General features: G+C 68.6%; 60 protein-coding genes and 1 tRNA gene. 27 read left to right on the forward strand and 34 right to left on the reverse strand.

Annotated elements, in window-relative coordinates; translation table 11 throughout:
• Positions 1 to 107: 107 nt before the first annotated feature.
• Positions 108 to 548: an Lrp/AsnC family transcriptional regulator gene (locus ABZX92_RS17380; protein ID WP_355559845.1), complete on the reverse strand. Its 441-nt coding sequence runs from the start codon at positions 546 to 548 to the stop codon at positions 108 to 110.
• Between the two features lie 106 nt (positions 549 to 654).
• On the opposite strand from ABZX92_RS17380, the gene ABZX92_RS17385 reads away from it, so the two are divergent.
• Together ABZX92_RS17385 and kynU are read left to right on the forward strand one after the other, a co-directional pair.
• Positions 655 to 1,470 (forward strand): tryptophan 2,3-dioxygenase family protein, encoded by an 816-nt coding sequence (locus tag ABZX92_RS17385; protein ID WP_355559848.1) that lies wholly within the window; start codon positions 655 to 657, stop codon positions 1,468 to 1,470.
• Positions 1,467 to 2,567, forward strand: a complete 1,101-nt coding sequence (gene kynU / locus ABZX92_RS17390; protein WP_355559851.1) for a kynureninase — start codon at positions 1,467 to 1,469, stop codon at positions 2,565 to 2,567. The genes ABZX92_RS17385 and kynU overlap by 4 nt, the downstream gene beginning before the upstream one ends.
• Here kynU and ABZX92_RS17395 read toward each other — a convergent pair.
• Positions 2,557 to 3,285: an oxidoreductase gene (locus tag ABZX92_RS17395; RefSeq protein ID WP_355559854.1), complete on the reverse strand. Its 729-nt coding sequence runs from the start codon at positions 3,283 to 3,285 to the stop codon at positions 2,557 to 2,559. The genes kynU and ABZX92_RS17395 overlap by 11 nt on opposite strands.
• Before the next feature lie 259 nt (positions 3,286 to 3,544).
• On the opposite strand from ABZX92_RS17395, the gene acs reads away from it, so the two are divergent.
• From acs to ABZX92_RS17415, 4 genes are all read left to right on the forward strand, one after another.
• On the forward strand, positions 3,545 to 5,527 hold the full coding sequence (gene acs / locus ABZX92_RS17400; RefSeq protein ID WP_355559857.1) for an acetate--CoA ligase: 1,983 nt from the start codon (positions 3,545 to 3,547) through the stop codon (positions 5,525 to 5,527).
• 127 nt (positions 5,528 to 5,654) lie between these two features.
• Entirely contained in the window at positions 5,655 to 6,821 is a 1,167-nt protein-coding gene (gene nhaA / locus ABZX92_RS17405) for a Na+/H+ antiporter NhaA (protein ID WP_355559860.1), read from the forward strand.
• Positions 6,818 to 7,258, forward strand: a complete 441-nt coding sequence (locus ABZX92_RS17410; RefSeq protein WP_355559861.1) for a phage holin family protein — start codon at positions 6,818 to 6,820, stop codon at positions 7,256 to 7,258. The genes nhaA and ABZX92_RS17410 overlap by 4 nt, the downstream gene beginning before the upstream one ends.
• Complete coding sequence (locus ABZX92_RS17415) at positions 7,255 to 8,172, forward strand: alpha/beta hydrolase (RefSeq protein WP_355560009.1); 918 nt, start codon at positions 7,255 to 7,257, stop codon at positions 8,170 to 8,172. Before ABZX92_RS17410 ends, ABZX92_RS17415 begins: the two co-directional genes overlap by 4 nt.
• Here ABZX92_RS17415 and ABZX92_RS17420 read toward each other — a convergent pair.
• Positions 8,144 to 9,634, reverse strand: coding sequence for an FAD-dependent oxidoreductase (locus ABZX92_RS17420; RefSeq protein WP_355559864.1), 1,491 nt, complete (start codon positions 9,632 to 9,634; stop codon positions 8,144 to 8,146). The two genes, ABZX92_RS17415 and ABZX92_RS17420, sit on opposite strands and share 29 nt — an antisense overlap.
• Before the next feature lie 67 nt (positions 9,635 to 9,701).
• Here ABZX92_RS17420 and ABZX92_RS17425 point away from each other — a divergent pair, with 67 nt between their 5' ends.
• Positions 9,702 to 10,412, forward strand: coding sequence for a TetR/AcrR family transcriptional regulator (locus ABZX92_RS17425; RefSeq protein ID WP_355559867.1), 711 nt, complete (start codon positions 9,702 to 9,704; stop codon positions 10,410 to 10,412).
• Here ABZX92_RS17425 and ABZX92_RS17430 read toward each other — a convergent pair.
• Genes ABZX92_RS17430 through nth form a run of 4 tightly spaced genes read right to left on the reverse strand, consistent with a single transcriptional unit; the run spans position 10,390 to position 13,516 of the window.
• Entirely contained in the window at positions 10,390 to 11,577 is a 1,188-nt protein-coding gene (locus tag ABZX92_RS17430) for a MarP family serine protease (RefSeq protein ID WP_355559870.1), read from the reverse strand. The genes ABZX92_RS17425 and ABZX92_RS17430 overlap by 23 nt on opposite strands.
• 15 nt (positions 11,578 to 11,592) lie before the next feature.
• Positions 11,593 to 12,252 (reverse strand): CoA pyrophosphatase, encoded by a 660-nt coding sequence (locus ABZX92_RS17435; protein ID WP_355559873.1) that lies wholly within the window; start codon positions 12,250 to 12,252, stop codon positions 11,593 to 11,595.
• Positions 12,249 to 12,812 (reverse strand): TlpA disulfide reductase family protein, encoded by a 564-nt coding sequence (locus ABZX92_RS17440; protein WP_355559876.1) that lies wholly within the window; start codon positions 12,810 to 12,812, stop codon positions 12,249 to 12,251. Before ABZX92_RS17440 ends, ABZX92_RS17435 begins: the two co-directional genes overlap by 4 nt.
• Positions 12,809 to 13,516: an endonuclease III gene (nth, locus tag ABZX92_RS17445; RefSeq protein ID WP_355560011.1), complete on the reverse strand. Its 708-nt coding sequence runs from the start codon at positions 13,514 to 13,516 to the stop codon at positions 12,809 to 12,811. The genes ABZX92_RS17440 and nth overlap by 4 nt, the downstream gene beginning before the upstream one ends.
• Before the next feature lie 136 nt (positions 13,517 to 13,652).
• On the opposite strand from nth, the gene ABZX92_RS17450 reads away from it, so the two are divergent.
• The 3 genes from ABZX92_RS17450 (at position 13,653) to ABZX92_RS17460 (ending at position 16,357) form a co-directional block, all read left to right on the forward strand.
• Positions 13,653 to 13,892: a hypothetical protein gene (locus ABZX92_RS17450; protein ID WP_355559879.1), complete on the forward strand. Its 240-nt coding sequence runs from the start codon at positions 13,653 to 13,655 to the stop codon at positions 13,890 to 13,892.
• 207 nt (positions 13,893 to 14,099) lie between these two features.
• On the forward strand, positions 14,100 to 14,774 hold the full coding sequence (locus ABZX92_RS17455; protein ID WP_030469453.1) for a Crp/Fnr family transcriptional regulator: 675 nt from the start codon (positions 14,100 to 14,102) through the stop codon (positions 14,772 to 14,774).
• A gap of 329 nt (positions 14,775 to 15,103) precedes the next feature.
• Positions 15,104 to 16,357, forward strand: a complete 1,254-nt coding sequence (locus tag ABZX92_RS17460; RefSeq protein WP_355559882.1) for an MFS transporter — start codon at positions 15,104 to 15,106, stop codon at positions 16,355 to 16,357.
• 95 nt (positions 16,358 to 16,452) lie between these two features.
• Here the strand turns inward: ABZX92_RS17460 and dnaN are convergent, their stop codons facing one another.
• Positions 16,453 to 17,544, reverse strand: a complete 1,092-nt coding sequence (dnaN, locus tag ABZX92_RS17465) for a DNA polymerase III subunit beta (protein ID WP_355559884.1) — start codon at positions 17,542 to 17,544, stop codon at positions 16,453 to 16,455.
• Positions 17,545 to 17,601: 57 nt separating this feature from the next.
• Between dnaN and ABZX92_RS17470 the strand changes: the two genes are divergently transcribed.
• A complete protein-coding gene (locus tag ABZX92_RS17470; RefSeq protein WP_355559886.1) occupies positions 17,602 to 18,024 on the forward strand; it encodes an HIT domain-containing protein in 423 nt (140 codons plus the stop codon).
• Here ABZX92_RS17470 and ABZX92_RS17475 read toward each other — a convergent pair.
• Both ABZX92_RS17475 and ABZX92_RS17480 read right to left on the reverse strand, forming a co-directional pair.
• Positions 18,021 to 18,911 (reverse strand): Gfo/Idh/MocA family oxidoreductase, encoded by an 891-nt coding sequence (locus ABZX92_RS17475; RefSeq protein WP_355559889.1) that lies wholly within the window; start codon positions 18,909 to 18,911, stop codon positions 18,021 to 18,023. The two genes, ABZX92_RS17470 and ABZX92_RS17475, sit on opposite strands and share 4 nt — an antisense overlap.
• Before the next feature lie 14 nt (positions 18,912 to 18,925).
• Positions 18,926 to 19,282 (reverse strand): hypothetical protein, encoded by a 357-nt coding sequence (locus ABZX92_RS17480; RefSeq protein WP_355559892.1) that lies wholly within the window; start codon positions 19,280 to 19,282, stop codon positions 18,926 to 18,928.
• Positions 19,283 to 19,321: 39 nt separating this feature from the next.
• On the opposite strand from ABZX92_RS17480, the gene ABZX92_RS17485 reads away from it, so the two are divergent.
• Positions 19,322 to 20,116, forward strand: a complete 795-nt coding sequence (locus ABZX92_RS17485; protein WP_355559894.1) for an NUDIX hydrolase — start codon at positions 19,322 to 19,324, stop codon at positions 20,114 to 20,116.
• Complete coding sequence (locus ABZX92_RS17490) at positions 20,113 to 20,919, forward strand: MBL fold metallo-hydrolase (protein WP_355559897.1); 807 nt, start codon at positions 20,113 to 20,115, stop codon at positions 20,917 to 20,919. Before ABZX92_RS17485 ends, ABZX92_RS17490 begins: the two co-directional genes overlap by 4 nt.
• Here the strand turns inward: ABZX92_RS17490 and ABZX92_RS17495 are convergent.
• Genes ABZX92_RS17495 through ABZX92_RS17510 form a run of 4 tightly spaced genes read right to left on the reverse strand, consistent with a single transcriptional unit; the run spans position 20,913 to position 23,290 of the window.
• Positions 20,913 to 22,067: a hypothetical protein gene (locus ABZX92_RS17495; RefSeq protein WP_355559900.1), complete on the reverse strand. Its 1,155-nt coding sequence runs from the start codon at positions 22,065 to 22,067 to the stop codon at positions 20,913 to 20,915. The two genes, ABZX92_RS17490 and ABZX92_RS17495, sit on opposite strands and share 7 nt — an antisense overlap.
• 11 nt (positions 22,068 to 22,078) lie before the next feature.
• A complete protein-coding gene (locus ABZX92_RS17500) occupies positions 22,079 to 22,681 on the reverse strand; it encodes a hypothetical protein (protein ID WP_045311610.1) in 603 nt (200 codons plus the stop codon).
• Position 22,682: 1 nt separating this feature from the next.
• Entirely contained in the window at positions 22,683 to 23,138 is a 456-nt protein-coding gene (locus ABZX92_RS17505; protein ID WP_355559903.1) for a RidA family protein, read from the reverse strand.
• Positions 23,135 to 23,290 carry a DUF4177 domain-containing protein gene (locus tag ABZX92_RS17510; RefSeq protein WP_355559906.1) on the reverse strand — a complete coding sequence of 52 codons (156 nt, stop codon included), beginning with the start codon at positions 23,288 to 23,290 and terminating at the stop codon, positions 23,135 to 23,137. Before ABZX92_RS17510 ends, ABZX92_RS17505 begins: the two co-directional genes overlap by 4 nt.
• Before the next feature lie 68 nt (positions 23,291 to 23,358).
• On the opposite strand from ABZX92_RS17510, the gene ABZX92_RS17515 reads away from it, so the two are divergent.
• Genes ABZX92_RS17515 through ABZX92_RS17525 form a run of 3 tightly spaced genes read left to right on the forward strand, consistent with a single transcriptional unit; the run spans position 23,359 to position 25,771 of the window.
• Positions 23,359 to 23,610 carry a hypothetical protein gene (locus tag ABZX92_RS17515; protein WP_355559909.1) on the forward strand — a complete coding sequence of 84 codons (252 nt, stop codon included), beginning with the start codon at positions 23,359 to 23,361 and terminating at the stop codon, positions 23,608 to 23,610.
• 44 nt (positions 23,611 to 23,654) lie between these two features.
• Complete coding sequence (locus tag ABZX92_RS17520; protein ID WP_355559911.1) at positions 23,655 to 24,647, forward strand: ArsA-related P-loop ATPase; 993 nt, start codon at positions 23,655 to 23,657, stop codon at positions 24,645 to 24,647.
• On the forward strand, positions 24,644 to 25,771 hold the full coding sequence (locus ABZX92_RS17525) for an ArsA-related P-loop ATPase (RefSeq protein WP_355559914.1): 1,128 nt from the start codon (positions 24,644 to 24,646) through the stop codon (positions 25,769 to 25,771). The genes ABZX92_RS17520 and ABZX92_RS17525 overlap by 4 nt, the downstream gene beginning before the upstream one ends.
• Before the next feature lie 3 nt (positions 25,772 to 25,774).
• Here the strand turns inward: ABZX92_RS17525 and ABZX92_RS17530 are convergent, their stop codons facing one another.
• The gene (locus tag ABZX92_RS17530; protein ID WP_109630938.1) at positions 25,775 to 26,065 is read right to left on the reverse strand and encodes a WhiB family transcriptional regulator; all 291 of its coding nucleotides are present in this window, start codon (positions 26,063 to 26,065) and stop codon (positions 25,775 to 25,777) included.
• Positions 26,066 to 26,302: 237 nt separating this feature from the next.
• Here ABZX92_RS17530 and ABZX92_RS17535 point away from each other — a divergent pair, with 237 nt between their 5' ends.
• Positions 26,303 to 28,756: a penicillin-binding protein gene (locus ABZX92_RS17535; RefSeq protein WP_355559917.1), complete on the forward strand. Its 2,454-nt coding sequence runs from the start codon at positions 26,303 to 26,305 to the stop codon at positions 28,754 to 28,756.
• On the opposite strand, the gene ABZX92_RS17540 is transcribed toward ABZX92_RS17535, so the two are convergent.
• The gene (locus ABZX92_RS17540; protein ID WP_355559920.1) at positions 28,753 to 29,400 is read right to left on the reverse strand and encodes a GntR family transcriptional regulator; all 648 of its coding nucleotides are present in this window, start codon (positions 29,398 to 29,400) and stop codon (positions 28,753 to 28,755) included. The genes ABZX92_RS17535 and ABZX92_RS17540 overlap by 4 nt on opposite strands.
• Positions 29,401 to 29,453: 53 nt before the next feature.
• Here ABZX92_RS17540 and ABZX92_RS17545 point away from each other — a divergent pair, with 53 nt between their 5' ends.
• Positions 29,454 to 30,158, forward strand: coding sequence for an HAD-IA family hydrolase (locus ABZX92_RS17545; protein ID WP_355559923.1), 705 nt, complete (start codon positions 29,454 to 29,456; stop codon positions 30,156 to 30,158).
• Positions 30,159 to 30,199: 41 nt separating this feature from the next.
• Here ABZX92_RS17545 and ABZX92_RS17550 read toward each other — a convergent pair whose 3' ends face one another.
• Positions 30,200 to 30,670 carry a GatB/YqeY domain-containing protein gene (locus ABZX92_RS17550; RefSeq protein WP_355559926.1) on the reverse strand — a complete coding sequence of 157 codons (471 nt, stop codon included), beginning with the start codon at positions 30,668 to 30,670 and terminating at the stop codon, positions 30,200 to 30,202.
• A gap of 68 nt (positions 30,671 to 30,738) precedes the next feature.
• Between ABZX92_RS17550 and ABZX92_RS17555 the strand changes: the two genes are divergently transcribed.
• Both ABZX92_RS17555 and ABZX92_RS17560 read left to right on the forward strand, forming a co-directional pair.
• Positions 30,739 to 31,692, forward strand: a complete 954-nt coding sequence (locus ABZX92_RS17555) for a metallophosphoesterase (RefSeq protein WP_355559928.1) — start codon at positions 30,739 to 30,741, stop codon at positions 31,690 to 31,692.
• Positions 31,693 to 31,711: 19 nt separating this feature from the next.
• Positions 31,712 to 31,785 (forward strand) — tRNA-Pro (locus ABZX92_RS17560).
• A gap of 111 nt (positions 31,786 to 31,896) precedes the next feature.
• Here the strand turns inward: ABZX92_RS17560 and ABZX92_RS17565 are convergent.
• The gene (locus tag ABZX92_RS17565) at positions 31,897 to 32,841 is read right to left on the reverse strand and encodes a DMT family transporter (RefSeq protein ID WP_355559930.1); all 945 of its coding nucleotides are present in this window, start codon (positions 32,839 to 32,841) and stop codon (positions 31,897 to 31,899) included.
• Positions 32,842 to 33,201: 360 nt separating this feature from the next.
• Between ABZX92_RS17565 and ABZX92_RS17570 the strand changes: the two genes are divergently transcribed.
• Positions 33,202 to 33,426, forward strand: coding sequence for a hypothetical protein (locus ABZX92_RS17570; RefSeq protein ID WP_355559932.1), 225 nt, complete (start codon positions 33,202 to 33,204; stop codon positions 33,424 to 33,426).
• Positions 33,427 to 33,467: 41 nt separating this feature from the next.
• Here the strand turns inward: ABZX92_RS17570 and ABZX92_RS17575 are convergent, their stop codons facing one another.
• Positions 33,468 to 33,947 (reverse strand): GAF domain-containing protein, encoded by a 480-nt coding sequence (locus ABZX92_RS17575; protein ID WP_355559934.1) that lies wholly within the window; start codon positions 33,945 to 33,947, stop codon positions 33,468 to 33,470.
• Between the two features lie 152 nt (positions 33,948 to 34,099).
• Here ABZX92_RS17575 and ABZX92_RS17580 point away from each other — a divergent pair, with 152 nt between their 5' ends.
• Positions 34,100 to 34,852: a heparin lyase I family protein gene (locus ABZX92_RS17580; protein ID WP_355559936.1), complete on the forward strand. Its 753-nt coding sequence runs from the start codon at positions 34,100 to 34,102 to the stop codon at positions 34,850 to 34,852.
• On the opposite strand, the gene ABZX92_RS17585 is transcribed toward ABZX92_RS17580, so the two are convergent.
• Complete coding sequence (locus ABZX92_RS17585; protein ID WP_355559939.1) at positions 34,831 to 35,298, reverse strand: DUF3291 domain-containing protein; 468 nt, start codon at positions 35,296 to 35,298, stop codon at positions 34,831 to 34,833. The genes ABZX92_RS17580 and ABZX92_RS17585 overlap by 22 nt on opposite strands.
• A gap of 42 nt (positions 35,299 to 35,340) precedes the next feature.
• Here ABZX92_RS17585 and ABZX92_RS17590 point away from each other — a divergent pair, with 42 nt between their 5' ends.
• Together ABZX92_RS17590 and ABZX92_RS17595 are read left to right on the forward strand one after the other, a co-directional pair.
• Positions 35,341 to 37,152, forward strand: a complete 1,812-nt coding sequence (locus ABZX92_RS17590) for a prolyl oligopeptidase family serine peptidase (RefSeq protein WP_355559942.1) — start codon at positions 35,341 to 35,343, stop codon at positions 37,150 to 37,152.
• Positions 37,153 to 37,191: 39 nt separating this feature from the next.
• Positions 37,192 to 38,697: a trypsin-like peptidase domain-containing protein gene (locus ABZX92_RS17595; RefSeq protein ID WP_355559944.1), complete on the forward strand. Its 1,506-nt coding sequence runs from the start codon at positions 37,192 to 37,194 to the stop codon at positions 38,695 to 38,697.
• A 111-nt stretch (positions 38,698 to 38,808) separates the two neighbouring features.
• Here ABZX92_RS17595 and ABZX92_RS17600 read toward each other — a convergent pair whose 3' ends face one another.
• The 3 genes from ABZX92_RS17600 to ABZX92_RS17610 form a co-directional block, all read right to left on the reverse strand.
• Entirely contained in the window at positions 38,809 to 39,285 is a 477-nt protein-coding gene (locus ABZX92_RS17600; protein ID WP_355559947.1) for a DNA starvation/stationary phase protection protein, read from the reverse strand.
• A 16-nt stretch (positions 39,286 to 39,301) separates the two neighbouring features.
• Entirely contained in the window at positions 39,302 to 39,724 is a 423-nt protein-coding gene (locus ABZX92_RS17605) for an organic hydroperoxide resistance protein (protein ID WP_355559949.1), read from the reverse strand.
• Positions 39,725 to 39,806: 82 nt separating this feature from the next.
• On the reverse strand, positions 39,807 to 40,382 hold the full coding sequence (locus tag ABZX92_RS17610; RefSeq protein ID WP_355559952.1) for an NAD(P)H-dependent oxidoreductase: 576 nt from the start codon (positions 40,380 to 40,382) through the stop codon (positions 39,807 to 39,809).
• Between the two features lie 65 nt (positions 40,383 to 40,447).
• Between ABZX92_RS17610 and ABZX92_RS17615 the strand changes: the two genes are divergently transcribed.
• Positions 40,448 to 41,500 (forward strand): alpha/beta hydrolase, encoded by a 1,053-nt coding sequence (locus ABZX92_RS17615; protein WP_355559954.1) that lies wholly within the window; start codon positions 40,448 to 40,450, stop codon positions 41,498 to 41,500.
• Here the strand turns inward: ABZX92_RS17615 and ABZX92_RS17620 are convergent.
• The 8 genes from ABZX92_RS17620 to ABZX92_RS17655 form a co-directional block, all read right to left on the reverse strand.
• Positions 41,476 to 42,651, reverse strand: coding sequence for an MFS transporter (locus ABZX92_RS17620; RefSeq protein ID WP_355559957.1), 1,176 nt, complete (start codon positions 42,649 to 42,651; stop codon positions 41,476 to 41,478). The genes ABZX92_RS17615 and ABZX92_RS17620 overlap by 25 nt on opposite strands.
• Positions 42,652 to 42,661: 10 nt before the next feature.
• On the reverse strand, positions 42,662 to 43,846 hold the full coding sequence (locus tag ABZX92_RS17625) for an MFS transporter (RefSeq protein ID WP_355559960.1): 1,185 nt from the start codon (positions 43,844 to 43,846) through the stop codon (positions 42,662 to 42,664).
• A 195-nt stretch (positions 43,847 to 44,041) separates the two neighbouring features.
• Positions 44,042 to 45,457 (reverse strand): gluconokinase, encoded by a 1,416-nt coding sequence (locus ABZX92_RS17630; protein ID WP_355559963.1) that lies wholly within the window; start codon positions 45,455 to 45,457, stop codon positions 44,042 to 44,044.
• Entirely contained in the window at positions 45,454 to 46,185 is a 732-nt protein-coding gene (locus ABZX92_RS17635; protein WP_355559965.1) for a class I SAM-dependent methyltransferase, read from the reverse strand. Before ABZX92_RS17635 ends, ABZX92_RS17630 begins: the two co-directional genes overlap by 4 nt.
• A gap of 10 nt (positions 46,186 to 46,195) precedes the next feature.
• Positions 46,196 to 48,196: an ADP-ribosylglycohydrolase family protein gene (locus ABZX92_RS17640; RefSeq protein WP_355559968.1), complete on the reverse strand. Its 2,001-nt coding sequence runs from the start codon at positions 48,194 to 48,196 to the stop codon at positions 46,196 to 46,198.
• A complete protein-coding gene (locus tag ABZX92_RS17645) occupies positions 48,193 to 48,738 on the reverse strand; it encodes a hypothetical protein (protein WP_355559971.1) in 546 nt (181 codons plus the stop codon). The genes ABZX92_RS17640 and ABZX92_RS17645 overlap by 4 nt, the downstream gene beginning before the upstream one ends.
• Positions 48,739 to 48,782: 44 nt before the next feature.
• Positions 48,783 to 49,847 (reverse strand): aspartate-semialdehyde dehydrogenase, encoded by a 1,065-nt coding sequence (locus ABZX92_RS17650; protein ID WP_355559973.1) that lies wholly within the window; start codon positions 49,845 to 49,847, stop codon positions 48,783 to 48,785.
• A complete protein-coding gene (locus ABZX92_RS17655; RefSeq protein ID WP_355560014.1) occupies positions 49,844 to 51,109 on the reverse strand; it encodes an aspartate kinase in 1,266 nt (421 codons plus the stop codon). Before ABZX92_RS17655 ends, ABZX92_RS17650 begins: the two co-directional genes overlap by 4 nt.
• A gap of 197 nt (positions 51,110 to 51,306) precedes the next feature.
• Between ABZX92_RS17655 and ABZX92_RS17660 the strand changes: the two genes are divergently transcribed.
• Entirely contained in the window at positions 51,307 to 52,437 is a 1,131-nt protein-coding gene (locus ABZX92_RS17660) for a hypothetical protein (RefSeq protein WP_355559976.1), read from the forward strand.
• Positions 52,437 to 52,997, forward strand: coding sequence for a nitroreductase family protein (locus tag ABZX92_RS17665; protein WP_355559979.1), 561 nt, complete (start codon positions 52,437 to 52,439; stop codon positions 52,995 to 52,997). Before ABZX92_RS17660 ends, ABZX92_RS17665 begins: the two co-directional genes overlap by 1 nt.
• On the opposite strand, the gene ABZX92_RS17670 is transcribed toward ABZX92_RS17665, so the two are convergent.
• Genes ABZX92_RS17670 through ABZX92_RS17680 form a run of 3 tightly spaced genes read right to left on the reverse strand, consistent with a single transcriptional unit; the run spans position 52,983 to position 54,096 of the window.
• Positions 52,983 to 53,483 (reverse strand): NUDIX domain-containing protein, encoded by a 501-nt coding sequence (locus ABZX92_RS17670; protein WP_355559982.1) that lies wholly within the window; start codon positions 53,481 to 53,483, stop codon positions 52,983 to 52,985. The two genes, ABZX92_RS17665 and ABZX92_RS17670, sit on opposite strands and share 15 nt — an antisense overlap.
• A gap of 10 nt (positions 53,484 to 53,493) precedes the next feature.
• Positions 53,494 to 53,781: a hypothetical protein gene (locus tag ABZX92_RS17675; RefSeq protein WP_355559984.1), complete on the reverse strand. Its 288-nt coding sequence runs from the start codon at positions 53,779 to 53,781 to the stop codon at positions 53,494 to 53,496.
• A gap of 18 nt (positions 53,782 to 53,799) precedes the next feature.
• Positions 53,800 to 54,096, reverse strand: coding sequence for a hypothetical protein (locus tag ABZX92_RS17680; protein ID WP_355559987.1), 297 nt, complete (start codon positions 54,094 to 54,096; stop codon positions 53,800 to 53,802).
• Between the last annotated feature and the right edge of the window lie 98 nt (positions 54,097 to 54,194).

The raw sequence follows: 54,194 nt of genomic DNA on the forward strand, positions 1-54,194 counted from the left end.
CGGGGTAACCCTTTCGTGTTTGTGAGGTTCACGCGGGGGCCCCGCGTCCTCCAGAAGGGAACGCGGGGCCCCCGCGTGACTTTCAACGTTGGGCCGAACGGGTGGGGCTAGCCCGGGAGGACTGGGCGCCAGGGGATGGGGGTGGAGAGCACCATCGCGCTCGACGTCTCCCCGTGGCTGGCGAGCCGGACGAGCAGCCGTTCCAGCTCCAGGATCGACGTGGTGACGACCTTCACCACCGAGCAGATGTCCCCGGTCAGCCGCACCACCTCGACGACCTCGGGAAGATCGTCGAGCAGTTCGGGGTGGACCGTGATGCACCGCGGGCCGTAGCACTTCATGCGCACCAACGCGACGACCGGACGTCCGACGACGGTGGGGTCGACCACGGCGCGATAACCAGTGATCGCACCCATGTTCTCCAGCCTGCGGACCCGTTGGGCGACCGTCGGCGGTGAGACGTGCACTCGGCGGGCGAGCTCGTTGTACGACAGGCGCGCGTCCTCTTGGAGCGCCTCCAACAGGGCCTTGTCGACGTCGTCCAGCATGAACGCAAAGCTACTCCGCGTTCTGATTTGCGTTTGAAAGAAGTTCGAGCCGAACGCCTTTCATCGTCCATTCAGGCGACGAGGCCCAGGCAGGACGATTGAAGGCATGAGCTGCCCCGTGTCCCCCAAGCTGGATTTCGGCGGCACCACGCCGTACGAGGACTACGTGCACGCGTCGGTGTTGCACACCCTTCAACAGCAGTGGTCCAAAGATCCCCGCGAGATGTCGTTCCTGGTCATCACGCAGGTCATGGAGCTGTACTTCGGCCTGCTCTGCTTCGAGTGGCGGCAGGCCCAGACCGAGCTCCGCGCCGACGACCTGAAAGCCGCCGTGCGAACACTGCGCAGGTCCGATCTGCACCTGCAGGCCTTGTCGGCGGCGTGGCGGCCGATCGCGCGCATGACGCCCACCGAGTTCAACTCGTTCCGCGACGCGCTGGGCGAGGGTTCCGGCTTCCAGTCGGGCATGTACCGCGAGATGGAGTTCCTGCTCGGAGAGAAGTCCGCGTCGATGCTCGTGCCGCACCGGGCTGTGCCGGCGATGCACGCACAGCTGGAGGAGTCGCTGGGCAAGCCCTCGCTGTACGACGACGTGCTCGCGGCGTTGAAGCGCCACGGATTCGACATTCCGGCCGAGGTGCTCGACCGCGACCTGACCAAGGCCTACGAACCGTCGGCCGAGGTCGAGCAGGTGTGGGCGGAGATCTACCGCGGCGACGACCGCGACCTGCTCGAACTGGGTGAGGCGCTGACCGACATCGCCGAGGAGTTCGCGCGCTGGCGCTACGACCACCTGCTCGCGACCCGCCGTTCGATGGGCGCGAAGGTCGGCACAGGCGGCTCGGCTGGTGTTGCCTGGTTGGAGAAGCGCACCCAACGAGCGGTGTTCCCGGAGCTGTGGACCGCGAGGAGCTACGTGTGAAGCGGGAGCTGTTCGATCTTCCGGAAGGTGTCATCTACCTCGACGGCAACTCGCTCGGCGCACCGCCGAAGCACGTGGCCGAACGCATGCAGGAAGTCGTCAGGCACCAGTGGGGCACCCGGCTGATCAGGTCGTGGTCCGAGGGCTGGTGGGAGGCACCGCAACGGATCGGCGACCGGATCGGCCGGCTCGTCGGAGCGGCCGAAGGCCAGGTCGTCGTCGGCGACTCCACGTCGGTCAACGTCTTCAAGGCGTTGATGGGGGCCGTGAAAGGCACCAGCCGCACGGAGATCGTGTGCGACGAGTCGACGTTCCCGACCGACGGTTACATCGCGCAGTCCGCGGCCTCGTTGAGAGGGCTGAAGATCCGGGCCGCACATCCGTCCTCTTTGGACCTCACCGAGGACACCGCCGTGGTGCTGCTCAACCACGTCGACTACCGCACCGGCGCGCTGAACGACATGAAGGCACTGACGGAGCAGGCGCATGCTGTTGGCGCGCAAGTGGTCTGGGACCTCTGCCACAGCGCGGGCGTGCTGCCGATCGAACTGGACGCGCTGAACGTCGACTACGCGATCGGCTGCACCTACAAGTTCCTCAACGGCGGACCGGGCTCACCCGCGTTCATCTACGTGCCAAAACACAAGCAGGCCGCGTTCGAGAACCCGCTCTCAGGCTGGAACGGCCACCGCGCGCCGTTCGCGATGGAAGCGAGCTACGAACCCGATCCCGGCATCGTGCGGGCGCGGGTCGGCACGCCGGACATCCTGTCGATGCTGGCACTCGACGCGGCGCTGGACGTGTGGGACGACGTCGACCTAGCCGAACTCCGGGAGCGCGGCCTCAAGCTGACCGCGTTGTTCCGCGAGCACGTCGAGAAGCTGACCGGTCTGGAAGTGATCACTCCCGAGGGCCGCGGCAACCAGATCTCGGTGCGCTGCCCGGACGCGAACGAGGTCATGGACGAGCTGATCGCGCGCGGAGTGATCGGCGACCACCGGCCGCCGGACATCCTCCGCTTCGGGTTCGCGCCGCTCTACGTGACCGACGAGGACGCGATCAGGGCCGCCGAAGTTCTGGCTGAAGTCACCCGGTGAGTGCGGCGTCCGCGATGCTCTTGGCCTCGCGGGCGCCCGCTTCCAATGCCGAGCAGACGAACAGGATCCACTGCCCCAGGCCTTCGAGCGAGCCGGACGCGAACGCCACCGAGGCGGCCTCGTACTCGGCGGACCTCCTCAGACAAGCCACTTCCGGCACGCCCAGGCCCTTGGGGTCGAGGCCGCTGGAGATCGACGTCATCCGAGCCGCGGCACGGGCGATCACCCCGTTGGCGACGTCGAAGGGCGCGAGCCCGAGCAGTTCGCCGTGCACCACCGCCACGAGGACGGGCGCCGGCACCGACGTTCCACCGGTGACGAGTGACGCGAGCAGGTCGAGCCGCGCCGAGACATCCGCGGACACCCGCGGACGACCGACGTCGGCGGACATGTCCGCCGCGGCCAGGACGTGCAACCGCGCGAGGGCCTGCAACGGCGCGCGCTGCCACGTGCCGACGAGTCCGCCCAGCGCCTCGGCGATGCGCAAAGACCCCGCCAGCACGGGATCCGAGACCTCACCGGACTCCGGAATCTCGGTCGGCCCACCCTCCAGCGCCGCCGACGCACGGGCCGCGCGGACGGACGCTTCGGCTGCCGTCGTGGCCCAGCCGCGCAGATTCACCCGATGGCGGTGCACCTGGAAGACGGCGTCCTTGGCCGCGTTGGCGGCATCGGCCACACCAGGCAAGGAAAGCAGTGGAGCAAGCGGATCGGTCACGGTCGCGCAGAGTACCTGACCAGGTGAAACGCGTGATCCAGCTCACTGACCAGACCGCTGAGCGCGCAACCGCGCCCGTTCAACGCGCTACACGTGCTTCAACCAGACAAAACGGGTTACACAATGACGGTCGTGTAACCAACCTCCCAAGATTGGTCTGAACCTTTCGGGGGAGGAGCCTGTTGGAAGTGAACTGGCTCGCACTACGGTCAGTACCCGCATCCCCAACCGGTCTGGATTTTCCAGGAGGTCTCGCACCATGACCCAGTCGCCAGGCCAGGGCCAAGCCCTGGACAACCTGCTCACGGAGAGCAGGACGTTCCCGCCTTCCGACGAGTTCGCGGCGCAGGCGAACGCACAGCCCGCGCTGTACGAGGAGGCGAAGGCCGACCGCGAGGCGTTCTGGGCGAAGCAGGCGGAACGGCTGCACTGGGACACCAAGTGGACGCAGGTGCTCGACTGGTCGGACGCGCCGTTCGCGAAGTGGTTCGTCGGCGGCAAGCTCAACGTCGCCTACAACTGCGTCGACCGGCACGTCGAGTCCGGCCACGGCGACCAGGTCGCGATCCACTGGGAGGGCGAGCCCGGTGACTCCCGCGCCATCACCTACGCCGAGCTGCAGCGCGAGGTCTCGAAGGCCGCGAACGCGCTGAAGTCGCTGGGCATCGGCGCAGAGGACCGCGTCGCGATCTACATGCCGATGGTCCCCGAGGCGATCTTCTCGATGCTCGCCTGCGCCCGTCTCGGCGCGATGCACAGCGTCGTGTTCGGCGGCTTCTCCGCCGAGGCGCTGCGCACCCGCATCGAGGACTCCGAGTGCAAGCTCGTGATCACCACCGACGGCCAGTTCCGCCGCGGCAACCCGTTCCCGCTCAAGCCGGCCGTCGACGAGGCCGTCGCCGCCGCGCCGTCCGTGGAGAACGTGCTCGTCGTGCGGCGCACCGGTTCCGAGGTCGCGTGGACCGACAAGGACGTGTGGTGGCACGAGCTGGTGGACGCGCAGTCCGACCAGCACACCCCCGAGGCGTTCGACTCGGAGCACCCGCTCTTCATCCTCTACACCTCGGGCACCACGGGTAAGCCGAAGGGCATCCTGCACACGTCCGGCGGCTACCTCACGCAGGCGTCGTACACGCAGCACTACGTGTTCGACCTCAAGCCGGACACCGACGTGTACTGGTGCACCGCGGACATCGGCTGGGTCACCGGCCACAGCTACATCGTCTACGGCCCGCTGTCGAACCGCGTGACGCAGGTCGTCTACGAAGGCACGCCGAACACCCCGCACGAGGGCCGCCACTGGGAGATCGTGCAGAAGTACGGCGTCTCGATCTACTACACGGCGCCGACGCTGATCCGCACCTTCATGAAGTGGGGCGCGGACATCCCGGCGAAGTACGACCTCAGCTCGTTGCGCGTGCTGGGTTCGGTCGGCGAGCCGATCAACCCCGAGGCGTGGATCTGGTACCGCGAGAACGTGGGCGGCGGCAAGGCTCCCATCGTCGACACGTGGTGGCAGACCGAGACCGGCGCGATCATGATCTCGCCGCTGCCCGGTGTCATCTCGACCAAGCCCGGTTCGGCACAGCGCCCGCTGCCCGGCATCGGTGCGAAGGTCGTCAACGACGAGGGCGTCGAGGTTCCGGCCGGCGGTGGCGGTTACCTGGTGCTGGACGAGCCGTGGCCGTCGATGCTGCGCGGTATCTGGGGCGACGAGGAGCGCTACCGCGACACGTACTGGTCGCGCTTCGGCGAGCAGGGCTTCTACTTCGCGGGCGACGGCGCCAAGTACGACGACGACGGCGACATCTGGCTGCTCGGCCGCGTCGACGACGTGATGAACGTGTCCGGTCACCGCATCTCCACCACCGAGGTCGAGTCCGCGCTGGTCTCGCACCCGACCGTGGCCGAGGCGGCCGTCGTGGGCGCGTCCGACGCGACCACCGGCCAGGGCATCGTGGCGTTCGTGATCCTGCGCGGTGGCGCGGGTGCGGACGCCGGCGGCGCGGACGCGATCAAGGCGCTGCGCGACCACGTGGCCAAGGAGATCGGCCCGATCGCGAAGCCGCGGCAGATCATGGTCGTGCCGGAGCTGCCGAAGACCCGCTCGGGCAAGATCATGCGCCGCCTGCTGCGCGACGTGGCCGAGAACCGGGCCGTCGGTGACGTGACGACGCTGGCCGACTCGTCGGTCATGGACCTGATCTCGGCGGGTCTGCAGTCGGGCAAGTCCGAAGACTGATCTCGCGCGAAACGTGACGGGCGTCCTCCGTGGAGGGCGCCCGTTCGCGTTAAGGTTGCGTCAGGGTGAGCCGGGAAGTCTGGTCGGCACGAGGATTTGCCGTACCTGCTGACCACCTGGGAGCCCCATGTCGCGCAAGAAGGCCGTAGTCGCCGAGTTCGCCCGCTACCTCCGCACGGAAACCGTCGGTGGCATGGTGCTGCTCGGAGCCACGGCCATAGCGCTGATCTGGGCCAATTCACCGCTGTCCCCCGCCTACTTCGGGCTGCGGGACCTGCCCGTCGGACCACTGTCCATTGGGGACTGGGCGAAGGACGGGTTGCTGGCGGTCTTCTTCTTCGTGGCCGGGCTTGAGCTGAAACGCGAGCTCGTCGTCGGGGAGTTGTCGAACGTCAAGGCCGCAACCTTGCCGGTGGTGGCTGCGATCGGCGGGATGATCGTGCCCGCGCTGATCGCGTTGTCGATCGGGTGGGGGCAGCCGGGGATCGAGAAGGCGTGGGCGATTCCGGTGGCGACGGACATCGCGTTCGCGCTCGGCGTGCTGGCGATCACCGCGTCCGGGTTGCCGTCGAGTCTGCGGGTGTTCCTGTTGTCGCTGGCCGTGGTGGACGACCTGGGCGCGATCGTGGTGATCGCGATCCTGTTCACGGCGAAGTTCAACCTGCTCGCGGCCGGAGCGGTCGTGCTGCTGCTGGCCCTGTACGCCTTCCTGCAGCACAAGAGGATCACCTCGCCGTTGCTGTACGTGCCGATCGCGCTCGCCACCTGGTGGTTCATGCACGAGTCGGGCATCCACGCGACGATCGCCGGGGTGGCACTGGCGTTGCTGACGCGGGTGAAGCGCGACCCCTACGAGCAGGAGGCGCCGGCGGTCCGGCTCGAACACCGGCTGCAGCCGTGGTCATCCGGTGTGGCGGTGCCGGTGTTCGCGCTGTTCGCGGCCGGGATTCCGGTGGGCGCGGAGGCGTTCGGGAAGCTGTTCTCCGACAAGATCGCGATCGGCGTGATGGTGGGGCTGGTCGTCGGCAAGGTCATCGGGATCGTGGGGGCGTCGGCACTGGCGGTGTGGTTCAAGGCGGCGGTCTGGCCGGCCGGCGCGGGGCCGCGGGACATCGTCGCGGTGGCCACGCTGGGCGGGGTCGGGTTCACGGTCAGCCTGTTGATCGCCGAGCTGTCCCTCGGCCAGGCGGAGACCGCGAAGGCCGCCGTGCTGCTCGCGTCGATGATCGCGTCACTGCTCGCCGCGGTGTTGCTCATTCGCCGCAGCCGGGCTCATGGCACCATGTCCGGGTGACCACCAGGGAGCACATCGCGTCGATTCCGCTGACCGCAGACGACCCGGCGGCCGAGGCCTCGATCGGCGGCCTCGTCCGTGACGCGACCGCGCACATGTCGACGTTGGTCAGAGCAGAGGTCGAGCTCGCCAAGGGTGAGCTGGTCAAGGAGCTCAAGAAGGGCGCCTTCGGCAGCGCGTACCTGATCGCCGCGCTCACGGTGCTCTGCTTCAGCCTGTTCTTCCTGTTCATGGCGCTCGGCTTCGGCTTCTCCGAGTGGTGGGGCTGGCCGCTGTGGGCGGGCTTCGGGCTCGTGTTCGTCGTGATGCTCGTGGCCACCGTGCTGCTGGTCCTGCTCGGCGTGCGCAAGCTGAAGAAGATCAGGGCGCCGGAGAAGTCGATCGCGGAGGCGAAGGAAACGATCGCCGCGCTGACGAGCCGGGGCGACGACAACTGAGCCGCAAACCCGACCCGTCCGTGGTGCGGGTCGCGGGTCCGTGGACGCACCGCGACGTCTCGGCCAACGGCATCCGCCTGCACGTCGCCGAACTCGGCGAGGGACCTCTCGTGCTGCTCCTGCACGGGTTCCCCGAGTTCTGGTGGTCGTGGCGGCACCAGCTGACGACACTCGCCGAGGCCGGCTACCGCGCGGTGGCCGTCGACCTGCGCGGGTACGGCGACTCGGACAAACCTCCGCGCGGCTACGACGGCTTCACGCTCGCCGGTGACATCGCGGGCCTGATCAAGGCGCTCGGCGCCCAGCGCGCCCACCTGGTGGGTCACGCGTGGGGCGGCGCCACGGCCTGGACGGTCGGGGCGATCCACCCGCGCCTGGTCTCGTCGATCTCGGTGCTGGCCGCTCCGCATCCGCTGGCGATGCGCCGGGCGTTCCGCAGACATCCCCGGATCAACTCGCACGTGCTGCGCTTCCAGCTGCCGATCTACCCGGAACGCTGGCTGACCGGCGAGAACGGCCTGCAGGTCGCCCGGCTGCTGTCGGCGTGGTCCGGGCCGAAGTGGCGGTCAGCGCCCGAGTTCGACGAGGTCATCCGCCGCTGCCGGCAGGCGATGACGATTCCCGGCGTCGCCCACAGCGCGATGGAGTACTTCCGCTGGGCGGTGCGCTCGCAGATCCGCAGCGACGGCCGCCGGTTCATCGAGGCGGTCGACAAGCCGATGCAGGTGCCGGTGCTGCAGATCCACGGCGCACTCGACCCGATCACGCTGGAGTCCTCCGCCCGTGAGTCGCGCCCGTGGCTCGGCCCGGGTTCGGAGTTCCGGTGCCTGCCCGAGGTGGGGCACTTCCCGAACCAGGAAGCGCCGCACACCACGAGCAGACTGATCACCGAGTTCCTGCAGAAGACTTCCTGAACGCCTTGGCGAGCGCGTCAGTCGGGTCGTCCGGCAGGTCGACCGAACGCCAGGCGATGTAGCCGTCGGGCCGCACGAGCGAGGCGCCCTTCTCTGACAGCCCGAACACGTCCAGCTGCTCGATCCGCTCGTACGTCACGCCCGCCCGTTGTGCCGCCTCCTCCCACTGCGGGTGGTCGGCGACCAGCACCCAGCCGCGCTGGAACAGGTCCAAAGTGGACTTGCCCGGCTCGATCCACGCGTGCGGGGCGCGCGTGCCCGGCTGGCCGTTCCACTGCTCGGGGAGCTGCGCGGGCGGCAGTTCCGGGCCTGCGCCGAGCACCGCGTCCGAGCGGTAGAGCTGGCCGTAGTGCATCGCGTTGTTGTCGATCAACGGAGCGTCTTCTGGCGTGCGGTCCCGGTTGTGGCCGTCGTTGCGCGCGAAGATCTGCTGGTGGCACAGCGACGCGACCGGGCGCCGTTCGGCGTCGTAGGTGTCCAGCAAGGACGGACGTGACTCGCCTTTCAGCACGGCGGCGAGCTTCCAGGCGAGGTTGTGCGCGTCCTCGATGCCGACGTTCGCCCCGAACCCGCCACGGCTCGGCGGCAGGGTGTGCGCCGCGTCGCCGGCCAGGAAGATCCGTCCTGAGGAGAACCTGTCCGCCACACCGGCCGAGATCGTCCAGCGGCCGGTGGTGATGATCTCGACGTCGAGGTCGTCGCGGCCGATGGCCTGGAAGATCTTCTCCCGCAGCTCGGTTTCCTCGTACTCGCGGTCCTCGAGCATCAGGACCCAGCGGCCGTCGCCGTAGGTGGTCAGGAAGCCGACACCGTCCACGACGAACTGGCCGATCCCGTCCTTCAGGTACTCCTCCAGCGGCGCGCGGAACAGCACGCTGCGCGAGGTGTGCATGTAGCCACGTCCGGTCCGGGTGATCCCGAGCGCTTCACGGATCGGACTGCGGTGACCGTCGGCCGCGACGAGGTAGTCCGCCCGGATCTCGTACGGCTCACCGTCGCCCTGCACGATGGCCGTGACGCCGTCGTCGTCCTGGGAGAACTCCAGCATCCGGGTGCTCATCCGGATGTCCGCGCCGAGCCTGCGAGCCTCGTCCCGCAGGAGCGGCTCCATCCTGTCCTGCGCCACCCCCACGCCCTTGCAGGGCGAGTACTCGATGTTCGAAAGCTGTGCCGGGGGCGACCAGAAGGTCTCCTCGAACCGCTCCCCGACCAGGCTCGACACCCGAACCCGCCGGATGCCGAAGCCCTTCCCCACCCGGCTCGGCGGCAGCTTCTCGTCCAGGCCCACCGCGCGCAGCAACTCCCCCACCCGAGCGTTGAAGCCGACCGCCCTCGGGTGCGGTGAGCTGCCCGGATGCTTCTCCACCAGCGTCACGTCCACCCCGCGCCACGCCAGGAACAACGCGGCCGACGTTCCCGCCAGGCCTCCCCCGACAACCAGCACCGAAGTCTTCACGGTCATTCCCCTCTCGATACGCTGTATCGCTCAATACACTGTATCGCGGTGAGACGCTGTATTGTCCAGCCCGATGCCGAACGAACTCGTGTGGGACCGCCCAGAGCCGCCCAGCAAGCCGTCGCCGACCCCGTTGAGCAGGGATCTGATCGTGAGCGCCGCGATCAGGCTCGCCGACGAGGGCGGGCTCGACGAGGTGTCTCTGCGCAAGGTGGCCGCCGCGTTGAACGCCGGCCCCATGCGTCTCTACGGCTACATCGAGACCAAGGACGAGCTGCTCGACCTGATGGTCGACGAGGTCTACGGCGAGATCGAGCTACCCGCACCCGGCACCGGCTGGCGCGAGGGGTTGACGCAGATCGCCGTCGGCATCCGCGCGGCGGCGAAGCGGCACGAGTGGTTCGTCGACCTGGTCGGGGGCCGCCCGCGGCGGGGTCCGAACTCACTGCGGCACATGGAGGCGTCACTCGCCACGCTCGCCGGCAGACCGGAGTTCCCGACCATCGACCACGTCCTGGGCGCGGTCGGCACGGTGATGGCGTTCGTCCACGGCGCGGTCCGCGGCGAGGTCGCCGAGGCGCGCGCCGAGCGGTCCAGCGGCATGACCGAGGAGCAGTGGCAGCGGGCGTCCGGTCCGTACATCGAGCGGATGCTGGCGACCGGCGAGTTCCCGACGCTCGCCAAGGTCGTGTACGACGCCGAGCACACCGACTCGGCGGCCGTGTTCGACATCGGCCTGAGCTACGTGCTCGACGGCATCGCTACGAGGCACACCCCTGCGTAGACGCGCGGCGGGTCAGCGTCGGCGCCTTCTGCACCATCGACTGCACCTGCTGTGCTGTGAGCACGAAGCCGGTCTCCGGGTCGTCGACCGCCGCACCGAACACCACGCCCATCACCCGGCCCTGCGTGTCCACCAGCGGACCACCGGAGTTGCCGGAGCGGACCTCGGCGCGAACCGTGTAGACGTCGCGGGTGACCGTCTGGGCGTCGTAGATGTCCGGGCCGCGCAGCAGCGGGATCCGCTCCCGGATGCGCGCCGGCGAGGCCTTGAACGGGCCGTCCAGCGGGTAGCCGAGCACGATGCCGCTCTCGCCGGGCTGCACCTCGTCGGAACGGAACTGCAGCGGCGTGGCCTCCAGATCCGGCACTGCGAGCACCGCGATGTCCGTGCGCGGGTCGTAGGAGACGACCGTCGCGTCGAACTGGCCGCGGCCGACCTCGACCGTCACCTCGTTGGTGCCCGCGACGACGTGCGCGTTCGTCATGACGCGTTCCGGCGCGATCACGAAGCCGGTGCCCTCCAGGGCACGTGAGCACGACGGCGCCCGGCCGCGGATCTTCAACACGGACGACTGCAGCCGCTTCGGCACCGGGGAGTTCGCGAGCTGGTTGTCGGGCGGCTCGACCTCTTTGAGCGGCGTGCGGTTGAACGGGTCCATCGCCGCCGGGAAACCCGAGACGTCGAAGAGCTTCTGCAGGTCGCCGGACAGCACGCGGGCGGCCTGCGGCATGGTCTGGTCGACCTTGCCGAGGATCACCGACTGCTTGAGCGACGACGTGAGGTCCGGCAGGCCGACGACCGAGGTCAGCGGGAGCGCGATCATCCAGGCCACGATGAAGACGACCAGACCCTGCACGATGGCGCCCAGCGCGTTGTCCGCGCCGCGCAACGGCGACGCGTTGACCCTGGCCTTGATCGTCCGCCCGATGTAGACGCCGATCGTCTCGCCCAGCGCCACGAGCAGCACCACGATGCCGACCGCGAACACGACCTTGGTGACGACGTTCTCGAACTGGGACACCAGCAGCGGCGCGATCTGCGTGCCGAGGATGAGGCCGACGAGCACACCGACGAACGCGGGCAGCGCGACGACCATGCCTTGCCTGGCCCCGGACACCGCGGCGATCGCGGCAAGGCCGAGCACGAGCAGGTCAACCCAGTTCAACCCAGAACCTCCGCCTCACTGTGTAGCGCGCAACGCTAGTTCAAGGTCACGCACATCGGTCGCATCCCACGGCTGTTCCCAGCCGCCGAGTGCGATCAGGCCGTTGATCAACCCCGCGGTGAAACCCCACACCAGCATGCCCGGCGCGGAGAAGGCCGCTCCGACGTAACCCGCAGGGTGACGCACCCGGAACCGGTTCGCAGGATCGGCGAGGTGCGCGATCGGCACCCGCGCGACGGCAGCGGTCTCCGCCGGGTCGACAGGTGCGACCGGGCTCGGCTGTTCCCAGTAGGCGAGCACGGGTGTGACCACGAACCCGGACACCGGCACGTACAGCTCCGGCAACAGGGCGAGCGGTCTCACTCCTGCCGCAAGTACACCTGTCTCCTCGTAAGCCTCGCGTAATGCGGTGCCGACGGGGCCGCCGTCGTCCGGATCGGACGCCCCGCCGGGGAACGCGACCTGGCCCGGATGCGAGCCCAGCGTGTCCGAACGGCGCAGCAGCAACACGTCCGGCCCGTGGTTCTCGTCCTCGCCGAACAGCATCAGCACGGACGCCTCGCGCACACCTTCCGACGGCGCCCGCGGGACCCGCATGAACGTGCTCGCGTCGATGTCCTCGGTGGCCTTGGCCAGGCGCTGCATCCAGTCGGGTGGCTCTGCTGCCTCCGTCATCGAACCGCCTTCTCCACCTGCTCGGGCGCCGTGAACCGCGGTGGATCCGTCACCTGGCGGACCGCACCGTCCGCTGTTACGTAATACGTGGCGGGGAGCGTCATCGGCGCCTTCACCCGCTTGCGCAGCTCGTCCGCCCCGTCGTAGACCGAGGGCAACCGCACGCCGAGCCGCGCGAGCAGCTCCAGGCCGTCGGTTTCCCTGCTCTCCACAAGAACTGGGACGACCGGCACGGCACCTGGTTGCTTCGCATACGTTTCCAGCACGGGCAGCTCCTCCTGGCACGGCTGGCACCAGGTCGCCCAGAAGTTGATCAGCATCGGCCCCTTCAGCGCGAGGGCCGTCCGGGTGCCGTCGCCGAGGCACGTCACGTCGACGCCGCCTTCGGATCCCGGAACACACGCCCGCAGCTGGGCCTGCGCGCGCAACGCGGCAACGTCCTGGGTCGGACGGGTGCTCGTCGGCGGCGGCTCCGGTGACTTGTCACGGGGCCAGAGCGCCACGACACCCGCCACGCCCAGGACGAGCACGAGGACGAGCCAGCGCGTGCGGTTGTTCACCCCACCAGCTTCTCACCGGACCGGACTCGGTCGGCGAGCTCGAGCAGATGCGGCTTCTCGTCGCCCTTCACGAGCTTGGCCGCCTTGATCGGGTCCTCGGGGCCGAGGCCGTACGACGGGCAGTCCTTCATCAGCAGACAGGCCCCGCAAGCAGGGGTTTTGGCGTGGCAGACGCGCCGGCCGTGGAAGATGATCCAGTGCGAGGCCATGGTCCAGTCGCGCTTCTCGATGATCGCGCCGATGGCGTGCTCGACCTTGACCGCGTCCTCTTCCGCAGTCCAGCCCCAGCGGCGGACGAGACGCCCGAAGTGGGTGTCGACTGTGATGCCGGGCACATCGAACGCGTTGCCGAGAACCACGTTGGCCGTCTTGCGTCCTACACCTGGGAGCTTCACCAGCTCCTCGAGAGTGCCGGGAACCACACCGTCGTACTGCTCCACAAGGGCAGCACCGAGACCTAGCAGAGACGTTGCCTTGTTCCGGTAGAAACCGGTCGGGCGGATCATCTCTTCGAGTTCGACCCGGTCGGCGCCGGCGTAGTCGGCGGCCGTCGGGTACTTCGCGAAGAGCGCGGGAGTGACCTCGTTGACCTTCTTGTCGGTGCACTGGGCGGACAGCACCACCGCCACGACCAGTTCGAGCGGCGTGGTGAAGTCCAGCTCGCAGTGCGCGTCGGGGTATCCCTCGGCAAGCACGCGCACCATCCGGCGGGCCCTGCGGGTCAGACCGACTTTGGTTTCCGGCTTCTTGGTAGCGGGCACTGATTCAGCGTAGTCAACACGCCGACACGACCCCCTAGACGCGTACTCGAATCCCTCATGCGCCACACTGCGGAGCATCATGACTGCCTGGTTTGTGATCGTCGTCCCGATCGTGATCATGTTCTTCGCGCTCTTCATGGAGCGCGTCGAAGCGAAGCTCCGGCACGTCGCCGTGCAGGAGAACGAGGTCGAGGAGTTCCTGGAGTCCGCCAGGCCTGATGAGGTCAAGGCGCTCTACGGCCACGGCATCGGTCGCGCCCTGGAACTGTTCCGCCTGCGTCGTCGCGGCCGCGGTGGTGCGCGCAAGCGCGTCCGCTAGTGGCCCCTGTGCTGGCAGCCACCCGAATGGCGTAAACTGGTTCGTTGGGCTCTGGATCGAGTCAGTCGGGTTGTTCCTAGTAAGACGGCGAGCCGGTCGGCGATCCACAACACAGCCCTTAGACTGCAACGCAGTGATCGGCGGCACGGCGCTGACTCCACCAAAGATGGTGGTAGGCGTGCCGTCGCGTCGATTAGGAGGGACGAGGTGGACGAGACCCTGGCGCGAGCGGGCATCTTCCAGGGGGTTGACCCGGCAGCCGCAGAGGCGCTGGCGCAGACCCTGGAGACGGTGGAGTTCCCGCGTGGCCACGTGATCTTCGCGGAGGGTGAGCCGGGCGATCGCCTGTACATCATCCAGTCCGGCAAGGTGAAGATCGGCCGCAAGTCGCCGGACGGCCGCGAGAACCTGTTGGGGATCTTCGGACCTTCCGACATGTTCGGCGAACTGTCCATTTTCGATCCCGGCCCCCGCACGTCGACTGCGACGACGGTGACCGAGGTGCGCGCGGTGTCCATGGACCGCCCCGCGCTCCGGCAGTGGATCACGAACCGGCCGGAGATCGCCGAGCAGCTTCTCCGGGCGCTGGCCCGCAGGCTGCGCCGGACGAACTCGATGCTGGCCGACCTGATCTTCACGGACGTGCCCGGCCGCGTCGCCAAGGCGTTGTTGCAGCTCGCGCAGCGCTTCGGCTCGCAGGAGGCCGGCCTGCTCCGCGTCACGCACGACCTGACGCAGGAGGAGATCGCCCAGTTCGTCGGCGCGTCCCGCGAGACCGTGAACAAGGCTCTGGCCGACTTCGCGCACCGCGGCTGGCTGCGGCTGGAAGGCAAGAGCGTGCTGATCCTGGACCCGGAGCGCCTCGCGCGCCGCGCCCGCTAGATCGTCTTAGCACAAAGGACCGGGCGCCACCCCCGACGTGGCGCACCGGTCCTTTGTGTTGCACGGCCCATCCCCCGACGAACCGTGCCTTCCATCCCTCTGGCGCGCAGGCCCCGACCCTCAAGCCAGAGGTTGGTCTCGGTGGATGAGTCAACTTTCGCACGTCTCCACCCCGACCGCTCAAGCCCTTTCACCCTCAAGGACCTCGGGAGTGGCTGATTCGTTGCATGTTTCACCCGGTCATCCCATTCCCGTGACCCAATCGCAACCATGGTGACCCTGCGCACCCGACCTGGTACCTCCGTACCAGATTTGGCATACTGGTACACATGTCCCACTCCGCCCGTCTCTCCGACTACCGTGCTGCTCTGACGACCCCAGGCATGCGCGGTCCCGTGGTCGCGTCTCTGCTCGCCCGCCTCCCGATCGCGATGGTCGGGCTCTCGCTGCTGCTCTACGTGGAGCGCGCGACGGGTTCGTTCGCGGTCGCCGGCATGGTCTCGGCGGCGGCGCTGGTGGGCGTTGCTCTCGGCTCCGTCGTGCAGGGCCGGCTGATGGACCGCTTCGGCCCGACCCGCCCGTTGATGTTCGTCACGGGCCTGTTCGCTTTGTTCGTCACCGCTTCCGTGATCGCCGTCGAAGCCGGCGCCTCCGTGTTCGTGCTGGTCCCGATGGCCCTCGGGGTCGGAGCCTCTGAGCCGATGGTGGGCTCCGCCTCCCGTGCGCTGTGGGAGCGGATGGTGCCTTCCGGCGCGACGCGGATGGCGGCCTACGCCTACGAGTCGATCAGCATGGAGGTCTTCTTCATCCTCGGACCGGGTCTCGCCGGACTGCTGCTGGCGGCGCCGTGGGCGGGCACCGGCGTGGTGGCCGGGGCCGTGATGATGGTCTTCGGTGCGCTGTGGTTCGCGTTCAACCCCGTCGTGCGCGCCTGGGGTCCGGTTGCTCAGGCTCCGCGTCCGCTGCTCGGCGCCTTCGCCTACCCCGGCATGCGGACCGTGGCTTTGGCCGCTCTGGGCTTCGGCGTGACGATCGGTTTCGTCGAGGTGGCCGTACCGGCGTTCGCGAAGGCCTCTGGCCACGCCTCCATGGGCGGCCTGATGCTGTCGCTGTGGTCGATCAGCTCGGTGATCTTCGGCGTGCTCTACGGCATGCGCCCGTGGCCGCGCCCGATGCACCTGCGCCTGCCGGTGCTGCTGGGCGGGTTCGGGCTGCTGTCGCTGCTGCTGGCCATCCCCGCGTCGCTGGTGGGCCTCGGCTTGGCGTTGTTCGTCGTCGGCACGCTGATCACGCCGCAGTCGACCGCGCACTCCGCCGCGATCGAGCAGGTCACGCCCAACGGCATGGCCGCGGAGGCGTTCGGCTGGGTGATCACCTCGGTGACCGTCGGCCTCGCCATCGGCCAGGGCCTGTCCGGTCAGCTGATCGAGCACTTCGGCACGCGCCCGGCGTTCGTCGCCTCGGGTGTGGCCGGTCTGCTGATCGCTTCGGCCGTGTGGCTGCTGCGCGGCACCGTCCGCCGCGGCGTGCCGCGCTCGGAGCCGCTTCCAGCGCGCTCCGAAATGGACCTCGCCGCCCGCTGAGCCTTTTTATTGCACACGCGGCATCCCCGCGCACGCGGGGAAGGGACGCGGGGTCCCCGCGTGCGGTGTGAGCACACGAAAGGGCCCCGCGTGCCTCAAGCGACTGAGCGCATTGGGACTACTAGATAGGTGAGTTCGACGCCGTCTTCGCCCGGTGTCGACGTGAGCACGGTGGACCGCAGGCCGTCCTGGATCTTCAACTCGATCCGGCGGCCTGCGAACGCCTTCAGCGCGTCCGCCAGGTAGCGAGCCTGGAACGTCTTGGTCAGCCGGTCGCCCTCGACGGTGGCTTTGACGAACTCCTCCGACTCGCCGTGCTGCGGGTCGCTGCCCTTGACGCGGAGTTCCGAGTCCTCGACCTGGATGGTCACCGCCTGGTGCGGGCCGCCGTAGGGCGTGGCTCTGCGGACGGCGCGGGCGAGGGCGTCCGCGTCCACGAGCACCGTGCTGTCGATGACTGCCTCCAGGAGTCGGCGCGCCCGGTCGTCCGGGAACGGAGCGGCCAGCAGTGCGGTGGAGATCTCGTTGTGGTCCCAGGTGAGGCCGATGCGGTCGGCGTTCGCGTGCAGGGTGACCCTGCCGGTGGCCTGCCGGGCCGCCTCGATGATCGGCTTCGCTGGTACCAACAGGTCCAGCTGACCTTCTTGTTCCCACGGCAGCGTGGCGTAGGCCATGCGGTAGCGATCAGTGGCCATCACGTGCAGCTTCTGCGCGTCGGACTGGATCCGGATGCCGGTGAAGATCGGCAACGCGTCGTCCTTGGACGCCGCACCCGCCACCGCCGCGATCGCCTTGAGGTGATCGGCGTCGACGGTGCCTTGTCGCGCGGGCAGTTGTGGGATACCGGGGTGGTTGTTCAGGTCGAGCAGCGGAATCGCGAATCTTGAGCTCGGCGTGCGGATCGCCAGCCGCTGGCCTTCCACCTTGAGCCTCACCTGCGGGTCGTCCAGCGCCTGGAGGGTCGCCGCCAGCGGCTTCGCGGGCACGAGCACCTCGCCTTCGGTGTGGACGGTGGCGTTCACGGTCAGGCGGACGCCGTGCTCCTGGTCGCTGCCCGCGATCTCCACGTCCGCGGTTGCCCTGATGCGGAGTCCGGCCAGGACCGGGTCGAGCACGCGGGTGGGCAGCAGCCGCGCCACCTCGGCAGCGGCACCGGCCAACTCGGCTGTCGTGGCGGTGAGGTCCATGGCTGGGACGCTAGCGAGAGGGTCTGACAATTTCGGACGTTGGAACGGAGCGCAAGCATGTCGTCTCAGCGGGTGACGGAAGGATGCCTGATCTGCGCCAAGCACCAGGGTTCGGGGCCGCTGGTCGGCCCAGTGGTGTTCACCGACGACCTGGTCGTCGTGTCGCACCAGCCTGGTTCGGTACTGGGACATCTGTTCGTGGAGACGCGGCGGCACGTCGCGACTTTGGATTTGCTGACAGTCGCCGAAGCCGAGGCGGTGGCTCGGGCTGTGCGCCTGGTGGCGGTGGGTTTGCGCGCGGAGTTGGATCCCGAGTTCGTGTTCTCGGCTGTGGTGGGGCGAGCGGTGGCGCACTTCCACCAGCACGTGTTCGCGCGGCATCGAGGCACGCCGGAAGAGCTGCCGTGGGACGAGGACTGGGCTGGGGCGCCGACGGGTGACGCCGGCGCCTTCAGCACGAACCTTCGCGGGTACTTCTAGCTTTCGGCCTTGCGCCTCGCGAGATCGATGATCCGTTGCAGGTGCAGGCCGCGGCGCACGTCGCATTCGTGGGTCGTGGTGCCGCTGTGCACCATGGCCACGAAGTCGTCGAGCAGGTTGGTGAAGCAGTCCAGAGCAGGGGTGTCGCGGTTGGACAGCGTTCGGTGCCCGTTGGTTCCGAAGACGGTGATGTCCGCGAAAGGTGGTTGCATTGGCAACGACAGGCAGAGCGAGACGGTGCTGGTGGCGCCGCCCGCGTGCTGCAGGATCAGCTGCCAAAGCCCGGTCTCGGACACGTGGGCGGCGATCACGTCGGTGATCTCGCCGAGGGCCGCGTCGAGCAGGTCGAACGCGTGCGGGCCGACGTCGTCCAGTGCGCCCTTCTCGTGGCGCCACGGGGAGTTCGAGAACGGGCCGTCCAGCAGGGCGCCCGCGAGCCAGCGGCTGTCGGCTCCGGTCCAGCCGCCCGTGCGGTGCAGCTGGGCCAGCATCTCCTTGGTCTCCGGGGCGTAGCGGCGGGTCAGCACGACCAGGGACGCGACACCCGCTTCCTCCACGGCCGAAACCAGCTCGGCAGCGACGGGAACCGACGCGGCGATCGGCTTCTCCAGGACGAGGTGCTTGCCGGCACGAGCGGCCTCGATCGCCATCGGGCCCTGCACGTCCGGCGGCACGCAGAACGCCACGGCGTCCACAGTGGACAGCATCGAGGCGTAGTCCTCGAACGGTTCCGCGCCGTGGGCCGAAGCCAGCGAAGCAGCGGCCTCCGGGCGGCGCGCCCACACACCGGTCAGCGTCGTGCCGGGGTGGTTCGCGATGCCGGGGGCGTGGATCATCTCGGCCCACGGGCCCGCACCGACAAGTCCTACGCGCAGCTGTTCGTCCACTCGCACATCCTGCCTCAGGAGTAACTGGCCTTGGGGACGAAGATCTCGCCCCCGTTGTCGAACTTCAGGCGCACGCCGTCGGAGGAGACCTCGCGGTCCGGGTCGTGTTCCCAGCCGTTGGGCACGGTCACCACGTGGCCGCGGTCAGCGGAAGGGCCCAGCCAGATCTCGTAGTAGGTGCCGCCAACGAGCCGGGAAACTTCCTTCACGTACACGCCGGGCGCGGTGGAGGTCGGATCGACGCTGATCACGGTCGTGCGATCCGGCACGAACATCACCACGCCGGCCACCGCGGTCATGCCGGTGCCCAGGATCGCTCCGAGCAGGAACAGCAGGATCTTCACCAGGCAGCCGGAGACGTTCGTCGCCATCACACCATCCTCGGGTAAGCGCGGTCGTACGCTCGGAGAATGCCCGACGACATGACCTTGCCGGGAAACCTGGTACCCGCCTCGCCGGTCGCGAAACCCGCCGAGCCCCGCGATGCCGTCACCGTGGTGCTGCTCAGGGACGCCGAAGAGGGTCTCGAAGCGTTCCTGCTGCGCCGCGTGAAGGGCATGGCGTTCGCGGGCGGCATGACCGTCTTCCCCGGTGGCGGCGTGGACCAACGCGACGCCGACACGTCCGTCGCGTGGGCCGGACCTCCACCGCAGTGGTGGGGCGAGGTCTTCGGCGTGGACGCCGCGACGGCCCGCGCGTTCGTCTGCGCGGCTGTCCGCGAAACCTTCGAGGAGTCCGGCGTTCTGCTCGCGGGCCCCGACAGCTCGTCGGTCGTCGCGGACACCAGGGCCTACGCCACCGCACGCCAGCAGCTGGTCGACCGCGAAATTTCGCTGGCCCAGTTCCTCGCGAACGAGGGCCTGGTCCTGCGCGCGGATCTCCTGCGCCCGTGGGCGAACTGGGTCACGCCGCTCGAAGAACCCCGCCGCTACGACACCCGCTTCTTCGTCGCCGCGCTGCCGACCGGCCAACGCGCGGACGGCGAGACCACCGAGGCGTCCGACGCGAGCTGGCAGACCCCTCAAGAGGCCATCCAGGACGCCCAGGACGGCCGCCGCATGCTCATGCCGCCGACCTGGCGCACCCTCGACGAGGTCGGCGCACTCGGCAGCGTCGAGAAGATCATGGCCGAGGAGCGCAGCGTCGAGAAGATCATCCCCAAGCTGATCCGCGACGGCGACACGATCCGGGTGGTGTTCCAGTGAGCGGCTCCCCGCTGATCGGCGCCCGTGCCGCGCACCCGAGGTACGGCGAGCTTCGTCAGGTGACCGAACACGCCGCCGTGCTGCTGGCCGACAACCCGAGCCCGATGACGCTCGACGGCACCAACACGTGGCTGCTCAAGGCCCCGGACGCCGCGGAGTTCGTCGTCATCGACCCAGGGCCGCTCGACCACGCCCATCTGAAGCGGATCGCCGCGCACGGCCCGATCACCGAGATCCTGCTGACCCACGGCCACCCGGACCACTCCGAGGGCGCGCGGGAGTTCGCTGAACTGGTCAACGCCCCGGTGCGCGCGCTCGACCCGACGTTCACCTACGGCTCAGAAGGCCTGACGAACGGCGACGTGATCACGAGCGCGGGCCTGGAACTCCGCGTTCTCGGCACGCCGGGCCACACCAGCGACTCGCTGTGCTTCGTGATCGACGGCGAGGCGGTGCTGACCGGCGACACCGTCCTGGGCCGCGGCACCACGATCGTCGCCCACCCGGACGGCAAGCTCGGCGACTACTTCGAGTCCCTCAAAAAACTCGCCGAACTCCCGGAGAACACCGCGGTCCTGCCCGGCCACGGCCCTGAGCTCGCAGACGCCGGCGAGGCAGCGCGGATGTACCTGGCCCACCGCACCCAGCGGCTGGAACAGGTCCGCGAAGCCGTGGAGCAGCTGGGCGGCGCACCGACCCCGCGCCAGGTCGTCGAGATCGTCTACGCGGACGTCGACAGGGTGCTGTGGCCCGCCGCGGAGTGGTCCGTGCGGGCCCAGCTGGAGTACCTGCGCAACTACTGAGGCTGGTGCCCGTTGTTGGACGTGCCGAACGCCGACTGACGCGCCGAGGACCGGTCGATCTGCCAGCGACCGGTGTCGGTCGCCTTCGCCCCGGTCTGCTCCCGCTGCGCCAGCTCCTCGTGCAGCTGCTGCAGCAGCGCGCGCTCCCGTTCGCTCAGGTTCGCGTCGACGGACGACGGCTCAGCCGGTTCCTCCGCCAGCGCGGCCTGCAGGGCGGCCAGCTCGTCCGGCTTCAGCTCCGTGGTCACCTCGGCCCGGTTGATCGGCATGGGCTCCGGCAGGGCCTCGATCTCCGGCTCGGCCGGGGCCATCGAGATCCGCTTCACGGGCTTCGGCGGGAACGGCTGCGAGCCCTCCAGCGCCGTGGTGTTGTTCGTGCGGGTGCGACGTGAGCCGGTCTTCTCCTCCACTGGCTCCGGCGCCGGTGTCGGCTCGGCCACCGGCGCCGGAGCGGGAAGTTCTTCGGACTGGTCGAACCAGGTCGCGGGCGGCTCGTGGGCCATCGCCGGAGCGCTGGGCGGCGGAGGCGGCGCCGAGACGGGTGCTCCCGAGATCGGCACCGCACGCGACGCCGTCACCGCGGAGGCGTGGTAGTCGCTGAGCTGCGTGCCGACGGTCAGGACCTCGACGGCGGCCCGGATGCCGGCCTTGCGCAGCACCGCGTCGATTCGGTACGAGGTCGCGGGCGCGAAGCCCTGCGGACCGATGTCCACGAGCACCACGCGCTGCGGCAGCGGGCCCGGGGTGGAGCCCGCCGGGGACGAACGCCAGACGCAGCGCACAGAACGGATGTCCGGCAGCACCGACACCGCTCGGGTCAGGACGCCCGAGAGGTCCGCGGCCGGGTCGTGCTCGGCGGTGAAGCGGTGGCGCACGAACGGCAGCACCTCGACGACCGGCAGCCGGTCGGTCAGGGCGGCGTCGGAACGCACCTCGTGCAGCGCCCACGTGATGGCTGCCCGCTCGTCCGGCAGCACCGGGATGCTGCCCGCGAGAAGCGTGCCGACGAGCAGCTCGACCGCCCGGTCGAGCTCTCCCACCGCGAGGAACTCTCGTGCCTGCGACAGGGCGTCGTCGTCAACGCGCCCGGCCATCGACAGCAGGAGATCGTGGAGACGGACCGGCAGGCCGACACCGTCGTTCGTCACGTCAACTCTCCTTAGCTGAGCACCAGGTGCTCCTCGGACTCGGCGCCGGCGCACACCAGCTCCGATGCCGCCAACGCCGCCCGGTGGTAGGGCGGAAGGTCCAGACCGGACGGCACGACCTCCACACAGGGATCGTGTTCGCCCAATGCCCGCAGCACGCGCTGCAACTCGCCGGTCAGCCGGGCGTGGCCGGTGGTGGCGGCTACCAGCAGGACGCGGTTGATCCCGGAGGGACCGATGCGCCAGCAGGAGCGAACCTCACCGACCCCGTGCCGGCCTCGCAGCGTGGCACCGAGCACGACGGTCGCGGAATCCCCCATCGGCACCCGATCGGGTGATTCCGGGGAGAAGGTGTAGTCGGTGGGTGGCAGTTCGTCCAGCCCTTTGACCGAACTGACAGCACCGGGTTCCGCTCCATAGGGCACCAGCGCGTCCTGCAAAAGGCGCAGTTCATGATCAGTCAGAGGGATGCGTCCGTGCAGCAGAGTGCGCGGCAAAGACCGCGCCAGCACCGCATACGCGTCCGAGGCCGCCCAGTCCCGGTACCGCCACAGCAGGTCGTCCGGAAGGCGTCCGGCGAGCCGCAGCAGCAGTTCGTGGCACGTGTCCGACATGTCACACCTCGACGATCAGTTCGATCTCCACCGGAGCGCCGATCGGCAGCTCGGCCACCCCCACGGCCGACCGGGCGTGCTTGCCCGCGTCACCGAAGATCTCGCCGAGCAGCTCCGAGGCACCGTTCACGACACCCGGCTGGCCGGTGAAGCCCTCGGCGGAGGCTACGAAACCGACAACTTTCACGACTCGCTTGATCGAGTCAATCCCCACGAGCGCGTGGACCGCGGCGAGTGCGTTGAGGATGCAGGTCGCGGCGTACTGCTTGGCCTCCTCCGGGGAGACCTCGGCGCCGACCTTGCCGGTGGCGGGCAGCTGGCCGTCGACGAACGGCAGCTGGCCGGAGGTGAAGACCCAGGAACCGCTCTGCGTGGCCGGCACGTAGGCGGCCAGCGGGGCGGCGACGCCGGGCAGCTCGATGCCGAGCTCCTTCAGGCGGGTGCTCCAGGTGCTCATGCCTTCTCCCGCTTCAGGTACGCGACGTGCTGCTCACCGGTCGGGTTCGTCAGCACGGTGACCAGCTCCCAGCCGTCCTCGCCCCACTGGTCGAGGATCTGCTTCGTGGCGTGGATCAACAACGGCACGGTCGCGTACTCCCACTTCGTCATGCGCGGAGCCTAACTTGCCACCCGATCGCCCTATGCGTGGTTCCGTCCGTTCGGACTACCTTGATCACATGGAGACGTGGCGGATCATCGCTACCAGCCTGTTCGGGGTGGGTGGGCTGGTGATGGTGCTCGTCGCCATGGCGCAGGTGCGTGATCGCAAGCACAGTCACCACGCGGACGTCGTCAAGGCGGGCCTGATCGGGCTCGTGGTCGTGGGCGTCATCACGGTCAGCATCGCGCTGTGGCTGCCGTCGGTCGTCTCCTGGGCGTTGGTCGCCGCAACCGCGATGGCCGTCTTCTTCCTCACCATGATGGATTGACCGACCAATCCACCTTCGACCGATTTCACACCTAGTCTGGAGGTGTGACGTCGTGGACCGAGGAGCTGACCCGAGCCCGCCTGCACGTGGTCTCCGGCAAGGGCGGCACCGGGAAGACCACGATCGCCGCCGCGCTCGCACTGGCGCTCGCCACCGGTGGCCGCCGGGTGCTGCTGATCGAGGTCGAGGGTCGTCAGGGCATCGCCCAGCTCTTCGACCGCGCCCCGCTGCCGTACTCCGAGGAACGGATCGCGTCCGCTCCGGGTGGCGGTGAGGTGCACGCGCTCGCGATCGACGCCGAGGCCGCGCTGCTGGAGTACCTGGCGATGTTCTACAACCTCGGCTTCGCTGGCCGGACGCTGCGCAAGATGGGCGCGATCGAGTTCGCCACGACGCTCGCCCCCGGCCTGCGGGACGTCCTGCTGACCGGCAAGGTCAAGGAGTGCGTCAACCGCACCGGCAAGGACGGCCGCCACCTCTACGACGCGGTGGTGCTGGACGCGCCGCCGACCGGGCGCGTGGTCAAGTTCCTGGACGTCACGAAGGCCATGGCCGACCTCGCGAAGGTCGGTCCGATCAAGGGGCAGAGCGACGGCGTGGTGCGGTTGCTGCACTCCGGCGACACCGCGGTGCACCTGGTGGCGCTGCTGGAGGAGATGCCGGTGCGCGAGACCCTGGACGCGGTCTCCGAGCTGGACGGCGCGGACCTGCGGCCGGGCGCGGTGCTGGTCAACCGGGTCCACCCGGCGCGGCTGCCCGCCCGTTCCGTCCCGGTCGCCGCCGAGGGCCGGGTCGACTCGTCCCGGGTGCTCGCCGGGCTGAAGGCCGCCGGGCTGGAGCTCGACGAGTTCACGCTCGAAGGTTTGGTCGACGAGACGGTGGAGCACGCCATCCGGGTGCAGTCACAACAAGAAGCGATGGAACTGCTCAGTGAGTCCGACCTGCCGACGCTCGAACTGCCGGAGCTGACCGACGGGGTGGACGTGGCCGCGCTGTACGAGCTGGCCGAGGTGCTGGTCGCGGCAGGTGTGCGGTGACCGAGAAGCTCGACTTCGACCCGTTGCTCGACGACCCGGCGACCCGAGTGCTGGTCTGCTGCGGCTCCGGTGGCGTCGGCAAGACCACGACGGCGGCGGCGCTGGCGTTGCGGGCGGCCGAACGAGGCCGGCGCGTCGTCGTGCTGACGATCGACCCGGCGCGGCGGCTCGCGCAGTCGCTGGGCCTGCGGGAACTGGACAACCACCCGCGCGAGGTCGTCGTCGAGGGCTTCGAGCCCAAGGGCGAGCTGTTCGCGATGATGCTGGACATGCGTCGCACGTTCGACGACATGGTGCTCACCCACGCGGGCCGCGACCGGGCCGACCAGATCCTGTCGAACCCCTTCTACCAGACCATTTCCTCGTCGTTCTCCGGCACGCAGGAGTACATGGCGATGGAGAAGCTGGGCCAGCTGGTGGCGCAGGACGAGTGGGACCTGATCATCGTCGACACCCCGCCGTCGCGGTCGGCGCTCGACTTCCTGGACGCGCCCCAGCGGCTGTCGACGGTGCTCGACGGCAGGTTCATCCGCATGCTCTCGGCACCCGCGCGAGCGAGCGGCCGCGGGCTGCTCAAGATCGTCGGAACCGGTTTCAGCCTTTTCACACGTGCTGTGTCGACGATCGTCGGCGGCCAGCTGTTGCAGGACGCGTCAACTTTCGTTCAGGCGTTCGACAGCATGTTCGGCGGATTCCGCGAACGCGCTCAGCGCACGTACGAGCTGCTCCGCTCACCGGGCACCGGCTTTGTCGTGGTGGCGGCGGCGGAACCGGACGCAATGCGCGAAGCGAGCTATTTCGTTGAGCGGCTCAGCGCGGAGAACATGCCGTTGTGCGGGCTCGTCGCGAACAGGACTCATCCCGTCATCGCGACGGACCTGCCCGCGGCCAACGCGCTCGCCGCGGCGGACGATCTGGACCGCTCCGGCGACGCGCCGCTCGCGGCGGCGGTGCTCAGGCTGCATGCGGACCGGGTAGCAGTCGCCGATCGGGAAAGGCGGCTGCTGGCCCGGTTCACACGTGCTCACCCCGCTGTGGCGCTGGTCGGCGTGCCCGCGTTGCCCGCGGACGTGCACGACCTGGACGGCCTCCGAGAGATAGGCCGGCGCCTCGCCGGGGAGTAGCCGTTACCCGACTCGGGTGTCTTCGAGGTGCTCTTGACGTGCGTTGTCGAGCAGCTCGAACCACGAGTCGACGTCCGGACGGCGGCGCAGCAGAGCACGGCGTTCGCGCTCGGTCATGCCTCCCCAGACCCCGAACTCGATCCTGTTGTCCAGCGCTTCCGCCAAGCATTCCATGCGAACTGGGCAACCCAGGCACACGAGCTTCGCCTTGCGCTGCTCCGCACCTCGGACGAAGAGCTGATCCGGCTCCTCATCTCGGCACGAAGCGTTGATACGCCAATCCCCCTGGTTCATATCCCCCACTCCTCAGTGCTGTCCAAATGTGGAAATCCGCCACACCCCTGCCACGGATGCCGTAGCGTTCGAGCCACGGCTGCATTCCTTGGACGTTGACGGACTGTAGTGCCGTTCGGTTCCACGTCCAACCCTGGGCCACCGAGTTGTTACCTGTCTTGCGTATGTCTACTCATGCTGAGTAACGGCCCTTACTGATCACCTTCACCCGTTCGTGTACGGCGTACGCTGACCCGCGTGCGAGTCAGGAATGGCGTGCTCAAGATGCTCGGCCTGTGCCTGCTGGCTGGGGTTCTCCTCGCCGGCATGCTGTTCCCCGTCGTGGGCGCGACAGGCCTCGTGTCGAACCGAGCCAGCGACACCGTGGACAGCATCTCCGCCGACCTCGTGACGACGGACCCACCGTTGATCACCACGGTCACCGACAAGGACGGGCTGCCGATCGCCTACCTGTTCGACCAGTACAGAGTCCTGACACCGCCCGAGAAGATCTCGCCGACCATGAAGGCGGCGCTGATCTCGGTCGAGGACCGCCGGTTCTACGAGCACCAGGGCGTGGACTGGAAGGGGACCATCCGCGCCGGGCTGACGAACCAGGTCAGCGGCTCGGTGTCGCAGGGCGCGTCCACGCTGACCCAGCAGTACGTGAAGAACTACCTGGTGCACGTCGTGGCCAGGAACAACAAGCTGGAGCAGGCCAAGGCGCAGGAGCAGACCATCGCGCGCAAGATGCGCGAGGCCCGGATCTCCTTGCAGCTGGAGCGAAAGCTCGGCAAGGAGGAGATCCTCGCCAGGTACCTGAACGTCGTGCCATTCGGTTCGACGATTTACGGCATCGCGGCGGCGTCGCAGGCTTACTTCGGCACCACTCCCGACAAGTTGACGGTTCCTCAAGCCGCGATGCTCGCGGGAATGGTGAACAGTCCGTCAGCACTCGACCCCGAAGCGTATCCGGACAAAGCGCTGGAGCGGCGCAACAAAGTGATCGACAGGATGGTCGAGAACGACAAGCTCTCGCGCGATGCCGGTGAGGCCGCGAAGAAGGAAGGACTGGGGCTGCAGAACCCCGTTCGCACGCCTCCGAACGGTTGTGTCGGTGCCGGTCCGGAAAACGGTTTCTTCTGCTCGTACGTCGTGAACTACTTGCAGCGCGCGGGTTTCAGCGAGGAGCAGCTGCGCACCGGCGGCTACACCATTCAGACCACTTTGGACAGAACGGTCACCTCGCAGGCGAAGGCGGCGGCCGAGGCGGGCGTGGCCAAGAACAACGACGGCATCGCGAACACGATGGCCGTCGTGAAGCCCGGCAAGGAGCGCCACGAGGTGCTGGCGCTGGTCGCGAACCGCGACTACGGCCTGAAGGCGGACCAGAACCAGACGACGTTCGACCTGCCCAGCGGCGTGGAGAACAAGTTCGGCGCCGGATCGGTCTACAAGGTCTTCACGGCCGCGGCGGCGCTGGAGAAGGGCATGGGCATCGAGAACGTCATGGCGACGCCCACCCACCACGTCTCCAAGGTCTTCAAGGGTGGTGCGCAGCGCTGCCCGAGCACCGGTGAGCCCGGCACCCGCTGGTACTGCCTGTCGAACTTCGACGGCAGCTACCCGTCGTCGATGACGATGCAGCAGGCCCTCGCGACCTCGCCGAACACCGGGTTCGTGATCCTGGAGGAGCAGACCGGCATGGACGCGGTCGTCGACATGGCGTCGCGCCTCGGCATGCGCGAGACGATGGCGACGAACCTGCAGGGCACCCGGCCGGACCCGAAGGCCAAGGACAAGCAGAACCGCATCTCGCAGACCGAGTTCTACAAGCAGAACGGCGGCAACGCCTCCTTCACGCTGTCGCCCGCACCGGTGTCCACTCTGGAGCTGGCCAACGTGGCGGCGACCATCGTGAGCGGCGGCAAGTGGTGCCCGCCTACGCCCATCGCCAAGGTGCTCGACCGCAACCAGAAAGCCGTGCCGCTCAACGAGGCGCCGTGCGAGCAGGTCGTGGCGGAGGGCCTGGCGAACGGTCTCGCCACCGGCATGAGCAAGGACGATCAGGGCAACGGCACCGCCGCGGCCGCCGCCCGTGCCGCCAAGTGGACCCGCCCGATGATCGCCAAGACGGGCACCACCGAGGAGTACAAGTCGGCGGCGTTCATCGGTGCGACCCCGGACTTCGCGGGCGCCGTGCAGACGTTCAACGACGGCACCTCGCCACGCCCGATCTGCCTGGCCGGCGCCGGTCAGCCGCGGTTGTGCGGCGGCGGCAACATCTTCGGCGGCACGATCCCGGCCAAGACCTGGTTCGACACGATGACGAAGGTGCACGGGTCGATCCCGGTGTCGAACCTGCCCCCGGTCGAGCCCCGCTACCTCAAGGGCGGCAAGGAGATCCAGATTCCGGACGTGGTGGGTCGCCAGGCCAACGACGCGACCCGGATCCTGGAGCAGGCCGGGTACAAGGTGAGCCAGTCGACGGTCAACTCCGAGCAGCCGAAGGGCACGGTCGTGAGCCAGACGCCGCGCGGCAACGCGTTGCGCGGCACGATCGTCACGCTCTCGGTGAGCTCGGGCTACGTGCCGCCGCCGGTCGCGACCGAGCCGTCGAACAGCAACCCGAACCAACCGCCGGCCAACCCCGGTAACCCGAACGAGCCACCACCGATCACGATTCCGACCGAGCCTGGCGAACCGCGCTAGAGCATGGCATTGAGGCGCTGCACGCTGGCGTCGATGTGCTTTCGGATCTCGGCGACCGCCCTGTCGCGGTCGCCGGATCTGATCGCGTCGAGGATCACCTGGTGTTCGGCCACGACCTCCTCCGGCTTCTCCTCCTTGGTGAGCACGGTGAGGTAGAAGCGCAGCTCCTTGGTCAGGCCGGCGAAGAACTCGTCCAGGCGTGAGCTGTCGAGCAGCGCGACGATCTTCTGGTGGAAGACCAGGTCCTTGTCGACGATCTGGCTCGTGTCGTTCGTCCTCGTGGCCTCTACGAGCTCGTCGAACGCGGTGGTGATCGCTGCCAGCTGCTCCGGGCGTGGCGTGCGGGCCGCCGCGGCCGTTTCGAGGCGTTCGCGGGCGGTGTAGAGGGCCTCGACGTTCTCTTTCGTCGGGGCGATGACGACGGCGCCGCGGTTGACCTCGTAGCGCACGAGACCGGTCAGCTCCAGGATGCGGACGGCCTCGCGGATGGTGTTGCGCGCGACGCCCAGCTCGGCTGCGATCGCGCTCTCCCTGAGCCTGTCACCAGGGCCGAAAGCGCCGGCCATGATCCGTTCGGAGAGGCCGTCGGCGAGCTGCTGGGCCGTGGTGGTGCGGCGCACTTCGAGGCCGTCGAGGGCGGACATGTGGTCAGTTTAACTGCTTGCCCTACAGTTGAACTGTACTACAGTTTGCTCTCATGGACCTCACCAAGTTCCAGGCGCTCAGCTTCGACTGCTACGGCACGCTCATCGACTGGGAGAGCGGGCTCGCCGCGGTGCTCTCGCCTTGGGCGCGCTCCGAGGGGCTCTCGCTGTCCGACGAGGAGCTGCTGCTCGCCTACAGCACGCACGAGGCGGCCGTGGAGGCGGAGACTTTCAGGCTGTACCCGGACGTGCTCGCCGAGGCGTTCCGGCGGACTGGTGCTCAGCTGGGACGCCCGGTGAGCGCCGAGTGGGCCGCGCGGCTCGGTGCGTCCGTGCCGGACTGGCCCGCGTTCCCCGACTCGACGGACGCGTTGGCGCGCCTGGCTTCCCGCTACCAGTTGATCATTCTGTCCAATGTGCACCGCGCCGGGTTCGCGGGCAGCAACAAGTGGTTGCGCGGCGACTTCGCGGCGATCATCACGGCGGAGGACGTCGGCGGGTACAAGCCCGCGGAGAACCACTTCCGGGCGTTGGACACCACACTCGACTCGTTGGGCATCGAGCGCTCCGGGCTGCTGCACGTGGCGCAGAGCCTGTTCCACGACCACGTTCCGGCCCGGCGCGAAGGGTTGCCGTCCGTGTGGATCAACCGGCGGCGCGACAAGCCGGGCTGGGGTGCGACGCCGCAGCCGTCCGGGGACTTCAGCTACGACCTGGAGTTCGGGTCGATGGGCGAGTTCGCGGACGCCGCGGTCTAGTGATGTGGGTGCCGCAGCGGTTTCGCCGCTGCGGCACAACGTCAGTTCGCGAGCTTGGCCTTCACCGCGGCGGCGACACGACCACCTTCGGCACGCCCGGCCACCTCGGCGTTGACGGCCTTCATGACCTGGCCCATCTGCTTCTGCCCCGGCGTCTCACCGAGCTGCTCGGCGACGGCCGCGTAGGCCTTGTCCACAATGGACGCCAGCTCGGCGTCGTCGAGCTGCTTCGGGAGGTAGACCTCCAGCACGGCGAGCTCCTGGCGCTCCAGGTCGGCCTTCTCGGCCCGGCCGGCACCGTCGAAGGCCTCCGCGGCCTCCTTGCGCTTCTTCGCCTCGCGCGCGAGCACCTTCACGACCTCGTCGTCACTCAGCTCGCGAGCCTGCTTGCCCGAGACCTCTTCGTTCGTGACCGCCGTGAGCGCCATGCGCAACGCACCGGCCGTGACCGTCTCCCTGGCCTTCATCGCCACAGTCAGGTCGTTCTGCAGCCGCGCCTTCAACTCCGCCATGGCGCAGAACGGTACCGCCCGCAGGATGCCGCGCCGATCGAGTTAACCGCCTTCCGTACCCTTGACACGTGAACAAGCTCGGCCGAGCCCTCCTCGCCACGACCGCTCTAGGCGCAGCAACCGTCGCGTACGCGGCGGGAATCGAGAGAAGGCACTGGACTCTGCGCACCGCGACGGTGCCGGTCCTGTCGCCCGGCTCGCGCCCGATCCGTGTGCTGCACATCTCAGACCTGCACATGACGCCGAACCAGGTGTCGAAGCAGCGCTGGGTCGCCTCCCTGGCCGACCTGAACCCGGACTTCGTGGTCAACACGGGCGACAACCTCGCACACAAGGACGCCGTCCCCGGCGTGCTGCGCGCACTCGGCCCGTTGCTCGACAAGCCGGGCGTGTTCGTGTTCGGCAGCAACGACTACTACGCGCCGCGCCTGAAGAACCCGGTGCGCTACCTGCTGCCGTCCGCCAAGACCAAGCGCATCCACGGCGTGACGCTGCCGTGGCGCGACCTCCGCGCGGGCATGATCGAGCGCGGCTGGCTGGATCTGACCCACGTGCGCCGCCACATCGAGGTCGGCGGCCAGACGATCTTCGCCGCCGGCCTGGACGACCCGCACCTGAAGCGCGACCGCTACGCCGACATCGCGGGCGAGCCGGACCACTCCGCGGCTCTGCGGCTGGGCGTCACGCACTCGCCCGAGCCACGTGTGCTGGATCCCTTCGCCGCGGACGGCTACGACTTCGTGATGGCCGGGCACACCCACGGCGGACAGCTGCGCGTGCCTTTCTACGGCGCTCTGGTGACCAACTGCGAACTGGACCGCGGCCGTGCGCGCGGGGTTTCGCGCTGGGGCTCGCACATGTGGATGAACGTTTCCGCCGGGATGGGCACTTCGCCGTACGCGCCGGTGCGGTTCTGCTGCCCTCCGGAGGCTTCCCTGCTGACACTGGTTCCGCGGCCCGTCACGCCTGGTCAGGGGCGAAACGAGGGGGTCCGATTCGGAGCTGGGGCGGACATGATGTAGAGTTCTACTCGTTCCCAGCCGGGGTGTGGCGCAGCTTGGTAGCGCGCTTCGTTCGGGACGAAGAGGTCGCAGGTTCAAATCCTGTCACCCCGATTGAAATAACACAGATCAGCCCCTGTTCACATCCAATGTGGACAGGGGCTGATTTGTGTTTTACGGCCTTTCCGGGCCGTTGTGGGAAAGATTGGGGAGAACAACTCCCGGTCATCGGTGCGCCGGGCGGCGTTGGGCCAGGACGACGCCGGCGATGATGATGGCTCCGCCCAGGGGTTCGTTCCAGTGCAGCGCCTCGCCGAGGACGACGACGCCCAGGACGACACCGACGACGGGGGCGAGGTAGGTCACGGTGGAGGCGCTGGTCGCGCCCCAGCCGGCGACGACGTTGGTGTTCCACACGTAGGCCAGCCCTGTCCCGACGACGCCCAGGACGCCCACGGCGGCGAGGACGACCCAGCTCCAGGCGGCGGGGGTGGCGATCCAGGCGGGCGCCAGGACGAGCATGATCGTCGCGGCCAGGCCGACCTGGACGGCGGCGACCGGAACCGCGTTCAGCCCACGCGGTGACACGAACCGGCGCAAGTACACGAAGGCCAGGCCGTAGCTGAGGGTCGCGAGCAGACAGGCCAGCTGGGCCACGGCGCCGCCACCGAGCAGGATCCGCCAGGGGGCGAGCACGATCAGGACGCCGAGGAAGCCGACGGCGAGCCCGATGAGCTTGGTGCGCGTGGGCCGTTCAGCCGGGAGGGCGGCGAGCGCGACGAGGGCGGTCATCAGCGGAGTGGTGGCGTTGTAGATGCTGGCCAGTCCGGAGTCGATGTGTTGTTCGGCCCAGGCGAACAGGGTGAACGGGACGACGCACAACACCACCGCGACCACGGCCAGGTGTGCCCACACGATCGGCTCGCGCGGCAGGCGTTGGCGGCTGAGAGCGGCGACGACGCCGAGAGCGAGTGCGCCGGTGATCAGGCGGCCCGCGACCACCTGCAGCGGGGTCAGGCCCTGCAGACCGAGCTTGATGAGCAGGAAGCTCGATCCCCAGGCGATCGCGAGCAGCACGAACTGGCTCACCACTCGTGCGGATCGAGCTGACTGGTGCGGAGGCTTGGCGGGCACGCTGGGCGCGATCCCGGGGCGCGTTCGGTCGGGCACGTGTTCAGGGTGGCGGTGCGGGGGCCTGGCACGCTGGCGGCAATCGGCCATGAGGCTCACGAGCGGACGTACCACGATCCAGCCAGGGTCGGATGGCGGTGACATTCACGCGAAAGGTCACTGCCATTCGCTAATACCACCCGATCGTGTGGTCTGGCTCGACACGGGCGGCCGTAACGGTCACCGTGTTGATATGACGCAGCGCCACCATTCCGCACCAAACTATACGGAACGTGCACGTAGCGTTAACCCTTACGAGTGAAGGTTGACGGTTCAACTCACGGTGCGTAACGGCTGTCTTGATCCAAACGACGAAGGCAGTGGTTCGGCACTCGTTGGAAAAGTCGGGAGATGCTTGTGATGGACTCCGCCGCCGCCAAACCTGTCCATAGGTCGTGGATCGTCATAGCCGCCAAGTCCATTGTGGTGCTTCAGGCACTGGCGATCGTCTACATGCTCACGTCGGTCTGGATCGCGGCTGCAGTGGCAGCAGGGTTCGTCGTCGTGATGACCGCGATCAAGGCGTTGTCGCGGGCGGGCAAGCAGGTCGACCAGATCTTCGAGGAAGAGCTCGGCCGGCAATGAGATCGGCCGCATGCCGACTCGCGTGTCCGAAGCCGCAGCGTCTAGCTGAAGAAGCCTCGCGCGGGCAGGCCCTCCGGGAAGCGTTCCAGTGCGGCACCGGCTTCCAGGGCCAGCGTCTCGAGAGCCATGGTCTCGGCGAGCGTCGCGGTGTGCGGAATGGCCCAGTAGCAGCCGATCGCGCCGATTGGTTCGGGGCGCAGGATCGGAGCCATCACCAGGCTTCGGACGAACGTCGGGCGATACGCTTCCTGAGGAATCCTCGCGTCAAAGCGAATGTCCCGGATCGCGACGGTCTGGCGGTTCAGCATCGCCCAGCCGCTGATGCAGTTCACCGCGGGGAAGCGCTGGCCCTTCCACAACGGGCTCATCGAGTCCTCGTCCGCGTAGTAGCAGAGATCGCCGTCCAGCAGCACCAACGTGGCGCCGTGAGCAGCCAGCGAGGAACGGGCCGTGGTGCGGACGATCCGTTGCACTTCCTCCAACGTGGCAGCCCCGGCGAGGCGTTCCATCGTTTCGGACATGTATCAACATTAACTCGCGCCGGGCCGTAGACCTAGATATTCCGGAGGCCGCGGAAACCTGGCGCGATCAATTGATCGTCGTTAGTGTGCGAATCACGCCGCAGACATCCGATCTATGCCTTCGCCGCGGGCGTTGCACAGAAGGAGATCTGATGCGCGCACATTGGGCGCTGACCGCAACGATCATTGCCGCGTTGATCACCCCGGCTCCGGCACAGGCCGCGAACGTGTTGTGGGAAGCCGATCCCGCGAAGGGCCCGGCCGCCGTGTTCGACGGGCTGGAGCAGGATCCGGGCAGCATCACCACCGCCAGCGACCCGAAGTACGGGGCCTCGATCAAGTACGAGACGTGGGACTGGAACAACGGCAAGGAACGCTGCGAGAGCCGGGGCATGCGCAAGAACGGGGCGCCGTACCGGATCGGGAGTGCCGACGTCGGCAAGGTCTTCTACTTCGGCTGGCGGGCGAAGTGGGACGTCAACCCCAACGGCGGCCACTGGATCTCGGTCTACCAGCTGCACATCTCGGGGGAGAGCGGGTCGCAGCCGCAGTCCGGGCCGTTCGTGCTGCGGACTCTGGGCGACGGCAAGCTCAGCTTCCAGCTCACCTCGCCGAGCGGCGGCACCAAGCACATCTGGACCGTGCCGTTCCCGACCGGGCAGTGGAACGACTGGGTGATCGGCTTCAAGCTCAGCCGCGGCAACGACGGCTGGGTCGAGCTCTACCGCAACGGCGTGCAGCAGACGTTCGACAACGGGCAGAAGCGGTACGCGGGCGCGACGCTGTGGGGCACGCACGTCAACACCAAGTGGGGTGTCTACCGGTCGGGCCCCAACAGCGGGCGCGCCACGGCCTGGCTCAACAGCGCCAAGCTCGGCACCAGCTACGCGGACGTCGCGCCGTAGCTGTCTTTGAGCGTGAACACGTGTGACGACGGGCCGTGCGTGCGCAGGTGCACCAGCCGTTCCTCGGCCTCGGCGACCGACGGCCGGTGACCCGCGGGCACCCACCACAGCGCCGTCATCGCCTCGACCGGGTGGTGGAACCACTTGCGCCGGCCTCGCAGCACGGACCGGTGGGCGTCGCCGTAGACGTAGGCCAGCAACGTCTCCGGCGACTCCCACACGGACATGTTCACGATCAGCCAGCCGTCGTCGAAGACGGGGATCGCGGTCGCGTCGCCCGCCTCGCTCTGCAGCCGCCAGCGGAAGCCCGGCGCGGCGTCCGCGACCGCGTTCACCTCGTCGAGGGCGTCGACGAACTCCTTGAGCTGCGGACTGTCGAGCGGTGCGAGCAGCCGCGAGATGTTGACCTGGGCCAGTTCCGTCGCCCCGTGTGGTGGTTGTGTCATTTCGAATCCCCCTAGAACCACCGGTGACTCTAGTGTTGAGGCGTGACAACGCACCCTGCTCCGAACGTTCCGGACCAGCTCTTCGACGATCCGGCCGCCGAGACCCGGTGGCGCGAGCGGTTCACCGCTCCCCGGATGAGCCTGCCCGGCTGGGCCGACGACGCACCGGACCGCACGCTGTACGTCTCCAACGCGAGCGGCGTCTGGGAGATCTACGCCTGGGACCGCGCGACGAACGAGCACCGCAAGGTCACGGACCGCCCGAACGGCACCTCGCACGGCACGCTGAACCCGGACGGCACCGAGATCTGGTGGTTCGACGACCACGACGGTGACGAGTTCGGCGTCTGGGTGCGCGAGCCGTTCGCCGCGGACGGCAGCAAGGCCGAGCCCGCGCTTCCGGACGTCCACGCCGGTTACCCCGCCGGGCTCGAGCTCGGCCGGGACGTGGTCGCGGTGGCCGCGTCGACCGATGACGGCACCACGGTGTGGCTGTCGCGCAACGGCAGCTCCGAGGTGATCTACCAGCACGTCAACGACGCCGGCGTGACCGCGCTGTCGAAGGACGAGTCGCTGGTCGTGATCGCACACTCCGAGCACGGCGACAACCGGCACATGGCGCTGCGCGCGCTCAACGCCGCCGATGGTGCCGTGGTCGCCGAGAAGTGGGACGGCAAGGGCCTCGGCCTGGACGCGATCTCGTTCAGCCCGGTGCGCGGTGACCAGCGGCTGCTGGTGTTGCACGAGCGCCGCGGCCGCGAGGAGCTGCTGGTCTGGGACGTCGCCACCGACACCGAGCAGGAGATCGTGCTCGACCTGCCGGGCGAGGTCGCCGCCGACTGGTACCCGGACGCGTCCGCGTTGCTGATCGTGCACACCCATCACGCGCGCAACACCGTGCACCGCTACGACCTCGCGACCGGTGAGCTGTCCACTCTGGACACCGCGCCCGGCGTGATCGGCTCGGCGGGCGTGCGTCCGGACGGCACCGTCGAGTACTCGTGGTCGTCCGCCGAGAAGTCCACGGTGATCCGCGCGCTGGCGACCGACGGCACCGAGAGCGTGCTGGTCGAGCCGCAGGGTGCGAAGCCCGCGACGTCGTCGAAGCTCGAGGACGTGTTCGTCGGCGAGGTGCACGCGCTGGTCTCGAAGCCCGCCGGCGAGGGACCGTTCCCGACCGTGTTCATGATCCACGGCGGGCCGCACTCGTCCGACGAGGACCGCTTCTCCGCCTACCGCGCGGTGTGGCTGGACGCCGGGTTCGCGACCGTGCACGTGAACTACCGCGGCTCCAGCGGCTACGGCTCGAAGTGGCGGGACGCCATCGAGGGCAGGCCGGGCCTGACCGAGCTGGAGGACATCGCCGCCGTGCACGACTGGGCGGTCGAGTCCGGGCTCACCGATCCGTCGAAGTCGGTGCTCAGCGGTGCGAGCTGGGGCGGCTACCTGACGTTGCTCGGCATCGGGGTGCAGCCGGAACGCTGGACCGTCGGCATCGCGGGCGTCCCGGTGGCCGACTACTTCGCCGCGTACGAGGACGAGATGGAGCCGCTGCGGGCGTTCGACCGGGCGTTGTTCGGCGGCTCGCCGGAGGAGCTGCCCGAGCTGTACCGCGAATGCTCGCCGCTCACCTACGTCGACCAGGTGACCGCGCCGGTGCTGGTGCTCGCGGGTGAGAACGACCCGCGCTGCCCGATCCGGCAGATCGACAACTACCTCGACGCGCTCGCGGCTCGTGGTCACGCCTACGAGATGTACCGCTACGACGCGGGCCACGGTTCGCTGGTCGTCGCCGAGACGATGCGGCAGACGGCGGCCGAGGTCGACTTCGCCAGGCGTCATCTCGCGCAATAGTCAGGGAAATGTCACCAGCGCGACCATAGAGTCCGCCCCATGAGGAAAGCTCACTGGGGAGCGGCTCTCGCGCTGGTGGCATTTTTGCTACCGGTGCACGCCGCAGAAGCCGCAACACCGCAAAGCCAGGTCACCACGCCGAGGGCCGAGGTCGGGGCGCTGTCCGAAGGCAGCGACCCCACCGGCCACGGCTGCACCGGCAGCGTCGTCAGCAGCCCGCGTGGCAACGTGATCGTGACGGCCGCGCACTGCGTCCACGGCAGGCGCAACATCTTCTTCACGCCCGGCTACCACGACGGACAGGCGCCGTACGGGACGTGGCAGTCGGCGACGATCCACATCGACCCCGGCTACGAGACGAACAGCGACATCAACGGCGCCGGTTCGCCGTACGACTACGCGTTCGTCGTGTTGCAGCCGCGCAACGGCAAGAACATCGCCGAGGTGACCGGGTCGCTCAACCTGCACGTCGACGCGACGCTGCCCGCCGCCATGACGGTCTACGGCTACCCGTCCGGCAAGCACAAGCCGTACCTGTGCGACAGCACCGCCTCGCGTGACGGCCAGTACTGGGAAACGTTGCAGTGCCTCGGCATTCCCAACGGGTTCAGCGGCGGCCCGTGGGTGCTGCGCGGCACGAAGGAACTGATCGGCGTCATCGGCGGCAAGGGGCAGAACCTGCCGCCCACCGACCCGCGCAACTACAGCGTCCGCTTCGACGGCCGCGTCAAGGCGTTGTACGACAAGGCGGTCGCGGCGCCGGTGCCGCCGGGCGACGGCAACCTCGGCTACCCGCTCGGCGACGGTTCGACGTGGAAGCACGCCCAGCTGATCACCTCCGGCCGCTTCACCGGCAGCACGCAACAGGACATGGTCGTCCGGTGGAGCGACGGCGAGGTGACGCTCTACCACGGTGGTTCGAGCAGCGACCCGCAGAAGCCGTTCACCGGTGAGACCCAACTGGCGGCACCGCAGAGCATCTGGACGCACGCCAAGGGCATCGCGACCGTCAACAACGGGCTCGTGGTCACGTGGGACGACGGCGAAGTCACCTACTACGGGTCCGTCGACAAGAACGGCTTCCACAACGAGGTCCAGCTCGCCGCGCCCAACGACCTGTGGAAGGACCACGCCTCCTACATCGCCGGGCTCGGCGGCGACCTCGTGGTGGTGTGGAACGACGGCGAAACCACGCTCTACAGCGGCATCGCGGGCAACGGGCTCGGTTCCGAACGCCAGCTCGCCGCGCCCAAGAGCATCTGGACGCACGCCCAGACGATCTCCGGCGGCAACTGGACCGGCTCCGGCACGCCCGATCTGCTCGTTCGGTGGAGCGACGGCGAGTTCACCATCTACGGCGACGTCGCGACCAGCAACCTGAGCCAGGAACGCCAGGTCCAGGCACCGAACGACCTGTGGACCCACGCCACGGTCACGGCCGGGCGCGATCACGGCATCGTCGTGCGGTGGAGCGACGGCGAGGTCAGCTACTACCCGGACGTCGACGGGCAGCTGCACCGCGAAATCCAGCTCGTCGCGCCGTAACCAGCCGAAAACAGACGAGGCCCGCTCCGTCGTGGAGCGGGCCATCCGTCAGCTGATGAGTTGGTGGTGTGGCTCGGAACGTTGCCGGGGCCGACGTTCCGAGACGCGCCACTAGGCGGCCTGCGCCTGCCACATCCAGTGCGCCTGCTCCAGCTCCTGCGTGATGCCGATCAGCAGGTCCTGGGTGACGAGGTCGGGCTTGTCGGTCTCGTCGATGCGGGCACGCATGCGGGTGATCAGCGACGCCAGGGAACTGGTGATCGAGGCAACGACCTCGTCCTCCTTCAGCCAGCCACCGGCGATCTCGGGCACGCCGGACGACGCGGCGACGGTCTTCGCCGTGCCGTTCGGCGTGACGCCGAGAGCGGCGGCACGTTCGGCGACCTGGTCGGCGGCGTTGCGGGCCAGCACAACCAGTTCGTCGAGCTGCAGGTGGACGCTGCGGAAGTTCTTGCCGATCACGTTCCAGTGCGCCTGCTTCCCGATCAGGGACAGGTCGACGAGGTCGACCAGAGAAGCCTGCAGGACGGAACCGACCGCGTCGCGGTCAGCGTCGGACAGCGGGCTGGTGATCGGGTTCTTGGCCATGGTTGAACGCGCCTCCTCAGACGGTGACGGTGAGCGCCACCTCGATGTTGCCGCGCGTCGCGTTCGAATACGGGCAGACCTGGTGGGCCTGCTCGACGAGCTTCTCCGCGACCGCCTGTTCGAATCCGGGGATCGTCACCGCGAGCTCGACGGCCAGCTGGAAGCCGCCGGTGCCGTTCGGGCCGATTCCCACCTTGGCGGTTACCTCAGAAGAGGGGAGCTGAATCTTGCCGGCGCGCGCGACTGCCGCGAGGGCGGAGTTGAAGCACGCCGCGTAACCGGCCGCGAAGAGCTGCTCGGGGTTGGTCGCGTCGCCGCCGGGGCCGCCCATCTCCTTCGGCACCGACAGCACCTCGTCGATCACGCCGTCGGAGGAGCGCACCTCGCCGTTGCGGCCTTCGCCGTAAGCAGTCGCCTCGGCCGTGTACAGCGTGTCCATTCCGCTCTCCCTTGAGTCAGTGGTTTCTTGTTACCCACTGGTACCCAACGGATCGCGCACGACTTATCTGCCCGATCGTGACTCAGTTCACGTCGAGATGAGACGCGTGCCGGAGCGCGAACTCGACCACCTGACGGCCGATCACACGCAGGTTCCGGTCCACGTCGGCGTCCGAGCAGGCACCGTCTCCGTCGAACTTGACCTGCGCGGAGTTGATGGCGGCGCCCAGCGGCGTCGGCCAGCCGCGCAGCGCGTGCACGATCGAGCGGACCGCCGACAAGGTGTTCACCGCGGCCTGCCAGCCGTACGCGGCGGTGATCGTGCCGACCGCGCGGCCGTCGAGGTACGGGCGCTCGTCGTGGCGCAGGTCCTCGATGTAGTCGAGGGCGTTCTTGACCAGACCGGACACGGTGCCGTGGTAGCCGGGCGACACGAGGATCACGCCGTCCGCCTTGCGCAGGTCCTCGACCATCCGCAGGGCGACGTCGGTGCGTTCCGGCACGGACGGGTCGTAGAACGGAAGCACCAGCTCAGGGCCGCTGTACTGGATCGTCTCCGCACCGAGCTCGCGAGCACCCTCCAAGGCCACCCGCAGCGCCCGCTCGGACTGCGAGTCGGACCTGATCGAGCCTCCGATGCCCACCACCGTCACCGTCATGGCGCCGATCCTTCCACCTCCAGATACCTGGAGATCTAGCACTACTCGCTAGTAACGTGAGACACATGTCGAACTTCCAGGCGGCCGTGCTGGCCGGTGCTCTGCGCTTCGCGTTCGGTCTTCCCGGGCCTGTGCGCCGCCTCATCGCCGGTACCCCGATCCGCCTGGACGGCCAGGACCTGCACCCGGAGGCGCAGCTGTTGCTCAAGCTCGCGCACCTGTCCGGCACGGACTGGCGCACGAAGTCAGCTTCCGAGAGTCGCCTGGACCTGGAGTTGAGCTCCAGGCTCGTGGCCGGCCCGAAGATCACCGGGGTCGGCACGCGGGAGCTCACGCTCGGCGAGTTCGCCGGACGCCTCTACACGCCGGACGGCCTGGCAGAGGGCTCGCCGTTGTTGATCTTCTACCACGGCGGCGGCTGGGTGACCGGCAGCCTGGAGAGCCACGACCAGCTGTGCCGGTTCCTCGCCAGGGAAGGCGGCGTGCGGGTGCTCGCGGCCGACTACCGGCTCGCCCCGGAGGCCCCGTTCCCCGCCGCGGCCGACGACGCCGCCGAGGTGCTGCGCTACGCCGTCGCGAAGGCCGAGGACCTGGGCATCGACGCCAGGCGGATCGCGCTCGGCGGGGACAGCGCCGGTGGCAACCTGGCCGCGGTCACCGCGCACGCGGCCGAGATCGACCTGGCGTTCCTGCTGCTCTTCTACCCCGGTGTCGACGCCTCGGTGCGCCGCCGGTCGCGGGAGATCTTCGGCAACGGGTTCTTCCTGACCGACGAGAAGATGGACTGGTTCCTCGACAAGTACAGCGAGGGCGGCAAGGACCGGCACGACCCGCGGCTGTCGATCATGCTCGCCGACGACCTCTCGAACCTGCCCCCGACCTACATCGCGACCGCGGGCTACGACCCGTTGCGCGACGAGGGCGAGGCCTTCGCGGAGCGACTGGCCGCCGAGGGTGTGCCCGTCGTGCTGCGCAGGCACGAGGGCCTGTTCCACGGTTTCGCGAACGTGCTCGGCGTCGGCGGGATCTTCCGCGAGGCCGTGTCCGAAGCCGTCGGTGCGCTCCGGACCGGGCTCGCGCTGGCGAACTCCGCTCAGGACGTGGCCGAGACCGCCTGACGCTGCCTGCTGAGCAGGAAGCCCAGCCCGGCGATCACCAGTCCGGCCAGACCGGCGACGACGAAGCCGAGCGGGGGTCCGCTGTGGTCCACGGCAACCCCCGCGAGCGGCTGACCGGCCGCGACGCCGAACGTGAACGCCGAACCCTGCAGCCCGAGCGCCAGTCCGCGGGCTGACGCGGGCGCGTACTTGCTGATCAGCTCGGTCGAGGCCGCGATGGTCGGCGCGCACGCGAAGTTCATCGGGACCAACGCGATCGCGAGCAGCGCCACGTTGCCGTCGCCCAGCCCGACCGGGATTTCCAGCAATGCCATGACCGCCAGCAGGACGACCCCGCTCGGCACCCGTTTCAGGCTGCCGTAGACGAGCCCGCCGAGCGCCGAGGCCGCGCACATCACCACGAAGATCAGACCGAGCCAGCTCTGCTCGCCCACGCGTTCCAGCGACGCGATCGAGGCGATCTCCATGCCCGACAACGTCATGGTCGCGCCGAACGGGATGATCAACGCCGCGATCACCGGGCCGCGCAGCCATTCGAAGAGCTTCGGCTGCGGACCGTCCGCCACCTCGTCCTCGTGCACCAGCACCGGGTTCACCACGAACAGCACGGCGCTGGCCACGAGAATCGCCACACCGATCGCCACCAGCGCCGTGCCGGTCGAGAACCGGGTCGCGATCAGCACCCCGGCCGCAGGTCCGACCATGAACGACAGCTCGACCGAGATCGAGTCCAGCGAGAACGCGGGCCGTCGTTGAGCTACCGGCACGAGCGCCGTCAACGCCTGCCTGCCGATCGACATCATCGGCACCGCGACCAGCCCGTTGGCGAACGCGAGCACCAGGAGCAGGTAGTAGTCCATCAACGGCGCCGTCACCCAGAAGACGCCTTCGAGCAGGCTCAGCGCGAGCGTGATCCGCAGGCCCTTGCTGTCGACCAGCTTGCCCATCAACGGCGACCCGAGGCCCAAGCCGATCATGGTCGCGAAGCCGACCGTGCCGGCCGCCGCGTAGCCCTGGTGCAGCGTGGTGACGACGTGCAGAGTCACCGTGACGCCCGCCGCCGTCGGAGGAATCCTGGCGAACAGCATCAGCAGCATCAGGGGACGAACCCCGGGCAGCGCCAGGACGTTCCGGAACGGGGCGAGATTCACGCCCCCATCGTCACCCCACTGGCAACGGATTTACCTGCTGACGCTGCCGGGCGAGCACCCACGCGACGCCTGCCACCAGCAGCCCGATCACGCCCACGATCGCGAACCCGGCCGGCGCGCCACCGCGGTCGATCGCCACCCCCGCGAGCGGCTGGCCGATCGCGTTGCCGAGGGTGAACGCCGAACCCTGCAGCCCGAGCGCCAGACCACGCGCGGTGGGTGGCGCGAGCTTGCTGATGTGCTCACCCGACGCCGCGATCAACGGCGCGCACATGAGGTTCATCGGCACGAGGAGCAGGCACAGCAGCAGAACGTTGCCATCGCCCAGTCCGACCGGGATCTCCAGCACGGCCATCAACGCGAGCAGCACCAGCACGCTCGGCACGCGCCTCACGCCGCCGTAGACCACGCCACCGATGATCGACGCCGCGCACATCGCGAAGAACACCACGCCCAGCCAGCTCTGCTTGCCGATGTGCTCCAACGACGCGATGGCCGAGACCTCCATGCCACCAAGGCACACGGTCGCGCCCACACACACGACGAACACACCGACGAGCCGGCCGCGCAGCCACTCGAAGATCTTCGGCTGTGGTCCGTCGACGACCTCGTCCTCGTGCACCATCGGCGGGTTCGCCCAGTACAGGACGGCTCCGACGGCCAGGATCGAGAGACCGATCGCGATGAGCGCGGCGTTCGTGGAAACGTTGGTCGCGATGGCCACGCCGAGCGCCGGGCCACCCATGAACGACAGCTCGACCGAGATCGAGTCGACCGAAAGGGCAACGCGCCTGCGGCTCTCCGGCACCAGCGCGGTGATGATCAGTCGGCCGATCGACATCATCGGCACGCCGACCAGGCCGACGATGAACGAGCTGACCAGCAGCGTCCAGTAGCTCATCAGCGGCGCGGTCAGCCAGAAGGCGGCGCTGGCCGTGACGCCCACCGCCAGCATCGTCCGCAGCCCGCGGGTGTCGATCAGCTTGCCCATCAGCGGCGCACCGAGGCCCATGCCCACCGTGCCCGCCGCCCCCACCAGTCCCGCGGCGCCGTACCCCTGGTCCAGGGTGACCGCGACGTGCAGCGTCAAGATCACGCCAGTCGCGGCAGGTGGCATCCTCGCGAAGAACATCAACAACGTCAGAGGGCGAACCCCGGGCAGCATGAGGACGTGTTTGAAGGGGGCGAGGTCCACACCGCCATCCTCACTTGGATGGCAAAATGTTTAACCCTTCGTTTTCTTGATGTGTTCAAGATCGCAGGACTAGGGTGAGAGCCGTGCCAGCACTGGATCACCTCGTGTGTCGCGAATGCGGCCGGACCGAGGACGTGGACTGCGTCTTCGAGCCGGCGGTCGAGCTCGCCGGGTTCCACGTCGAGCGGGCCGAGATCACGTTCTGGGGGCGCTGCCCTCGCTGTACAGCTCCTCCAGCGCCCGGTACGCCTTCGCCACGAACGGTCGTGCCCTCGCGTACCTCGTGATGGCGTCCTCGTCCGGCGTGATCGTCTGCGTCGGCTGGACGAGGTCGACCGTCAGCGACTCGATCTCACCGAGGGCACGCCAGGCCAGCAGCGCCGCGCCGACCGCCGAGCCACCGCTGTCCTCGGTGAGGTGCAACGGCATGCCGAGCGTGTTGGCCAGCGTCTTGGCCCAGATCGGGGCGCGGAACGCACCGCCGGTGATCCGCAACGAGTCCACCCGCGGGACGGCGTCGAGCACCAGCGCCAGTTGCTGACAGACGCCTTCCACCAGGGCTTTCGTGATCTGCTGCGGGGTGTGTTCGCGACGCAGGCCGAGCAACGCGGCATGAGCTGTCGGGTCCCACCACGGCGCCCGCTCGCCGAGCAGGTACGGCAGGGCGACCAGGCCGTCGGAGTCGGCGGTTGCCGCCTGTTCGAGAAGATCACCCACCGGAATGTCGAAGGTCTCCGACGCCCACTGAGCTACGACACCGCCGTTGCTGATCGCGCCACCGCGGACCCAGAGCCCCTCGGCGATGGCGTAGCTGAACGTGCGGCCTTCCTCGTCGACGCCCGGACCCTGTTGTGCCACGCGGAGTGCGCCCGACGTGCCGAGCGAAACCGCTCCCGCACCAGGGGTCGCCGCGCCGACGCCGAGGTTGCCGAGCGGGCCGTCACCACCGCCGATGATGACCGGGATTCCCTTGCGCAGTCCGGGAATCTCGGCTCTGAGCGGCGTGGCGCGGGTGGGTTCGACGAGCGGCGGGAGCTGGTCGGCCGTGACGCCCGCGAACTCCAGCGACGGCTCGTGCCACTGCAGGGTGTTGATGTTCATCAGACCCGTGCCCGAGCCGCACGAGTGCTCGTTGAGCAGCTCGCCGGTCAGGTGCAGGTGCACGAAGTCCTTGATCTCGCACCACTTCGCGGCCCGCACGCCGTTCTCGTGGAACCAGGCGAGCTTCATCAGCGGCGTGAACGAGTGGATCGGCGCGCCCGTGGCCTGGTGCAGCGCGCGGCCTTCCGCCGTGCCGCGCAGGCGTTCGGTCTGCTCGATCGCGCGGTTGTCGGCCCAGCTCAGCGACTCCGTGACGGGCTGGAGCGAGGCGTCCAGGCCCATGATCGAGTGCATCGCGCCGGTCAGGGCGATGGCGCGGACGTCCTCGGAGGCCAGCTCCGCGAGTGCGTCGAGCGCGGCGTTCAGGACCTGGTGCGGATCATGCGTGGCTTCCAGGCCACTCGTGCGCATCGGGTAACCGCGCTCGGTCGAGGCCACCACGCGCGCCTGGGCGTCGACCGCGACGACCTTCGTGGCCGTGGTGCCGAGGTCGACCGCCAGCACGATCATGCGCTGTCCCGCACGGCGGTGAACACGCCGAAGCTCGGGCATTGCCGCAGCGCGTCCCAGGACTCGTCGTCGTCCGGGGTCACGACCGGCTGCCGCGTCACGTCCCGCAGACCGGCCCTGGTCAGTGCTCCGTCGAACGCGCCGCGCTCCCAGTAGAAGGAGTCGAAGTCGAACGGCGGGTCGCCCAGCACGTGCACGACCACGGGCTGCTTCAGGTTCATCGGACCGGTCGCCGTGATCTGGTAGCCGTAGCGGCCGTACTGCGCGTACAGGTCCCAGTCCGGTTCGGGGTTCGGCACCAGCACGACGAGCCGTCCGCCTGGAGCGAGGTTCGCGACCAGGTTGCCGATCATGGTGTCGAGCGCGGGCTCGTCGTCCGCGTAGCCGAGCAGCCACACGGCCGTCACCACGTCGAACGCGCCGAGCACGGGCAACGTGGTCGCGTCGTGCTGCTCGTAGGTGATGCCACGCGGTTCGCGTCCCTCGACGTACCGCGCGTAGCCGATCATCTCGCCGGCCGAGTCGACGCCCACCACCTTCACCGCACCGAGGTCGTGGAAGAGCCGCGCGTAGAACCCGGTGCCGCACGCCACGTCCAGCACGGACTTCCCGCGCAGGTCACCGACCGCCGACAGCAGGGTGGCGCGCTCGGCCAGCCCGGTCGGGATGTGCTTGGCCCGCTCGTACACCGCGCCCAGGGCGTCGTACTGCTCGTCGCTCTCCGCCATGAACCTCAGCCTAGGAGGGCGGGTAGCGGGTGAACCACTCCTGTGCCATCGGCGGGTTCGCGCCGGTCTCCTTGGCCCAGTCCGCCACCATCTCGTCGATGACCTCGCGGAACTGCACCCGCTCGACCCAGTCCGGGCGGATCTTGCCGACGCCGTGCAGCGCGCCGACGAGGTTGCCGCACATGGACGCCGTCGAGTCGTTGTCGCCGCCGTGGTTGACCGAGATCAGCAACGCCTCGTTGGGATCGTCGGTCACCAACGCCGAGTAGAGCGCGATCGCCAGCGCCGTGTCGCCGACTCCACCTCGTCCCAGCTCCTCCACGCGCGCCACGCTCGGTTCTCCCGCAGCGGCCAGTTCGATGGCGTGCTCGACCGCCGCGACGACCTCCTCGTGGTGCTCGTACCGGACGATCTCCTTCATCGCGGAGTCGACACCTGCGAGCAAACCGTTGCCCTGCAACGCTTCGTGAACGAGCACGGCGAAGAATCCGGCAGACAGGCAACCGCTCGGATGCCCGTGGGTGAGCTCGGCGGCGTACTTCGCCAACGAGAAGGCTTCCAGAGCGTCTTCCGCGTAGAAGGCGATCGGAGCGACGCGCATGGCACCGCCGCAGCCCTTGGAGTCGTTGGCGGGGTTCTCGCTCGTGGCCATCACACCGGTGCGCCCGTACTGCTGCAACGCCGACGTGACGGTGAGTCCGGGCGCGCGCATGCGGAACAGGTCGCCGTGACCGATCAGCCAGCCGTCCGGTTCATCCAGAGTGGACAGTGGACCGCGGGCCTTCTCCCACGGCGTCTTCTGGGTGTGCAGCCAACGCTGGTAGGCGTGCTGGACGACCTCGGTGAAGCCCGCGTTGCCGGTGATCCGTTTGCGCACGTGCGCCCTGATGACCGCTTCGAACGTGAACAGCGTCATCTGCGTGTCGTCGGTGACCGCCGGGTCGTCGGGCAGATCGGTGATGCCGTCCGGCCCGTGACGTTCGTAGACGACCTCCATCGGCAGGTTCTCGGTGTTCGCGCCCAACGCGTCGCCGATCGCCCCGCCGATCAGACAGCCTCGCAGCCGGCCGGTGTCCACGGCGTCGTCCTTGATCAGGAAGTAGCGGTCGTGGGCGTCACGGGCGAGGGTGAACGAGAACTTCGTGGTGACCACCGGCACCGCGTCGACGGGTGCGGCGCGCATGATCCGCCCGAGCACGGCCAGGTCGGCGGGAGCGATCCACGGCCCCACCTCGCTTCCCCACCTGTCGTGCTCGTAGCACCCGCACATCCGCATGTGCTGCGAAGCCTCGTCGGCGAACGCGCTCAACGGCAACACGGTGTCGTACCGCAGGCCGGGGTTGATGTGCAGCTTCGCCGGCCTCGTGCCCTGGAACCGCGGCCCGTAGATCCTGGCGAGGATCGTGGTGAGCGCGACCCGGTACCAGCGCGTGGTGCCTTCCGGCAGCAGCTCGGACGTCGTGTGGACGTCGAGCGTCTCCGGGTAGTCGAACCGCTCGAGCGACGCGTCGCCCGCGATCAGCACTTCCCCGTGCACCCCGTTGTGCGCCAGCCCGGCCCGGTCGTACCAGCCTCGTTCGAAGTAGCTGAGGAACCGCTCCATCGGCGTCGTCGGCCACGGCTCACCCGACGCGACCGGTCCCGGCACGTGCGCCGGGTTGCGGTGGAAGTCGCCGTTCTCCAACGACCGCCAGCCGGCGACGGCGGTGAAGTACGGATCGGTGCGCATGCCCGGCATCAAGATGAACTCGGGGTCGAACACGGCTTCCCACGGCCGGTCCACGACGTTGCCGTCGTCGATCTCCGCGAACGTGCCCAGCACGTGCACCTCGACCCCGGTCTTCGGCCACTTGCCGCCGCCGCGGACCACGCCGTCCTCGCTGGGCACGGCGTACCCGACGGTCCAGCCGTCCCGCGTCTGGCACACGCTCTTCTCGTCGACGCGGAACTCCCCGCCGCGGTGTTCGGCGACCCACCGCCCGGCGAGGGAGATCGCTTCGTCCCGGTTCACCACGACCTCCGGTACAGCTCTTCGGCGACCTGCGCGATCTCGTGCTGCGGCCCGCCTTTCAACGCACCTGCGATCGCCCGCGCGACGCCACGTCCTTCACCGCGAACGGCCTGCGCCAACGCACCGGCGGCGGTGCACGGGTCGGCCTCCGGTGGATCGAGCTCAGCGCCCGTGAAGAGGTGTTCGGCCAGCACGATCACGGCGTCGGCAGCCGGTGAGCCGGGGCCGTGGGTGAGCTCGACCAGCTCACGAATCCGATCGGCTTCAAGTCGTTGCACGGCAGCGGGCAGAGCCCAGATCAACGCGCCGGGCCCCTGCGATCTGATCTTGCCCGGCGAACGGGCGCTCTGGCGTGACACCAGGTCCGGTTGAACGGAGGGCCGCCCGGCCCAGTCCGCCAACGCCTTCGCGGGATCGTCGGACGAACAGGCGACCAACTGGTCGACGAGTCCTGTTCGGACACCCGCACTCTGCGCAAAACCCTGATAGGCGGCCACGACTTCACGAAGTCGGGGCGGCCTGATCCATTCGATCTCCCCCATCGCTGCCCGACCATACCTGGCCGGGCAGCGATGGAAGGACGGTTCTACAGGCGCTTCGCGAGCTCTTCCGCGACCTCGTAGGTGTTCAGCGCGGCGCCCTTGCGCAGGTTGTCACCGCACACGAAGAAGTCCAGCGTGTTCGGGAAGTCCAGCGCCTGGCGCACGCGACCCACGTACGTCGGGTCCTCGCCCACGGTGTCGGCGGGCGTCGGGAACTTCTTCGCGGCCGGGTCGTCGACGAGCACGATGGTCGGCTGCTCTTCGAAGATCTTGTGCGCCGCCTCGACCGTGACCTCGCGCGCGAACGTCGCGTGGACGGCCAGCGAGTGCGTGGTGACGACCGGGACGCGCACGCACGTCGCGGAGACCTTCAGGTCCGGGATGCCGAGGATCTTGCGAGCCTCGTTGCGCACCTTGAGCTCCTCGGACGTCCAGCCGTCGTCCTTCAGCGAACCCGCCCACGGCACCACGTTCAGCGCCAGCGGAGCCGGGAACGGCGAGTCGGACACCGGCAGGCCCGCGGCGTCGAGCGTCGCGCGGACGTCACCCGCGGCGACGCCGACCTCCTGGCCGGCCAGCGCGCTGATCTCGGCGTACAGGCGGTCGATCGCCGCCTGACCACCACCGGACGCGGCCTGGTACGAGGCCACGACCAGTTCCTTCAGCTCGAACTCGCGGTGCAGCGCACCGAGCGACGCCATCATCGACAGCGTCGTGCAGTTCGGGTTCGCGATGATGCCGCGCGGGCGGTTGTCGATCTGGTCCGCGTTGACCTCTGGCACGACCAGCGGCACGTCCGCGTCCATCCGGAACGCACCGGAGTTGTCGATCGCGATGGCACCGCGCTCGGCGGCGATCGGGGCCCACTCGGCCGAGATCTCGTCCGGCACGTCGAACATCGCGATGTCCACGCCGTCGAACGCCTCCGGCGAGAGCGCGACGACCGTCAGCTCCTGGCCGCGCACGCTGATCTTCTTGCCCGCCGAGCGCGCGGACGCGATCAGCCGGACCTCGCCCCACGGGAAGTCGGAGCGGGTGTTCATGATGTCGATCATCACGGTGCCCACGGCACCGGTCGCGCCGACGAGCGCGAGTACAGGCGCGGTCATCGGCCAGTCCCTGCGTAGACGACGGCCTCCTCCTCGCCACCGAGCTCGAACGCGTCGTGCAGGGCACGGACGGCGTCGTCGAGCTGGGTGTCGCGGCAGATGACCGAGATGCGGATCTCCGAGGTGGAGATGATGTCGATGTTGACGCCGGCCGTGGCCAGCGCCTCGCAGAACGTCGCCGTGACGCCGGGGTGCGAGCGCATGCCCGCGCCGATCAGCGACACCTTGCCGACGTGCTCGTCGTAGAGGACCTGGTCGAACCCGATCTCGCCGCGGGCCTTCTCCAGTGCCGCCACCGCGCGCGGGCCGTCGACCTTGGCCAGCGTGAACGTGATGTCCGTGCGGCCGGACGCGGCCTGCGAGACGTTCTGCACGACCATGTCGATGTCGAGCTCGGCCTGCGCGACGACCCGGAAGATCTTGGCAGCGATGCCGGGGTGGTCGGGCACGGCGGTAACGGTGATCTTGGCTTCAGACCGGTCGTGCGCGACGCCGGTGATCATCGCCTGTTCCACGTGAAGGTCCTCCACTGAACCGGACACGATGGTTCCGGTCTTGTTGCTGAACGAAGAGCGGACGTGCACGGGCACGTTGTAGCGGCGGGCGTACTCCACGCAGCGGAGCATCAGCACCTTGGCGCCACACGCGGCCATCTCGAGCATTTCCTCGTAGCTGATCGTGTCGAGCTTCTTCGCGTTCGGCACGATGCGCGGGTCGGCGGTGTAGACGCCGTCCACGTCGGTGTAGATCTCGCACACGTCGGCCTTGGTCGCGGCCGCGAGCGCCACCGCGGTGGTGTCGCTGCCGCCGCGGCCGAGCGTGGTGATCTCGTTCGAGCCCTGGGAGACGCCCTGGAAGCCCGCGACGATCGCGATGGCCCCCTCGGACGTCGCGTCCTGGATGCGGCTCGGCGTCACGTCGATGATGCGGGCTTTGCCGTGCACCGCCGTCGTGATCACGCCTGCCTGCGAACCCGTGTAGGAGCGGGCCTCGGCACCGAGCGAGTGGATCGCCATGGCGAGCAGCGACATCGAGATCCGCTCACCCGAGGTGAGCAGCATGTCGAGCTCACGCGCCGGCGGCACCGGCGACACCTGGCGGGCGAGGTCGAGCAGTTCGTCGGTCGTGTCACCCATGGCGGACACGACGACCACGACGTCGTTCCCCGCCTTCTTGGTCGCGACGATGCGCTCGGCCACGCGTTTGATCCGCTCGGCACTCTCAACCGATGAACCGCCGTACTTCTGGACGACGAGCGCCACCGACCCAACCTCCTTCACGCGACTAAAACTGCACGTCGTAGGCAGCCTACCCGGACCACCTGGTGAGACTCTGGAGCCGTGACGCGCGTGACTACTCTGTCCGGGTGTCGTCGACCGCCCATCGCGTGGAGGCCCCAGCAGCCGTGCATAAGAGCAGTGCGCGCTCGCAGTTGGCCGGGGCGCTCAGACACCCAGCGGTGGTCTGGTCGGCGCCGGGCCTCATCTACCTGTTCGTGCGCCAGGTGGGTCTTTACGTCCTGCAGCTGGTCGTCGAGTACCAGAACAAGCTCCACGGCACGACCAACACCGCCCTCGGTGAGCTCAAGACCTGGGACGGCGAGTGGTTCCTCGGCATCGCCGCCGGTGGCTACCACGACGTCCCGGGCCGCCTCACCGACGCCGCGGGCAGGCGCAGCGCCGAAACGCCTCTGGCGTTCTTCCCCGGCTACCCCGCCCTGGTCAGGTGGGTCGACAGCCTTCCAGGCGTGACCGTCGAGGGCGCCGCCTTCGCCGTCAGCCTGATCAGCGGCCTGTTCTGCGCGTACGGCCTGTTCGTCCTCGGCCGGGCCGTCCGCGGCGGCTCCGTCCCGTCCGGCCTGATCCTGGTCACGCTCTTCGCGGCCTCACCGATGGCCGTCGTGCTCTCCATGACCTACTCCGAGGCCACCTTCTGCGCGTTCGCCGTCTGGGCTCTCGTGGGCGTGGTCAAGAAGCGCTGGATCCTCGCGGGCGTCTCCTGCGCCGCCGCGGGCCTGGTCCGCCCCACCGCAGGCGCCTTGATCGCAGCCGTGGTGCTGGCCGCCGTCGTCGCGGTGATCGCCGACAAGCGCGACTGGCGAGCCTGGGTGGGCGCCCTCGCCGCACCTCTGGGCCTGCTCGGCTACCTCGCCTGGGTCGCCATCCGCACCCGCGACCTCGCGGGCTGGTTCGGCGTGCAGCAACGCGGCTGGGGCTCCAGGTTCGACGGCGGCGCGGCCACCTGGAAGTTCGCCTTCGAGCACCTCGGCAACCCGCGCTCCGAACTCGAAACCGGCACGGTCTGGCTGCTGGTCCTCGCCATCGTGCTCGTCTTCTACGCCTTCCAGCGCCGCCTCGAATGGCCACTGATCGTCTACGCCATCGGCGTCCTCGTCATGGACATGGGCTCCAACGGCCTGATGAACTCGAAGGCCCGCCTGCTCCTGCCGGCCTTCACCCTCCTCGTCCCACTGGCCCTGGTCCTCGCGCGCCGTCGCCTGTCCACCGTCCTGACCGTCCTCGGTCTGGCCATCCTCTTCAGCGCCTGGTTCGGCGCCTACTCCCTCGCCGTTTGGCAGTATGCGATCTGATGAACGAGCTGATCTCCCAGCGCTGGAGCCCTCGCGCTTTCGACGCCAACGCCACCATCACCGACGACGAGCTGCGCGTCCTGCTGGAAGCAGCCCGCTGGGCCCCGTCCCACGGCAACAGCCAGCCGGCCCGCTTCATCGTCGGCAAACGCGACACGCCAACCTTCGCCGCGATCTACGAAACCCTCCGCCCCGGCAACAAGACCTGGGCTCACCGCGCCTCGGTTCTGCTGATCGGTTGCGTGATCACCGCCGACTCCCGCGGCGACCTGCCGAACATCGAGTTCGGTCTGGGCCTCGCCATGGAGAACATCGCGCTGCAGGCCGTGGACCTGGGCCTGATCGCCCACATGATGGGCGGCTTCGACAAGTCAGCCGCCCACACCGCTTTCGCCATGCCCGATGACGTCCGCCCGCTGGTGGTCATGGCCCTGGGTCACCACGGCAACCTCGAAGACCTCCCCGAGGACCTTCAAGCCCGCGAACAACGCGAACGCCGACGCAACCCGCTGTCGGAGATGGTGTTCACCGAGACCTGGGGCCAGTCACTGTTCGGCTGAGAAGTACTCGCTCGCGATCTCGTTGTGCAGCGGAAACGCCAACGGTTCGCACTCGAAGATCACGCGCCGCTCGGACGCCTCCTCGTTCGGCACGAACGGCGGCATGTCCTCAGCGTTGATCGCAGGCGCCGTCGCGAACAGCAACACCGTCGCCCCATCGGGAGTCGACACGAAGTGCAACGGCCGCAAGTCATCGGGGTCGACGCTCACCCCGGCTTCTTCCTGGAGCTCGCGGGCCGCGCCCTCCTGCCAGGACTCCCCGCGCTCCATGAACCCGCTGACGAACGCCAGCTGCCCCACCGGCGGAATCGCCCTCCGCACAGTCAGCAGCCCGGTGCGCGCCCCGTCCTTCACCGGTACCAGCAACACCACCACCGGCACCGGGTTCGCCCACACCATGTGCCCGCAGCTGGAGCACTCACGCGGGTACGTGGACGTGTCGGCGTAGGCAGTGCCGCAGTTGCTGCAGAAGTCGTCGCGCGCCATGACGTCGAACCTAGTTCAGGCGCCTCACGAGCTTGAGGACGATCGCTCGAACGGCCAGCCAGAACAACGCCGCCAGCCCGAAGTTGACGATCGTCCGCAACTTCGCGTCCTCGGGCTCGAAGAGGTTCTTGAAGGCCAGCGCGACAGGCTCGGCAACCGCCTTCACCACACTCGTGATGGGGTTGTCAGGGTTGGCCCCGCCGACGGTCAGCACCACGTGCACGACGAGCACGACCGCCAGCGCGAGGCCCACCCAACTGACAACACCTGCCGCGATCCCGACCACACGCGTACGCATAGCCGGGGAATCTACTACTCAGTAGCGGGACACCACACGCGCGAGAATGCCGGTCACGACCAGCCAGAACACGGCGGCGAGCCCGTAGTTGAGCAGCACGTCGACGTTGTAGTTGCCCGTGTTGAACAGCCCGGGGAAGAACAGTGCGAGAGGCTCGGCCAAGGACTGGACGAACTTGAAGAACGCGTTCGCCTGGTTCGCACCGAGCACGATCATCAGGATGTAGAGGATCTCGATCAGGGCGAAGACCACACCGATGCCGCTGATCACGCGTGAAGCCGTGCCGCGGCCACTAGTCGTACGTAATCTGGACATGTCAGAACTTTTCCCAGTTCAGCGCCATCTAAAACTTGCAAGTTGACCAGGATCTCAAGATCCCGCAGCCGGCGACTCCGAGTAGCCACATCCCACGA

It is taken from the genome of Lentzea sp. NPDC006480, assembly GCF_040611995.1.
In the GTDB taxonomy this organism is placed as follows: domain Bacteria; phylum Actinomycetota; class Actinomycetes; order Mycobacteriales; family Pseudonocardiaceae; genus Lentzea.

Coding starts and splice junctions, on each gene's coding strand:
- ABZX92_RS17550 (WP_355559926.1), bottom strand. CDS start 30,670: ATGGCGGAGTTGAAGGCGCGGCTGCAGAACGACCTGACTGTGGCGATG.
- ABZX92_RS17420 (WP_355559864.1), bottom strand. CDS start 9,634: ATGACCGTGAAGACTTCGGTGCTGGTTGTCGGGGGAGGCCTGGCGGGA.
- ABZX92_RS17605 (WP_355559949.1), bottom strand. CDS start 39,724: ATGGACACGCTGTACACGGCCGAGGCGACTGCTTACGGCGAAGGCCGC.
- ABZX92_RS17450 (WP_355559879.1), top strand. CDS start 13,653: ATGACTGCCTGGTTTGTGATCGTCGTCCCGATCGTGATCATGTTCTTC.
- ABZX92_RS17680 (WP_355559987.1), bottom strand. CDS start 54,096: ATGTCCAGATTACGTACGACTAGTGGCCGCGGCACGGCTTCACGCGTG.
- ABZX92_RS17385 (WP_355559848.1), top strand. CDS start 655: ATGAGCTGCCCCGTGTCCCCCAAGCTGGATTTCGGCGGCACCACGCCG.
- ABZX92_RS17505 (WP_355559903.1), bottom strand. CDS start 23,138: ATGAGCACCTGGAGCACCCGCCTGAAGGAGCTCGGCATCGAGCTGCCC.
- dnaN (WP_355559884.1), bottom strand. CDS start 17,544: ATGGACCTCACCGCCACGACAGCCGAGTTGGCCGGTGCCGCTGCCGAG.
- ABZX92_RS17675 (WP_355559984.1), bottom strand. CDS start 53,781: ATGCGTACGCGTGTGGTCGGGATCGCGGCAGGTGTTGTCAGTTGGGTG.
- ABZX92_RS17435 (WP_355559873.1), bottom strand. CDS start 12,252: ATGACGGAGGCAGCAGAGCCACCCGACTGGATGCAGCGCCTGGCCAAG.
- ABZX92_RS17460 (WP_355559882.1), top strand. CDS start 15,104: ATGTCCCACTCCGCCCGTCTCTCCGACTACCGTGCTGCTCTGACGACC.
- ABZX92_RS17485 (WP_355559894.1), top strand. CDS start 19,322: ATGCCCGACGACATGACCTTGCCGGGAAACCTGGTACCCGCCTCGCCG.
- ABZX92_RS17480 (WP_355559892.1), bottom strand. CDS start 19,282: ATGGCGACGAACGTCTCCGGCTGCCTGGTGAAGATCCTGCTGTTCCTG.
- ABZX92_RS17670 (WP_355559982.1), bottom strand. CDS start 53,483: ATGGCGCGCGACGACTTCTGCAGCAACTGCGGCACTGCCTACGCCGAC.
- ABZX92_RS17545 (WP_355559923.1), top strand. CDS start 29,454: ATGGACCTCACCAAGTTCCAGGCGCTCAGCTTCGACTGCTACGGCACG.
- ABZX92_RS17585 (WP_355559939.1), bottom strand. CDS start 35,298: ATGACACAACCACCACACGGGGCGACGGAACTGGCCCAGGTCAACATC.
- ABZX92_RS17580 (WP_355559936.1), top strand. CDS start 34,100: ATGCGCGCACATTGGGCGCTGACCGCAACGATCATTGCCGCGTTGATC.
- ABZX92_RS17500 (WP_045311610.1), bottom strand. CDS start 22,681: ATGTCGGACACGTGCCACGAACTGCTGCTGCGGCTCGCCGGACGCCTT.
- ABZX92_RS17600 (WP_355559947.1), bottom strand. CDS start 39,285: ATGGCCAAGAACCCGATCACCAGCCCGCTGTCCGACGCTGACCGCGAC.
- ABZX92_RS17530 (WP_109630938.1), bottom strand. CDS start 26,065: ATGAACCAGGGGGATTGGCGTATCAACGCTTCGTGCCGAGATGAGGAG.
- ABZX92_RS17635 (WP_355559965.1), bottom strand. CDS start 46,185: ATGGCGGAGAGCGACGAGCAGTACGACGCCCTGGGCGCGGTGTACGAG.
- ABZX92_RS17570 (WP_355559932.1), top strand. CDS start 33,202: ATGGACTCCGCCGCCGCCAAACCTGTCCATAGGTCGTGGATCGTCATA.
- ABZX92_RS17470 (WP_355559886.1), top strand. CDS start 17,602: ATGTCGTCTCAGCGGGTGACGGAAGGATGCCTGATCTGCGCCAAGCAC.
- ABZX92_RS17540 (WP_355559920.1), bottom strand. CDS start 29,400: ATGTCCGCCCTCGACGGCCTCGAAGTGCGCCGCACCACCACGGCCCAG.
- acs (WP_355559857.1), top strand. CDS start 3,545: ATGACCCAGTCGCCAGGCCAGGGCCAAGCCCTGGACAACCTGCTCACG.
- ABZX92_RS17665 (WP_355559979.1), top strand. CDS start 52,437: ATGAACGAGCTGATCTCCCAGCGCTGGAGCCCTCGCGCTTTCGACGCC.
- ABZX92_RS17650 (WP_355559973.1), bottom strand. CDS start 49,847: ATGACCGCGCCTGTACTCGCGCTCGTCGGCGCGACCGGTGCCGTGGGC.
- ABZX92_RS17510 (WP_355559906.1), bottom strand. CDS start 23,290: ATGACGAAGTGGGAGTACGCGACCGTGCCGTTGTTGATCCACGCCACG.
- ABZX92_RS17515 (WP_355559909.1), top strand. CDS start 23,359: ATGGAGACGTGGCGGATCATCGCTACCAGCCTGTTCGGGGTGGGTGGG.
- nth (WP_355560011.1), bottom strand. CDS start 13,516: ATGGTGCGCGTGCTTGCCGAGGGATACCCCGACGCGCACTGCGAGCTG.
- ABZX92_RS17610 (WP_355559952.1), bottom strand. CDS start 40,382: ATGACGGTGACGGTGGTGGGCATCGGAGGCTCGATCAGGTCCGACTCG.
- ABZX92_RS17595 (WP_355559944.1), top strand. CDS start 37,192: ATGAGGAAAGCTCACTGGGGAGCGGCTCTCGCGCTGGTGGCATTTTTG.
- ABZX92_RS17380 (WP_355559845.1), bottom strand. CDS start 548: ATGCTGGACGACGTCGACAAGGCCCTGTTGGAGGCGCTCCAAGAGGAC.
- nhaA (WP_355559860.1), top strand. CDS start 5,655: ATGTCGCGCAAGAAGGCCGTAGTCGCCGAGTTCGCCCGCTACCTCCGC.
- ABZX92_RS17630 (WP_355559963.1), bottom strand. CDS start 45,457: ATGATCGTGCTGGCGGTCGACCTCGGCACCACGGCCACGAAGGTCGTC.
- ABZX92_RS17645 (WP_355559971.1), bottom strand. CDS start 48,738: ATGGGGGAGATCGAATGGATCAGGCCGCCCCGACTTCGTGAAGTCGTG.
- ABZX92_RS17425 (WP_355559867.1), top strand. CDS start 9,702: ATGCCGAACGAACTCGTGTGGGACCGCCCAGAGCCGCCCAGCAAGCCG.
- ABZX92_RS17575 (WP_355559934.1), bottom strand. CDS start 33,947: ATGTCCGAAACGATGGAACGCCTCGCCGGGGCTGCCACGTTGGAGGAA.
- ABZX92_RS17615 (WP_355559954.1), top strand. CDS start 40,448: ATGTCGAACTTCCAGGCGGCCGTGCTGGCCGGTGCTCTGCGCTTCGCG.